The following is a 53,831-nucleotide window of genomic DNA, read 5'->3' on the forward strand; positions in this document are numbered from 1 at the left end:
ATCAAGCCCGAGATCGCTGCGCCCGGCGTCGGCATCGTGGCGGCTCGAGCCTCCGGCACGCCGCTTGGCGACGCGGACCCGGTCGGCCAGAACTACGCGCGGCTGTCCGGCACGTCGATGGCCACGCCGCACGTGGCGGGCGCGGCCGCGATCCTCGCGCAGGAACACCCGGACTGGGCGGCGGCCCAGCTCAAGCCGGCCCTGATCAGCACCTCCAAGGACGATGGCTACAGCGTCTACCAGCAGGGCGCCGGCCGCGTTGACGTCGCACGAGCGTTCAGCCAGCAGGTCTACGCCGATCCGGGCACGCTCAACCTCGGCTACTTCCGCTTCCCGCACACCGCCCAGCCACCCGTCACGAAGCCCGTGACCTTCCGGAACAACAGTTCGTCCGACGTGACGCTGAAGCTGTCCCTCGACGTCACCGGCCGGAGGTACGGCGTACCGCCGGCCGGCATGTTCACCGTCAGCCGGCCCAAGGTGTCCGTGCCCGCGCACGGTTCCGCCGCGGTGACTGTGACCATCGATCCGAACGCCGGCCAGTTCGACCTGTACGGCGGCTACCTGACCGGTACGGCCGGCGGCATCGAGGTCCGTACGTCGATCGGCGCCTACGTCGAGCCGGAGATGTACAACCTCACGGTGCCCGCGATCGCCCATGACGGCCGCGCGGCCTCTTCCTTGAGCCAGGTCGAGCTGTACAACCCGACGCTCCCTGGAATCTCCGGGACGCACTTCCAGATCCAGAACTACTTCGACGGCGTGACGCCGACGTTCCGGGTCGAACCGGGGACGTACAGCCTGATGGGCTACATCTTCACGATGGACGAATCGAACGTCTTTTACCGCTCCATGGCTCTCGTCGGCCGGCCACAACTGCAGGTCACCCGCGACATGACGATCACGTTGGACGCGCGGCCGGCACAGAAGCTCGTCATCAACACTCCCAAGCCGAGCACCTCGGACGGGGTGCAGGTCGGCTACCACCGCAAGCTGTCACCGGACACGAACTTCGACAGCTCGTTCACCCTCCGAGCGCCCTTCGACCAGGTGTACGCGGTGCCGACCGCTGCGGTGACCGACGGAGAGTTCGAGGTCTACAGCAGGTGGACGCTCGTCGCGCCACCCATCCAGATGAGCGTCACCAAACCGCAGAAGATGCCGCTTGATCCGCTCTTCATGGTCAACTCCGCACCGGTCGACGGGACGTTCCGGCAGCCACTCGTCTACGTCGGCCAAGGCGCACCGGAGGACTACGTAGGCAGGAACATGCACGGCAAGATCGCATTGATCCAGCGCGGCACGAACACTCCCTCCAGCCAGATCCAGAACGCGCAGAACGCCGGCGCGGCGGCCGCTGTCATCTTCAACAACGCGCCCGGCCTGCTGTACACGCAGGCCGGCGACCCGGGCACAGTCCGCATCCCCGCCCTGACCATCAACCAGGACGCCGGCCGGTCGCTGGTGAACCTGCTGCAGAAGCAGCCGGTCACTATCCAGTACTCCGGCACCTCACAAAGCCCCTACCTGTACTCCGTGATGCTGCCCAACACCGGCCGCATCGCACCGAACCAGACCTACGACATCAACAGCAAGAACACCGCGCAGATCGATGCCGCCTACCACGCGGACGGCCCCAACCAGCTCGGATCGGACGACTACATCGCCTGGCGCCCGTGGACGAGATTCGGCTACGCCGTCGCCCGGCCGTTGCCGCATCCGATGCAGCGCACCGAATGGGTCAGTGCCTCACCCGAAACCCAGTGGACGCACACGGCCTGGTCCCAGCCCGTTGGCAATGGCCAGTCCGAAGGATTGGCAACCGCGTACCGGCCGGGCAGCCGGAGTGCCGAGAACTGGTTCACCCAACCAGCCCGTCCGGCCATACCGATCGGGCTGACCGGCTGGGAGGACTACGGCGCACCGGCATACCGCGAGGGCGACGCGTTCACCATGCTCCTGTTCCCCTACGTCGATTCCGAACAGCATCACGGGTTCACAGCGTATGGAACCGACAGCACCGACACCAAGCTGTACCAAGGCGATGAACTGCTCGGCGAGAGCAACAGTCCGCTCAACCAGTTCCCCGCAGTGCCTGGACAGGCCACCTACAGGCTCGTGTCGAACCAGCAGCGCAAGGCGCCATGGTGGACCTATGCCACCGACGTCTCGACGACCTGGACGTTCCAGTCGTCAACTCCGGCCTCCGGGCGGCAACTGCTCCCTCTCGTACAGGTCAACTACAACCTGCCGCTCGACCTGCTCAATCGAGCGCCGAGCCGCACCTCCTACAACTTCACCCTCGACGTCGGCCATCAAGCCGGCATCGACGGGCCGGCAATCACCGCCGTACACGCATTGGCATCCTTCAACGACGGCACCAGCTGGCAGCCAATCAGCCTGGTACGGACCCGTTCCGGGCAGTTCCGCGCCACCGTCCACCACCCGAACAAGGCCGACAGCGACGGAGCCGTCTCGCTGCGAGTCACCGCCACGGACGCGGACGGCAACAGCATCGACCAGACGATCCGGCATGCCTACGGTCTGAAGCCCCTAGACCAGGTCGCACCTGGTCTCTGGGCTGTTGCCCGAACTCGGCCCCGGCCTACCTGACGGATGGGCATTACTCGACTGAGTGGTCTCGATAGGGGCAAGATATGCGTGTGTTCACCACGGGATCTCTCGCCGCGGTCGGCATCAACGAGATCGCCGAGAGTGTCTACCGGACCCTGCTCGTACAGCCCGGTTGCACAGCAGTAGACCTGTGCCAGCAGCTGTCGGCGGACACTGGGACCATCGACTCGGCATTGACGGCTCTGGCCCGCAACGGACTCATCGAGAAGTCGCTCGACACGCCGACCCGGTACCTGCCGGTCGCGCCTGATCTCAGCCTCGAGGTGCTGATCATGCGCGCGCAGGAGGAACTCGACAAGGTCCGCGCGCTGACCAAGCAACTGACCGACAACTTCCACCGCGCGCGGTCACCACACGCACCTGAACTCGTCGAGGTGGTGACCGGCGCAGCGGCCGTCGAGCGACGGTTCGACGACATGCAGCGGCGCGCCAAGCGTGAGGTGAAGGTCCTCGACACTCCGCCGTACGCGGCCGACGCAGGCAGGCCGAATGATGTCGAGCTCGAGGGACTGGAGCGCGGTGTCGCGTACCGCGGCATCTACGCCCGCGCCGCCCTCGACGCCGGCCCCGGCGTGATCAAAGCGATCGCCCGCTACGTGGCCGCCGGTGAGGAGGCCCGACTCATCAACCATCTGCCGATGAAGCTGGCCACGATCGACGATGAGCTCGGGCTCCTGCCCCTCGAGGTCGACCAGGACGACGTCAGCCGGTGCTTCATCATCCGGCCATGTTCGTTGCTGGACACGCTGCTGTTTGTCTTCGAGACCCTCTGGGAGCTCGCTACGCCGCTCACATTTGAGAAAGGCGTGCCCCTCCTCCACGACAAGTCTGCGAATCAGTTCAGCAACCTCGACAGGCAGATCCTCAGCCTGCTGGCGGCCGGAATGAAGGACCAGGCAATCGCCCACCACCTCGGCCTGAGCTACAGCACCACGCGACGTCACATTGCGGATGTGTCGGCCCGTCTGGGTGCCGAGACGCGCTTCCAAGCGGGTATGCAGGCTGCTCGGCTCGGCTTGGGCGGCGCAGATTCCGACCGCCAAGCGGGCGTCGAGGTCCCAACCCGTCGAACTGACCGGGCCAGGGCTGGTGGTGTCGGCCCGGAGGTTTAGTCCAGGGCGTTGAGAATGATCGTCATCTCGACGGTCTTCGCCGCGGCGGTAGTGGAACAGCATCACCAAGCAATTTGGCGCGAGGCGCGGTGGCTTCGGCCATCGGAGCCATCCTGTCCATCGATGTGGCCGCCCAACGCGGGGGGAGAGACCAGGCCGAGGTACTCCTGGATGTCGTGATCCTGGCTCTTTACGCGCGTCGGAGCCCCCATTGTCGGTGCCATGGATACTCACGCGCCTGTCGGCAACCGACATGAGGCGGAGGATCCGGGATCAGGCCCACGGACACCGTCGCCTGCTTGGTCTGTTGCAAGACTGATTGTTCTGCTGGATCAGGCGATCGACTCTGCGGGCCGCAGTTGGCACGATCAGCGGGACTGTGGGACGACACACCAGACGAGTTTCTGGCTCGCCCCATGTCTAGCAGCCGTGGTCGCCGTGTCTCCGGCTTACCGAGGACCACTGCTGCGTCGCTTCTCGAGGAAAGCTCCGCAGAGCACGAGCGCGAGCTGCTATGACCGACGAGTGCCGTACGCCTGCCTGTCCTGGAATCCCGAACAGGGGTTCTGCTTGCGGTGCAAAGAGGTGACCTTCGAGGCCTGAACTGTTCGGTCTCGTGGAGGTCTGATGAGTGCATCAAGCTACGCCTGTCGATGGAGGATCGGCGGCGGTTGCTAAAGGCAAACGTTCCTGCAGCGCGGTTCTTTCGGGTGGAGTTGCTGCGAGCAACCAGCAGTTGGCCCATGGAGTATGTGAAGGCGCTGGGTGCCGACTCGGTGTTGGCGGCGGACTCAGCTTGGCAGGTTGGGTTCGCGCCGCCGAGTCGGCGGGAGTTGGTCGAGCATCTGCGGGTCGATGGGTTTAGTTACGGCACGTTGGTGCGGGCTGGATTGGTCAACTGGTCCGATGCAGGGGAGGCGATCGATCAGCATCAGGATCGGTTGATGTTGATGGCTCGTGATCATCGGCTGTCACCGGTGGGGTTCATCGGCGTCGGGCGGGATGGTCAGGCTCGGTCGGTGAGTCCGGTGTCCGGCTTCGACGGCCAATCAGGCGGTCACGGCGCCTGGGGCGACAGCTGGGGCCGCGGGCGCGGCGGTGGCGGACACTGGCGACGTACGAGATGTCACCGTGTGGTGGCGTCGTAGGTTGCACCACACGGTGACATCTGGGGTGCGGGCTGCGCGGTCAGGCGGATTTCACCTCGCGGCGGAGTAGCCGTATGAGGCCGAGTGCGAGTGGCAGGAGGACCCAGATGGTCCCGGCGACCGCGATGTGTGCCCAGTCGCCGCCCTGGAAGGTCTGCTGATCGAAGGCGGGTGCCATGGCGGTGTTGACGTCGAGCCAGGGTGCGGCGTTCTCGAGTGCACCGACCATCGAGAAGAGCACAGTCCACGCGATCGGGATCACGTAGTACAGCACGATCGCGGCGGCGGTGTTCATCAGCAGCATGCCGAAGGCGAAGCCCTGCACGATGCCGATCAGTTGCACGGCGAAGAAGTCGCGGACGTTGGCGGCTCCGACGTTCCAGCTGCCGGCGCCGTCCATGAACGCCATCCCGGCCAGGTTGCTGAGGGCTGCGACGCCGAGTGCCACGACGACGGCGAGCAGGCCGACCAGGGTGACGGCGACCAGCTTGGCGACGGCGATACGGAGCCGGCTCGGTTCGAGGGTGAAGGTGACCAGGCCGGTGCGCTGGCTCCATTCGGTGGTGACGGCGAGGATGCCGAGCACCGGGAGCAGGATGCTCTGTGGGGTCGCGGTTGCGCCGACGAAGTTCACGAAGGTCAACTGGTCGGGATCGGCGACGAACAGGAACACGACGATGACGGCAACGGTGATGAGGCCGATGGCGGTGAGCAGCCAGAAGCCGGCCCGGGTGTCGACGAGTTTGCGCAGTTCGACCCGCAGCAGACGGCTGAAGGGTACGGGCGTCACGCTCGGATCTGGTGAGGCTGCACGGTGGAACGGTGCTGGGTGGGTCGCGGTACTCATGCGGTGACCTTCTCTCGCGCGTCGTCGGCGGTGAGCTGCAAGAACATGTCCTCAAGTCCGGCGCCGTCCGCGCCTCGCAACTCGGTGACGACGACGCCGTGCTTCGCGGTGGCCGTGGCGATCTGCTCGCGGGTGGCCTCCACGACGTACGCGCCGTCCGGGGCGCTTCGGTAGGTGTAGCCGGCAGCGTCGAGGCAGCGCGACAAGGCGTCTGGATCGATGCCGCGGACCAGGGTGCCGGCGGCGTTGAGCAGTTCTGCCTTGCTGCCGTCGGCGACGATGACACCGCGGCCGATGACGACCAGGTGGTCGGCGACGACCTCGATCTCGTGCAGGAGGTGTGAGGACAGCAGGACCGTCCCGCCGCGGTCCGCGAAGCTCTTCAGGAGCCCACGCATCCAGTGGATGCCGGCCGGGTCGAGTCCGTTGGCCGGTTCGTCCAAGATCAGGACCTGCGGGTCGCCGAGCAGGGCGTGTGCGATGCCGAGCCGTTGCCGCATGCCGAGGGAGTAGTTGCCGACCCGGCGGTCGCCCTCGTCGCCGGACAGGCCGACGATCTCGAGCATCTCGTCCACCCGTGAGCGGCGTAGTCCCATGACGGTGGCGCCGAGGCGAAGGATCTCGCGTCCGGTGCGTCCGGTGTGCTGCGCGGAGGCGTCGAGGAGGACCCCGACGTGCCGGCCTGGGTTGGGGAGCTGGGCGTACGGGACGCCGAGGATGGTGCTGCGACCCGCGGACGGTGGGGTCAGGCCGGTCATCATGCGCATTGTGGTCGACTTGCCGGCCCCGTTCGGGCCGAGGAAGCCGGTGACGGATCCGGGCTGGGCCCGGAAGGACACGCGGTCGACGGATTGGTGTGCGCCGTAGCGTTTGCTGAGTTCTTCGACTGTGATCATGACGTCGAGCCTGGCGCCGTTGGCAGGCCCGGCACATCAGCCGCGGAGCTCGGTCGGGAAACCACGGGATAGACCTGGGTAGCCCGCGGTAGGGGGTCGGGCCACGACCGCGGTCCCTGCCCTGAACCGCGCGCCTCCCGTACCTTGGGGAAGGTGGACGCCATTCAAGCCGCGCCACCACCTCCGCTGAGCCGCTGGCAGTCGACGTGGCGCTACCTCTTCGCCATCATCACCGGCCTCGGCTTCTGGACGGCAACGTTCTACAACGCCTACGGATGGAACTTCGCTCCGTACCTGGCCTTGGATCTCGTCCTCGGCATCGTCAGCGTGGTGTTGATGCACTGGCGACGGCGGCGTCCGCTCGCGATCGCCCTGCTCGTGAGCGCCATCGGAGGTGTTTCCTCCGCCGCATCGGGGGCTGTGGTCGTTACCGCCATGTCCTTGGCAACCCGTCGGCGGTGGCGAGAGATCGTGCCGCTGGCGGTGGTGGGAGTCGTCGCGTCCGTCGTCTATTTCGAGACCCAGCCCGGTCAGGCGGCATTGGCGATCTCGGTGCTGTTCACGGTGGTCTTCGTGAGCGCGGTCATTGCCGCCGGCATGTACGTCGGGGCACGTCGCGACCTGCTGGCCACACTGCGGGAACGAGCGGACCGCGCCGAACGTGAGCAGGGCTTGCGGGTCGGACAGGCGCAGGCCACCGAGCGGGCGCGGATCGCCCGGGAAATGCACGACGCACTGGCCCATCGACTCTCGCTGGTGGCATTGCACGCGGGTGCACTGGAGTACTGCCGGAGTCTGAGCGACGCCGAGGTGTCCAGAGCGGCCGCCATCACCCGGGAGAGCGCTCACCTCGCGCTGCAGGACCTGCACGCGATCCTCGGAGTACTGCGAACGCTCGAAACCGATGCATCACCGGAGCGTCCGCAACCGACGCTGGCCGACGTTCCGGCGCTGGTTCAGGAGGCCATCGGGTCCGGCACGAGAGTCCGGTTGCACAACCAGGTCGACGACCTGGCGGGTCCGCCCGACGCGATCGGACGCGGCGCGTACCGGATGATCCAGGAGAGCCTGACCAATGCCCGCAAACACGCGCCGGACACCGCCGTCGACGTCACGCTCACCGGTCGAGCGGGCGGGCAGCTGATGCTCGAGGTCCGGAACCCGATGCGGCTCGGCTCCGCGGTGAGTGCGACACCCGGCTCCGGTCTCGGCCTGCTCGGACTGACCGAGCGTGCCGAGCTGATCGGTGGCCGCCTCGAGCACGTGAAGTTGGACGGAGACTTCGTGGTCCGCGCCTGGTTGCCGTGGCCGGCATGAACAACCCTCCGAGCGGTCGCATCCGGGTCGTGATCATCGACGACGACGCATTGGTCCGCACCGCACTCGCGATGATCCTGCGCGACGACGCCACGATCGAATTGGCCGGCGAAGCAGACGACGGCCAGACCGGGCTCGACCTCATCGCGCGGGCCGCGCCCGACGTCGTACTGATGGACATCCGAATGCCACGACTGGACGGTCTCGAGGCCCTCGCCTCGCTGATGGGCCAAGCCACGCCGCCCAAAGTGATCGTGCTGACAACGTTCGACGCCGACGACCACGTACTGCGGGCACTGCGCGACGGAGCCAGCGGATTCCTCCTCAAACACACCCCACCCGCGCAGATCGTCGAGGCAGTACACAAAGTTGCCGTCGGCGACCACATGCTCTCTCCCAGCGTAACCGCCCAACTGATCGCCCGGCTCGGTCACGACAATCCCGAACCCCAGCGGGTCCTCGACGCGCAGTCGCTGACCCAGACCCTCACCGACCGCGAACGCGAAGTGGCCATCGCGGTCGGCGAAGGCAAGGTCAACGCGCAGATCGCCGACGAGCTCTACCTGAGCATGGCCACCGTCAAAGCGCACGTCTCGCGCATCATGGTCAAGCTCCAAGCCACCAACCGCGTGCAGATCGCGAACCGGATCCACGACGCAGGCCTGCACTAAGGTCCATCAACTGCCCGCTGAGCGGATGCGTTGAGCCCGAGGGCAAGCGACGGATGGAGCGCCGAAGGCGGCGAAGGCTCGAATTTTGCCGGACGAGCCAGGCGGCACGTCGCCTGGCAGCGCCGGCGTGAAGTCGCCTCGAACACCGCCAACGGAGTGGTTGTCTGTCTCCACCTTGGCGGCAGCCTCAGAGAGCCACAGTCGCTGCTGTCACCGGAGTGGTGAAAGAATCTTCCGTGATCGCGCTCAGCGAGACGACGGCGCGAGGTCGACGCGGACCCGGCTCGGGTCGTCCTGCAGAACGATCACCGTGGCGCCGTTGGTGTGGGTCCAGCCGACAGGCAGGAGGAACCAGCGGTCGTTGGAGTAGAGCAGCGGCCGCAGACCGTTGTACCGGTAGCGATAGGCGCTGTCCTCGCCCGCCAGCTTCTTGAGGCCAATCCCTCGTCCTGGGAGGAGGTGCAGGTCCCGTTCGCTGTAGACGACCGCTTGTGGCTGGAGGCGCAGGGTCAGCTCGGCGAGCTCGGCGTTGGCGGTGCCGCGGGCTTGGGCGATGTTGGTGACCGCCCAGAACGTAGCCATGAAGACCATGGCCGCGATCAGGCCGCGGCGGAGATTGGCCCCCGCGCGGGCGAGTACCTCGATCCCGGGGACCGGCCGGCCGAAGGTGCACAGGATCCACAAGCCGTACTCGAACAACAGCCCGGACGCCGCCAGCGACAGCGGCGACCACAGTCCGCGCGGTACGCCGTACAGGCCCGCCAGGCCGATGCTCGCTGTGATGACGCTGAGGCCGAAGAGGCCGTACGCGAGCCCGCGCGCCCAGGCGTGGCTGCGTCGGCCGAGTGCGAACTTGAGCAGATGGTGAGCACTGAAGGCGACTGCCAGTACGAGGAGGAACGTCGCGGCCGGTTTGAAGAAGGTGTCCGCCGTCCGGGCGACGTAGGTGGTCGTGGTGAAGTCCAGCGCGCTCAGGCTGACCCCGAAGTACGAGTAGTACGCCCTCGCGCTGACCAGGCCGAAGTAGTAGAGGCCACCGGTCAGTAAGGTCGTCGGTCCGACGAACGCCAGGATCTCGAGCGCTCCACCCCAGCGTCGGGTGCGGCCCTTCGCCGCGGCGCCGCTGTCGGTCTCCGCTGCCTCGGTCACGGCGAGTCCGGCGATTCCGGTTCGGTGGGGTCAGGTTCGGTGGGTTCGGGTTCGGTGGGGTCTGTTGCCGGGGTTGATTCGTCTGGACTGGGGGACGTCGTCGAGGGTGAGGGCGGGGTGGTGGTTTCGGTGCTGGCCGTCGTCTCGACCGTGGGCAGTGGGGCGACCTTGGCCGAGAGGATCGCGCCGTCGCAGATCGAGGACTTCCCGCTGCCACAAGCGGGTTTGCCTGGACGCGGATCAAAAATTATCCAGGCGATCCGTGGTGTCAGCGGCGAGGGCGTGGGGCCGCCGGCATCATCGACCACAGCCGCCACGATGCAGGCGCCATGAGCCTCCGCGCAGTCGTCCACGGGATCCCCCGTGAGGTCTCTGAGGATTGCGGCGCATTCTTCGCTGTCGCCCGGCACGCCACCGGCTTCAGCGCAGGCCTTTTCGATTCGCTTCGCCTCTTCGTCGGTGATGGCGAAGGCTGCGACGTCCGTGACGCGTTCGGTCATTCCTCCGATCGTCAGGGTGGATGTCGGCTGGGTACTGCTCGGGGCTACCTGGTCGCCGCGGTTCTCCACGCTGCTATTGCATCCCGCCACTGTCAGCGCCGCGGCGAGCACGGCTGTGCCTATCCATTCGTTCGCCATTTCCGTCCCCCTGTTCAACGATGCGTCGGTTGACTACAGAGCGCAAGGCACCCGCCTGGGTAAGAATGGCGAGGCAGGGCGCAGCGTGTGCCTCGATCGCGGCCGTGGTGCTCGCGGCGTTGGCCGCGATGGCCTGCCTCGCCATCTCCCTCATCGACCGTTTCGCCCGCGGCAACCACAACTAGTGTCCAGATACTCACAGCCCGGCAACTGACGCCGAGGAGTCATCCCAAAACAGACCGGGCAAGAGACAGCGAAAGCTCTCAGAGAATCAGCACCCTGAGCACGGCGCGCTCGGCCGCGGTCTTGGTTTTGCCGAACGCGGTGACGTCACGGATGTGACCGTCGTGGTCGCGGAAGTTGGCCTTTGAGAGGTAGCTGACGGGCTTGCCCTTTCGTCGGTCTTCGCAACTCGGGTGGAGATGCTTCCCAGGTGCCAACGGGCAGTGGTGGCCTCGACATGTCATGCCTCCAACCAGTGCGATGGTTGGCTGCTCAACGCTGGCCGGGGTGGTGGATCCGAGATTTCGGCAACGATGCGAATCGGTGTGATGTGACGCACAGCCACGATGAGATGAACGCCGAAGAGGCGACCTGATCGAGAGCCGAAGGGGGACGGCGAGTGCTCACGCCGGAGCCCTGCAGCGTCAAAGAGGGACGTGAAGGGGACGCTGCAGACACAACGAAGCCCAGGACACTGGCGTGACCTGGGCTTTTGTGCGCCGCCAGGGACTCGAACCCCGAACCCGCTGATTAAGAGTCAGCTGCTCTGCCAATTGAGCTAGCGGCGCTTGTCGTGCTTTGGAACGATGAGGATCGTAGCAGGGCGGCGGGGGAGATGCGAAATCGGTTAGCGGGTGAGGATGGTCATGGCGGCGTTGTGGCCGCCGAGGCCGGAGACGGCGCCGCCTCGGCGGGCGCCGGAGCCGCAGAGGAGGAGGTTGGCGACGTCGGTTTCGGTGCCCCAGCGGCCGGTGTCGGCGTCGTCGGTGGCCCAGGGCCACTGCAGGTCGCCGTGGAAGATGTGGCCACCTGGCATGCCGACGGATTCCTCGATGTCGTACGGCGTCTTGGCCTCGATGCAGAGGTTGCCGTTAGCGTCGCGGGCGATGCAGTCCTCGAGCGGCTCGGCCAGGTAGGAGTCCAGGCCGGCCAGCACCCGGCGAGCCGCCTCGGCCCGCGCCACATCGTTGTCGGAGGCAAACAATCGGGCCGGGAAATGAACCCCGAACACGGTCAGCGTGTGGTGGCCGGAGGCAACCAGCTCCGGCGAGAGGATCGACGGGTCCGTCAGCGAGTGGCAGTACACCTCCGACGGCGGCGTCGACGGCAGCGCCCCCGAAGCAGCTGTTTGATAGGCGGACTCCAACTGGCTGTAGTCCTCGTCGATGTGGAACGTCCCGGCGAACGCCCGCGCCGGATCGTCGCCCGACTTCAGCGCAGGCAGCCGCGACAGCAGCAGATTGATCTTCAGCTGCGACCCCTCAGGCTTCACAGCGGAGTCACGACCACGCAGCGCATCCAGGGTGGCCGGAGCGACGTTCGACAGCACGTAGGAGCAGTCGACCGACCGCTCCCCGTCGCCACCCAGCCAAGTGACCGACCCGCGTACGCCGTCCGCCTCGACGGACGTCACCGACGCGTTGGTGACCAGCGACGCACCGGCCCGCCGGGCAGCGGCGGCCAGAGCGTCCGTCACCGCACCCATGCCGCCGACCGGCACCCGCCACTCGCCGGTGCCGTTGCCGATCAGGTGGTAGAGGAAGCACCGGTTCTGGATCAGTGACTCGTCGTGTAGCCCGGCGAACGTCCCGATCACCGAGTCCGTCGCGACCACCCCACGCACGGTGTCGTCAGCGAACCGCCGCTCCACGGACTCACCGAACGGCCGCTCGATCAGCTCGTCCCACAGCGCGGCGTCGACCCGGGACCGCATGTCCGCGGCCGACTGCAGCGGCTCAAGGAGAGTAGGCGCGACGGCGGCGGCCAGTGAGCCCACTGAGCCGTAGAACGCCGTCCACGCGTCGTACTCGGCGTCGCTCCCGGTCAGGGCGGCGAACGAGGCGCGGGTTGCCGGGCCTTCCGGTCGTTCGACGAGGAGACCGAGGTCGCGGCCGGAGCGGCGTACCGGGGTGTACGACGCCACCGCGCGGGACCGGAGGTCGAGACCGAGGCCCAGGTCGGCGACGACCTTGTCGGGCAGCAGGCTGACCAGGTACGAGTACCGCGACAGCTTGGCGTCGACGCCGGGGAAGACCTGCTGGCTAACCGCGGCGCCGCCGGTGTGCGGCTGCTGCTCGAGGACCAGTGTGGTCAGGCCGGCCTGAGCCAGGTAGGTGGCGGCGACGAGGCCGTTGTGCCCGCCGCCGACGATCACGACGTCGTAGAAGTCCATCATCCGACCGGCCAATCGAGCTTGTGGTACGCGGCGTCCCAGAACATCCATTCGTAGCGGCAGGTTGTGGCGAAGTGCTGATGACATCGTTCCCGCTCGGAGGCGCTGACGTCCAGACCATCCGTCACAGCCAGCACCGACTCGACGACGGCATCGAACTCGTCCGAGCCGTACGTCTCGATCCACTGCCGGTAGAGCGGGTCCGGCGACGACCGCTTCAGCAGTTCGCGGCCGACGTCGCGGTAGATCCAGTAGCAGGGGAGTACGGCGGCCACGGCCTCGGCGTACGTGCCCGTTGCGCAGACCGCGGTCAGATAGGACATGTACGCCGTTGTCGTCGGTCCGGACCCCGCAGCGTCGACATCGGCCGCGGAGATGCCCAGCGAGCCGAGCAGCGAGGTGTGTAGCGAGCGTTCGACCGCGATCGCGTTGGCGGCGTGCAGCGCGAACATGCTGACCGCGTCCTCGTCGACCGCCCGGCCGGCGACCAGGCTGAGTGCGCGCGAGTAGGCGCGCAAGTAGTGACTGTCCTGGACGATGAAGTAACGGAACGCGTCGTGGTCCAGGGTCCCGTCGATCAGCCCGGTGATGAACGGATGCCGGACGATCTCGTCGTACATGGAAGCGCCACCGCGGTCCCACAGCTCGCCGGAAAACGTCATCCCAACTCCCTCGCCGTCGACTGCCACCGACCTTATCCACAGCACGCGATCCGGACACGAGACGTAGGTCACTCGACCGCTCTACGCTGAGCCATGACGATCCAGGGGGAGCGAGTCGAGGCGCCGCCGGATACGCCGTTGCTGCGGCGGATCCGGGCGTCGGTGATCGGGGACGACCAGGTGATGCCTGGCCCGTATGGTCTGCGCCGGGTCACGTACGCGGACTACACCGCCTCCGGGCGCGCGCTCACGTTCCTGGAGGACTTCATCCGCGAGGAGGTCCTGCCGCGGTACGCGAACACCCATACCGAGTCCAGCGGCACCGGCCTGCAGACCACTCGCCTGCGTGAGGACGCCCGCCGGATCATCCTGCACAGCGTCGGCGGCGACGACGAGACCGCCCTGATCTTCTGCGGCTCGGGCGCGACCGGCGCGATCGACAAGCTGATCGGCATCCTCGGCCTGCGTATCCCGGCCGAGCTGGACGACACCTACCACCTGACCGACCACATCCCGCGGGACCAGCGACCGGTCGTGTTCATCGGGCCGTACGAGCACCACTCCAACGAGCTTCCGTGGCGTGAGTCGATCGCCGACGTCGTCGTGATCAGCCAGGACCACGACGGCCACATCGACATCCCGCAGCTCGAGCAGAGACTGATCGAGTACGCCGCCCGACCGCTCAAGATCGGGTCGTTCTCCGCGGCCAGCAACGTCACCGGCATCGTCAGCAACACGCAGCGGGTCTCGGCCCTGCTCCATCAGTACGGCGCTCTGTCGTTCTGGGACTGTGCGGCCGCGGCGCCGTACGTCGAGATCGGCATGTACGCCGGCCGCGACGTCGACCCGCTGTCCTATAAGGACGCGATCTTCCTCAGCCCGCACAAGCTGATCGGCGGTCCCGGGACTCCCGGCGTACTGGTCGCCAGGCGCGAACTGCTCCACAACCGCGTCCCCGACGTACCCGGTGGCGGCACGGTGCGGTACGTGAACCAGTTGGAGCATCGCTACATCGACGATCCGGTGCATCGGGAGGAGGGCGGCACGCCGGCGATCATCGGGTCGATCCGGGCCGGCCTCGCGTTCCAGCTGAAGCAGGCGGTCGGCATCGACGTGATCCGCGCCCACGAGGACTCGTACCTGCGCCGCGCGGTCGAGGCCTGGAAGAGCGAGCCGAGGATCCAGATCCTCGGCAACCTGGACGCCGAGCGGTTGTCGATCGTCTCGTTCGTGGTGAAGGCGCCTTCCGGGCGGTTCCTGCACCACAACTTCGTGGTCGCGCTGCTGAACGACCTGTTCGGCATCCAGTCGCGCGGAGGGTGTTCGTGCGCGGGCCCGTACGGCCACACCCTGCTCGGGATCGACCTGGTGCAGTCGCACGAGTTCGAAGAAGAGGTCATGCACGGGTGCGAGGGGATCAAGCCGGGCTGGGTCCGGGTGAACTTCAACTACTTCATCTCGGAGGCGGTCTTCACCTACGTCGTCGAGGCGGTGAAGCTGGTCGCGCGGGACGGCTGGCGGCTGCTCGGTGACTACCGCTTCGATCCCACGAACGGGTTGTGGCGGCACCATCGCGGCGCGGTCGAGCCGCCGCTGCGGTTGTCGGAGGTCGGGTACGACGCCGATGGGACACTGCGCTACCCGCGCCACGACCACACCGCGCCGGAGTCGGCTCTGCAGGACTACCTCGCCGAGGCGCGGGACCTCCTGTCCACCTGCCAGGAGGAGAGCAGCCATCATGAGGGCATGGTGAACTCCGAGTTCGACCACCTGAGGTGGTTCGACCTCCCGTCGAGGTGTTTGAGCCCCTGATTAGGTGGTGAAAACCTGGAACGCGTTCGCCGGGGCCGCCTAGTTCGCGGCCTCCAGGATTGCGGCGATCTCGTCGTACCCCCGGCTGCGCGCGTGCTGGAGTGGAGTCACGCCGTCACCGTCGGGCAGCGACGGGTCGGCGCCGGCGGCGAGGAGGATGCGGACGATCTCCTGCCACGGCTCGGTGCCCTTGCCGAGGATCACGGCCTCGAGCAAAGCGGTCCAGCCGAGGTCGTTGACGTGGTTCACGTCGATCCCGGTCTGTACGACGCGGCGGACGTAGTCGACGTGACCGCGTTCGCTCGCCGGGATCACCGAGATGCCGCCGAAGCGGTTGCGGAGCTTGAGGTCCGGGTTCGCCGGGAGGAGGGTCTCGAGCATCGCCACGCTGCCGGTGACGCCGGTGACGAGCCACGCCGAGTCGCGGCGGTCGTCCTGCGTGTCGGGGTCCGCGCCGAGGCCGACCAGGAGGCGGGCGACGTCGACACGATCGTTCAGGGACGCCAGCAGGAGAGCGGTACGCCGGTGGTCGTCGCGGGACTCGAGCGGCGCTCCCGCTGCCAGCGCGGCGGCGGCCTTGTTCGCGTCGCCTGCCGTGGCTGCGGCGAGCAGTGCGGAGGCTGCGGAGGTCGGGCGCTCGGTAGTGAGTACGGCGGTCACGGCGGTCTGACCGAGCTTCTGTGCACCTTGCACTGGCGTTGTTCCGTCGCGCTCGGCGGGGCGGTCGCGGTCAGCTCCCGCGGCGATGAGCAGGCGGACGGTGTCGACGTACTGCGGGGTGCCCTTGCCAAGGAGTACTGCCTCGTGGAGGGCGGTCCAGCCGAGGCGATTGACGTGGTCGACGGCCACACCGGCGCGAAGCAGGCGGGCGACTACCGGGGCGTGACCGCGTTCGGCGGCGCGGATCAGCGCAGTACCGCGGTAGCTGTCGAGGCTGCGGACGTCAGCGCCGTGCTGGAGGGTCAGGTCGAGCAGGTCGAGGTAGCCCTCGCTGGCGGCGATCAGGAAGGTGCTCTGCACGGTGTCGTCGACCGCGTTGACGTCGGCGCCGGCGGCGATCAGTCGACGGGCTCCGGCGACGTCGTTCTTCCAGGCGGCGGCGATGAGTTGGGTGTCGAGAGTGTCGTCGGTCGGCACGGAAGAGGTCCTCGGGGTGAGCTGAGCGGTCGGGGTGAGCTGACCAGGGGTCTGCTGAGCGGTCGGAGTAGGGGCTGAGGCGGCCGTGCAACCGGTGGCCGCCGTCACCAGGATGACGGCAGCTACGGCGATCGGGCGACGGCGGGTCATCGGCGCGGCGGGGTCAGGGCGACCACCTGGTACGGCGGGAGCCCGACCGGCACGTCGAACTTGCTGTCGACCAGCAGCAGCCGGCCTTGCGCGAGCTTCGCGGTCGTGAACACCCGGTCCGGGTCCGTTGCGGTCGCGCTCACCAGCTGCGCCGTACGACCATCCTGAGACAGCCGGAGCGTGGTCAGCACCTTGGAGAAGTTCCGCACGACCCAGAGCGTGCGACCGTCCTGCACCAGACCGTCGGCGTTGACCAGGTCCGCCGTACCGCTGCCGATTGTCGACACGCGACCGGTCCGCAGGTCGAACCGCCACAGCTTCCCAACGTTGCCCTGGGCCACGACCAGCGCACGACGGTCCGGCGACAGCACGATGCCGCCGAGGTTGAATCCGCTCTGGGTCGGAATGGTCGCGGTCGCGTCCACCCAGGTCCGGATCGTCCAGCGACCGTGCTTCTCGGCGACGCGGAACACCTGAGGCGCGTTGGAGTTGGTCACGTACGCCGCTCCGTCCGGCCCGACCACCACATCGTTCAGGAACGCGTTCGGTACGCCGGTGTGGAGCGCGGCCAGCAGTTTGCCGTCGCGGTCGTACACCCACAGGTCCGGTGCACCCGGGTGGTCGATGCCGTTCGGACCGCCGGCGACGTACACGCGGCCGTGCGAGTCCACAGTGACGCCGCGTGCGGTCCACCGGCCGTCGGCACCGTCTCCGCGCAACCACTCGGTGGCCGCGGCGGACCGGAGAGACCCGCGGTGGATCTCGCCACCGGTGGTCTCCGACACGTAGAACCGCTGCGTGCGTACGTCGTACCCGATGCCCTCGTACTTGGACCCGCCGCTCGCCACCGGGTCGCCGGGCAGCTCGTACGTGCTGGTCCGGGCGGACGCCAGCGGCGCGCCGACGCCGAGCAGTACGGCGGAGAGCGCGAGAGTCGCGGAGAGGGAACGGACGGACATGAGTACCTCGCATCAAGTGTCGTGGACTGTGCATCCAGCCTGGTCGACGCAGGACGCGGGTACGACGGGCGTTCGGGGACGATCGAGTAGCCGTTCGGATGATTCTGAAGCGGCCTGACCGGGCCTACCATCGGCTGGACCATGACCAATCCAGGGACCACTTCACGCGCACCGGCCTGGACTGCCGGGATTCTGGGCCACGCCGGCGGGCTGGTGACGGCGCTGCACACGGCGTTCGTCGTGCTGGTGGTGGCGTCCGCGGTGCGGTACCTGTCCGGGCACGGCTTCGGGGATCAGGCGCCGTGGGTGCTTGGTGGGGCGGTGGTGCTGCTGGCTACCTATGCGGCACATCGACTGCTGCCGAGCAGGCTGTGGCTGGCGTTGCTGGTGGCAGTCTGGTTCGGGCTGGTCCTGGTGGCGCCGTCGTTCGCGTGGTGCGCCGTACCGCTGTCGTTCGTGGCGCTGCGGGTGCTGCCGTTCTGGCCGGCCTGTGCGGTGGTTGCTGGGATGGTGGCGACCACAGTGGTCACGTGGACGCGGATGACCGACCGGCTGGACCCGACGATCGTGCTGGGACCGGTCTGCGTCGCCGTACTCGCTGTTGGAGCGTATCGAGCGCTGGAGCGGGATGCGCTCGCCCGGCAGGCGCTGCTGGACGATCTGCATGCGGCGCAGGGTGACCTGGCTGATGCGCAGCACCGGGCCGGCGTACTGGCTGAGCGGGCGCGGCTGTCGCGGGAGATCCACGACAGCGTCGCGCAAGGGCTGTCCAGCATCAATCTGCTGCTGCAGGCCGCCGAACACGAGTGGGACGACCGGCCTGCCGCGGCCCGCGAGCACGCTGCCCAGGCGGCGGCCACTGCTCGCGACGGGCTGGATGAGGTACGCCGTGTGGTCCGTGACCTGGCACCCGCGGAGTTGGCGAGCGGTCCGGGGGAGCCGGCGCTGCCAGGTGCGTTGCGGCAGACCTGTGAGCGGCTCGCCGCGCAGGCGAGTGTGGAGGTCCGCGTCCAGGTGCACGGGACGCCGGTGCCGCTTGGCGCGGAGATCGAGACCGCGTTGCTACGGACTGCGCGCGGTGCACTGGCTAATGTGCTGGAGCATGCAGCTGCGAGCACAGCCGTGGTGACGCTGACCTATCAGCCGGACGCCGTCGTACTGGACGTCCGCGACGACGGCCGCGGTCTGCCGGACCGCACTGGCAGCACGGATCCGGACCGGGGGCGAGGCCTGGCTGGTATCCGCGATCGCCTGCGTGAGCTGGGCGGCACTCTGGTGCTGGAGAGTGAACCGGGTGAGGGTACGGCGCTCGCCGCGTCCGTCCCGTTGGTGCGCTCATGATCCGGGTCGCGCTCGTCGACGACCATCCGGTGGTTCGTGCCGGGATGCGAGCGCTGGTCGAGGGGCAAGAGGACCTGTCTGTGGTCGGCGAGGCATCCGATGCGCACAGTGCCGAGCAGTTGGTCGCCGCTGTTCGGCCGGACGTCGTACTGATGGATCTCAATCTGGGCTCCGGCCCGGGCGGTGCTGAGGTCACCGCGCGGCTGCGGGCCCTCCCGGAACCACCGCAGGTCCTGGTGCTCACGACGTACGACACCGAGGCCGACATCATGAGCGCGATCGACGCCGGCGCCTCCGGCTACCTCCTGAAGGACGCACCGCCCGACGACTTGTTCCGCGCCATCCGCGGCACTGCTCGCGGTGAGGTCATTCTGGCGCCCGCGATCGCGGCCCGGCTGGTGAAGCGATCCGGACCGACGCTGACCGAGCGCGAGGTCGAGATCCTCGGCCTCCTCGCGACCGGCCGGTCGAACCGCGAGATGGCCCGCCAGTTGTTCGTCAGCGAGGCCACGGTCAAGTCCCACCTGTCGCACATCTACACCAAGCTCGAAGTCGACACCCGGGCCGCCGCCGTCGCCCGCGCCATCGAGCAACGCATCATCCGTCCCCCGTCCTGAGGAAACCCATGGAGATCGAGAAGAGACTGGCCGAGCTGGGACTCACACTGCCGGAGCCGATGCAGCTGCCCGGCGTCACGCTGCCCTTCCCCTGGGTCCGCCTGTACGGCGATCGCGCGTACGTCTCCGGTCACGGGCCACTCACGGCCGACGGGAGGCTGCCGGAACCGCTCGGCAAGGTCGGTGCGGAGGTGACAGAGGAGCAGGCGTACGACGCGGCCGCGCTGACCGCGTTGTCGATGCTGGCCTCGTTGCGCCGGGAGCTGGGTGACCTGGACCGGATCGTCGCCTGGGTGCGGGTCTTCGGGATGGTGAATGTCGCGCCGGGCTTCCATCGGATGCCGGCGGTGATCAACGGCTTCTCGGACGTGATCCTGCAGTTGTGGGGTGTGGACGCCGGGCAGCACGCGCGCTCGGCGGTCGGGCAAGCCGCCCTTCCCTTCGACATCCCGGTCGAGATCGAGGCCGAGGTCGTCATCACCCCAGGCTGAGCGGCCCGGCCGCCGTGCGGCCGGGCCTGTCGGCTATCTGGTGCCCTTGCGGGTGGTCGAGGGCTTGGCGCCCTTCGAGGGCTTGACCGCGGTGTGCGCCGGGAACTTCCAGCTCTTGCTCTGGGCCATGGTGGCGAGTTGGGCGGCGGTGAACAGCGGCTTCGCGCGCGTGTGCTTGATCCCCTTCTCGGCCGGCCCGTTGTAGCTCACGAGGCCGATGTAGCGGTCGTCGGGGTAGGACAGCTCGACGCGATTGAGGAAGACGCCGTACTGCTCGTTCCGGGCGTCGGAGTACTCCGGCTCGTCGGAGGAGGAGTACATGCTCGAGCCATCGGGGTTGGTGCTGCAGCCGGGGCCACCGCCGAAGCAGGGGTTCCCCGTACCGTCGGCGGCCAGCAGTACCTCGACGAGGGACGCGCCGTTGCCGTCGTCGACGAGGTACGACGCCGCGATGAAGCCCTCTTTCGCGCTGCCGCGGACCGTCGGTTCGGACAGCGTGCGGCCCGGCGCCGCGATGAGGCGCTTGAGGGTCTCCAGAGCCTGCTGCGGTGTCCCCGCGGCCGGCTTGGCGAGCGGAGTCGGGGTCACGATCGGGACCGGCGTACCCGAGACGGAGGCCTCGGACGGCGTACCCAGCAGCTGGATTCCGCCCGCGACGAGTCCGGCGGTCGCCAGCACGGCGCCCGCCCCGGTCACGGAGAGCAGTGTCGTACGCCGGCGGCGTAGCCGGAGTCCTTGCTGGACGCTCCGGTCGAGGAGGTCGGTGCTGACCGGCTCGAGGTTCTCGGTGGCCCGGTCCATCAGACTGGGCAGCGTGTCGTTCAGGTTGTTCATCATGTTCCTCTGGGTCAGTGGGCGATCAGCTGTACGGCGTTGTCACCCAGCACCACGCGCAGGCGGTCCAATGCCCGGGCCGTCCGCGTAGTGATCGCGCTGGCGTTCTTTCCGAGATCGAGCGCGACCTGCTCAACGCTGCGATCTTCGAAGTACCGCAGCACCAGCACAGCCCGATCCAACGGCGCCAACTCGCCCAGCGCCTCCCGCAATGCCACCCGGAGCTCGACATCGCCCACCCGTTCAACCTGCTCAGGCAGCTCGGCAGTAGGCCGCTCCGACCAACTCCGTCGTCGCCGCTGCGAGATGAACGTCCGAGCCATCGCGGTCCGCGCATAAGCTCCCGGATTGTCGATCCGGGCCCACGTCTTGAGCATGTTCGCGAGCGTGTCCTGGACAAGATCCTCAGCATGATGCCGGTCGCCAGTCAGCAGCCAAGCCGTCCGGTACAACCGAGGTATCCCTGCCCGCGCAAACTCCTCGAAGTCTTCGGTAACCGCCATCCCCAGCCTCTCGTCGACGCCTTCACCCCAGAAGACGCACCGACACGGCGGTCAGATCACACTTGGCTCAGAAAACCTTCGACAACACCCAAACACAGAACGCCAGCAGCCCCACCACAAACGTCACAACCAGCACGACCCCATACCCAAACCACACGTTCCCCGAGCTCTTCACAACCCCATCCCATCAGCCCGCACAGAAACCCAACAAACCACCCCGCCACCGCGGAACCCAACCGACAACCCCAGCCCCCGCAGATAGCCAACCGACAACCCCGGCCGAGGTAAGGGGGTGTGGGTGGCGAAGCCCCCACCCGCGGCAAGCGAAGCGCAGCCGCACAAAATGCCGAAGGCGACCCGGTCTGCGCTCTCCGCAGACACAGGTCGCCCTCGCCTTCGGGTGAGTGACGGGACTCGAACCCGCGACCACCTGGACCACAACCAGGTGCTCTACCAGCTGAGCTACACCCACCATTGCCGTCCGCGTGCGACGGCTGAGCAATCATAGCGACGATGTCCGGGGACATGAAATCGGGCCCGGACGGCCCTGTTCAGGAGGCGGGTTGGGAGTCTCCGACGGGGTCACTGAGGAGGCTGGCGGCGGCTCGGGCGGTGTCGGAATCGGGTCCGGGCTGGGGCACGAACACGGTCCGGCGGTAGTACCGGAGCTCTTCGATGCTCTCGGTGATGTCGGCCAGCGCGCGGTGGTTGCCGGTCTTGGCGGGGGTGGCGTAGTACACCCGCGGGTACCAGCGGCGGACGAGTTCCTTGATGGAGCTGACGTCGACGTTGCGGTAGTGCAGGTGGGCTTCGACCTTGGGCATGTCGCGGACGAGGAAGGTCCGGTCGGTGCCGACGGAGTTGCCGGCCAGGGCGGCTTTGCGGGGTTCTTTGACGTAGCCGGAGATGAAGTCGAGGACCTGCTGTTCGGCGTCGGCGAGCGGGATGCCGGTGGCGAGTTCGTCGAGCAGGCCGGAGGCGGTGTGCATGTCGCGGACGAAGTCGCCCATCTGCTCGAGTGCGCCTGGTGGTGGTGCGATCACCAGGTCGATGCCGTCACCGAGCACGTTGAGCTCGTAGTCGGTGACGAGTACGGCGACCTCGATCAGGGCGTCTGCCGCCAGGTCGAGGCCGGTCATCTCGCAGTCGATCCACACCAGCCGGTCGTTCATGGGCACCCACCTTACGGCGAGCGGCCGACACGTTTGCGCGCGGATGCTCGAACTCCCGGCGTGGCGTGGACCTGGAGGGCGGTCAGCGGGGTGCGTGACCGAGGTGGATGCTTCGGACGGAGAGGACGAAGAGATCGGTACGACGGCCGAGGTACTGGTCGCCGTCGGGGTCCAGAAGCTGTTCCCAGGTGGCGAGATCCTCCGGGCTCAACCACTCACCGTCCTCTGGGCTCACGTGACCGTGGCCATGGCCGTGCCCATGCGTGGGTTCGGCGTCGAGGGTGAGGCGCTCGACCCGGTGCCGGAACTGACTGACGAGGCGGTCGCGCTCGTCGTCGGACAGCGGCGCCGGCGTCTCCGTCAGGATGCTGCGCGTCGTGACGTCGCTGAGGCCGGCGCGGGTGAGTGCGTCGGTCCAGCCGTACGGCATCGGCACTGTGCCCGGGAGCGACTCACGCATCGCCTTGAACCAGCGGTCCTGCGCGTGGTCGAGCCGCAGCTCGAGTCCCGGCTCACCTACACCGAGGTCCCACGGCAGGCTGCGGGCCGGCAGACCGCTCTCCGCGAGCGCCAGCCGCCCGCCCGGTGCCAGAAGCGACGCCAGCGCGTCGACCGCCGCCTGCTGGTCGGCTGCGTGATGCACCGCGCCGGCCGCCCAGATCAGGTCCGCCGGTGCGTCGATTGCCTTGCGCAACGGCTCGGCACCGTCATCCATGGAGGCAAGCTCGCACCGGACTGCACCGGCCGTGTGCTCCCGCGCCTGCTCCAGTACGTCGGGGTCCGAGTCGATCGCCACCACGGTCGCATCGGCTGTCAGAGCTTCTGCCAGCGCCTTGGCCATCCCGCCACCACCACAGCCGACGTCCACCGCCACCCTGTCGGTCTCGCGGACCAGACTGGTCGCCACCGTCCTGTTCCAGCCCGCTTCCCCCTCCGCCGAAGCCCGCAACCGCCCAGCCTGCTCTGCCCAATCAATCTGCACCATGCCCTCAAGTCTCCGCCGACGACTGCTGCTTTCCCTCATCCATTTGCCATTCCGGCAACTACCCGCGGGCCAGAGGTGGTCTTCCCGGGCTGGACGGGAGCCTGCCCGGGGGTGCCGGGAGGTTTGGCCCGTGGTGGGGGAGATCGGGGTCAGCACGGTTGCGGCTTGCGTCTCCAGGGTGCTGTCCTGTTGGGGATTCTGGGGAGGTGAGACGGGTGCAGCCTGGGACGGTGGGGCGGCCGAGGTTGGTGGCGTTGCTGGATGAAGGGGTACAGCGACGGCTGCTGACAGTGGTGGCGGACGCTGGGTTCGGGAAGTCGACGCTGTTGGGCTCATGGGCAGCGGGACGGGCCTGTGCCTGGCACACCGTGCGCGCCGAGGACGGCTCGCTGTCCGCCATGGTGTCCGGCCTTGTCGGTGCGCTCCGGCGGCAAGTGCCCGAACTGGACGCCATCCCGGCCGAGCTGCAGAGCCCCCGCGGACCGGACGCCGACGCTGAGCAACAGACCAGAGCCCTCGCGTACGCCGCTCTGCTTGCCGATGCACTGGACGCGAACCTCACCAACGACCTGGTGCTCGTCCTCGACGACCTGCATGAGCTGGACCCGGCCGCACCCGCCACGAAGCTGGTCGAGGGCCTGATCCGTACCGCTCCGCCGAACCTGCACGTGATCGTTGCCTCCCGCACCCCGATGCCCTTCGGGATCGACCGGCTCCGTGGCCGCGGCCAGGTGCTGGAGATCGACGCCACCGCGCTCGCGTTCACCGTCGCCGAGACGCTCGCCGTACTGGAGAACGTCCTCGGCGACGGCATTGAGGATCTCGCCGAGCCACTCCAGTCCGCGGTCCAGGGCTGGCCGGCCGCCGTACGTCTGGCAGTGGAAGCACTGCGGACCGCGCCCGCCGACCAGCGCGCCACCCGCCTGCGCCGGGCTCTGCGCTCGGACGGTCCGCTCTACGACTACCTGGCCGAAGAGGTCTTCGCGGCCGAGCCTCCAGCAGTACGACGCTTGGTCGCCGGCGTGGCTGTATTACCCCGGTTCAGTGCGGAGCTGTGCAAGGCGATCGGACTCACCGACAGCGCAGAAACGCTGCAGCAGCTCCGCACGCGCGGACTGCTCGTGTCCGCCGGCGAGGACGACGGCTACGAGCTCAATCCGCTGGTGAAGAACTTCGCCACCGACAGACTGGTCGTCGATGAACGCGAGCTGACTGAGCTGTCGCTGCAAGCCGGGCAGTGGTTCGAGTCCGTGGGGGAGCATCGCGACGCACTGGCGTGCTACCAGGCAGTCGACGCGGTGAGGGCGGCCTGCATGCTGACCGAACGCGGGCATGCGATGGTCAGCGGCGGCTTGGCCGAGACCGTGGTCGCGGCTGTCGGCGCGCTGCCCGCTGGGCTGCGGGACTCCGCGATGGATCAGCTGGAGGGCGAAGCTCGGCAGGTCCTCGGTGACTGGCAGGGCGCGATGGAGTGCTTCGACCGGATCATCGAGCCGGAGGGCGAGATCCCGGTCGCCATCGCCTGGCGGCTGGGCCTGATCCATCACCTGCGTGGCCAGACCGACGTGGCGATCGCGACGTACCAGCGTGGACGGATCGACGGACGGCACCCGACGGACGAGGCGCTCCTGCAAGCCTGGTGGGCTGGTGCGCACTGGCTGCGTGGCGAGTTCGCTGAGTGCCGCGCGCTCATCACCGCGGCGTACGAGACCGCCAAGGTTTCCGGCGACGACAGGGCGCTGGCAATCGTGCACACGGTCCTCGCGATGCTGGCCGCGGTGGACAGCGACCCCCGCGGCAACTCCTCCCACTACGTGCGGGCGCTCGAGTATGCGGAGCGCGCGGGCGACCTGCTGCAGGCGATCCGGATCCGAGTGAACCGCTCCTCGCACCACATCTCCGAAGGCGACTACGCACTCGGCCTGAAGGAGCTGGACATCGCGCTGGAGCTCGCAGATCGCGCGGGCTTCGCAGTGTTCCGGGCGCTGGCGTTGAACAACCGCGGCGAGGCGCTGCTCAGGCTCGGCCGGCTGGACGAGGCCATCGGCGAGCTGGAGGCGTCCCGCGCGCTGTACCAGAAACTGGAGTCCAAGCGGGTCGCTCAGCCGCTGTCGGTCCTGGGCGAGGTCTACCGCCAGCGTGGCGACCGCGCCATGGCCAGAGCATGTTTCGAGGAAGCCATCCCGATGGCCGAGGAAACCAGGGACATGCAGTCCCTCGTACCGTCGCTGGCCGGACTCGCCAGGGTCCTAGCCGTGGAGGAACCGGAGCGAGCCGCTGAGCTGGCCGCACTGGCACGCCAGGCGGTCGACTACGGCCCAGTCCTCGGCCTGTCCGGCGCACTGGTCGCTCTCGGCTGGGTCACCCTGCACGCCGGCAATCAGACCGAGGCGGCGGCGACCGCAGAGGAGGCTGCCGCGATCAGCCGCAAGCGCCGTGACCGGGCCGGTCTCGCCGACGCTCTGGAGCTGTACGCCGCAGCAGGCGGCGGCGAGGTCCTGCACGAGGTGCTGAACATCCGCAGTGAGTTGGGCGACCAACTGGGTGAGGCGCGGGCCGAACTGATGCTTGCCGGGCGCACCGATGGTCCAGAACGTCGTGAGCTCGCCCTGCGCGCACACCAGCAATTCCTGGCGGCAGGCGCAACGCGCTACGCGGCAGCCGCGCTCGCGACCAGTGACGCGACCGGTCCGGCGCCGGTCCGCATCGAGTGCCTCGGCGGCTTCCGCGTACTGAGGGACGGCAAGGCGATCCAGCTCGGGGAGTGGCCGTCCAAGAAGGCACGCGACCTGCTGAAGATCCTGGTCGCCCGCCGCTGCCATCCGGTCGCCCGCGTCCAGTTGCTGGATCTGCTCTGGCCGGACCAGGACGAGTCGGTCGCCTCACCCCGCCTGTCGGTGGCGCTGTCGACCGTCCGCTCGGTGCTGGACCCGAACAAGAGATACCCGCCGGACGGCTTCGTCGGAGCGGACCGCGCGACAATCTGGCTGGATGGGGAGCAAGCGGCCGTGGACGTGGAGCTGTTCCTGCATGACGCCTGGGAGGGCCTCAACACCGGCGACCTGCGGTTGCTCCGCGCGGCCGAGGCGGCGTACAGCGGGGACTTCCTGGAAGAGGACGTGTTCGCGGACTGGGCTGCGGGGATGCGGGAGGAGGCGCGGGCGCTCTACGTCCGGGTGGCACGGGTGCTGGCCGAGCGCGGGCGGCGTGACCCCGACGCGGCGGCGGGGTATCTGCTGCGGATCCTGCATCGGGACCAGTACGACGAGCGCGCGCATCTGGGCCTCGTGTCGGCGTTCCAGGCGAGTGGTGCGCACGGTGAGGCCCGCCGGGCGTACCGCACCTATGTGCAGCGGATGGCCGAGCTCGAGGTCGAGCCTGCTCCCTATCCGGCCGTGCCGGCCCGGCTTTAAGGCTGCCTGAAGATTCCTCCGCACCATCTGAGGATGGCTGCGCCGGTGCACAACCCTATGGTGGTCCGCGAGTTCGGGGACGCCGGTCATTCCGGTCGCGACTACCGCACCGAACCCGGTACGCCGGTCAGGGCGACCCTGGCCGGTGTGGTGATCCAGGCCGGTGCCGGTGAGGTCGTGGTCGAGTCGAACGCCATCTGGCACGTCTACGACCATCTGTGCGATCTCACGGTCAGCCAGGGGGAGACCGTGGAGACAGGAGACCGGCTGGGGGCGGCAGCCGGTACCTACCTGCACTACGAGGAGCGGGTGGCGCCGTACGAGGCGGACGGCCACCGGAGTCCGCAGTTCGACCTGCACACGAATGCGCGGCGCTACGGTTGAGCCGTGATCACGCCCTTCCAGACTGCCCGCCTGGCAATGCTCCCCCTGAAGGTCGAGTACGCCGGGCAGATGGCCAAGGTGCTGGCCGATCCCGCGCTCTACACCTTCATCGGTGGTGAACCGCCGACGGTCGAACGCATCGAGGCCCGCTACCGGCGCCAGCTCGAGGGACCGGGGCGTCCCGATGAGCACTGGCTCAACTGGGTGATCCAGCACGACGACGAGCTCGTCGGCTACGTGCAAGCCACCGTCACCGGCAGTACGGCGGAGATCGCCTGGGTCATCGGCAGCCAGTGGCAGGGGCGCGGTTACGCGAAGGAGGCCGCTCAGGGCCTGGTCGCCTGGCTGAACGCGCAGGGTATGAAGCGCATCATCGCCCACGTCCACCCGGACCACGCCGCGTCGGCAGCAGTCACCACGGCCGCCGGTCTCACCCGTACGGACGAACTGGACGACGGCGAGTACCTCTGGACCACATGACAACAGCCCCGGCCGAGGATCGGCCGGGGCTGCTGTGTGCTCAGGTCAGAGCGGGCGGACGTTCTCCGCCTGCGGGCCCTTCGGGCCCTGGGTCAGGTCGAACTCGACCTTCTGGTTCTCGTCCAGCGAGCGGTAGCCGCTCGACGCGATCGCCGAGTAGTGCACGAACACGTCGGCGCCGCCGTCATCCTGGGAGATGAAGCCGAAGCCCTTCTCGCTGTTGAACCACTTCACTGTGCCGCTAGCCATGATCTGTTCCTTCTGTGGGTCCTGATGGGTGTCGGTTGCCGCAACCAGCCCTCCCACACAAGGCCTCGATCAGGCCCGGAATGAGAAAACGCCCGGCGGATCACAAATCCGCGGGCGTCTTGAACGTACGTGGAACTGCAAAACTGCAACCGCTGGAAACCGTAGCACACCTAGTGCCCTGCGGCATGATCACCAGGAGCCACGGTGGTCGGGCACGAACAGGGTCAGCGGCAGGATCAGCAGCAGTACGACCGCGAAGACGACGAAGCTGTTGGCCTGGGCCAGCCCGCCGTTCTGGGCGTGCGCCAGCAGCGCGGTGGTGATTGAAACCGCGACGATCCCACCCGACTGCCGGAACATCCCGCGCAGCCCGGCGATGGCCGAGATCTGCGCCGGGGCCAGCTGCAGACTGGCGTTGTTCGACGCAGGGATCGACAGCCCCATCCCGATGCCGGTGATCCCCGCGGCCAGCGCCAGCCACGCGTACGGCGTCAGTCCGTGCGGGGCCACGGACATCACCGTCATCCCGGCCGCGACCAGCACGAACCCACCGATCATCGGCGTCCGGTACCCGGTCCGGCGCAGCGCGAAGACAGCCAGGCCGGCCACACAGATCATCCCGACGGCCCTTGCCGTGAGCAACGTTCCGGCCTGGAGCGGCTGGATCCCGTAGCGCGATTCGGCATAGAGCGGAACCAGCGCACCGAAGCCCAGGACGGCGGCGCCGAACAGGAAGTTGATCGCGTTCATCGCCCCGAAGCCGCGCCCACGCAGCAAGGAGATCGGGATGAACGGCGCGGCCCGGCGGTTCGCGTGCCGGACGAACAGGACGCCGAGCACGATCGCGATCACCTCGGCGCCGATGAAGAACGGATCGGCGGGCGTCGCGCCGTTCCCGCCGAGCAGCGTGATCCCGTACATCCCGAACAGGATGGTCAGCCCCAGCAGTACGGCGCCGACCCCGTCGACGCGCGCGGCGCGCTGCGGAACACCGCGCGGGATGAACCGCAGACCGAGGACGATCAGCAGGGCGCCGATCGGCACGTTGACGATGAAGATCTCCCGCCAGGACCAGTAGGTGACGATGATGCCGCCGATGATCGGGCCGAGGATGCCGCCGATCGGGAAGATCGAGGTGAACATGCCGATCGCGCGGTCCCGGTCGCGCCCGAACTGTTCGGACACGATGCCGGTCGCGGTCGGCATGAAGGCGCCGCCGCCGATCGCCTGCAGGGCGCGGAACACCACCAGCAGGTAGATGTTGTCGGCCAGGCTGCACAGCAGTGACGCGATGGTGAAGAGCACCGCCGCGCCGAGGAAGATCCGCCGCCGGCCGAACTGGTCACCGAGCCGGCCGGCCAGCGGCATGACGATGATCTGGCCTAGCGCGTAAATCGTGATCGTCCAGCCGCTCCAGGTCAGCTCCGCGTTCAGGTCGCCGCGGATGGCGTTGAGCGCGGTCGCCACTATGGTCTGATCAATCGAGGCCATCAGGAGAGCGATCGAGACGATGCCGAAGACCACCCGCCGGTGGGCCAGTGGTTCGTCCGCGGCCGGTTCGGCGATTTCCTGGGGTGCACTCGACGATTCCATCGATGAACAGATTACATTGCTTGCCGGCAGGCAATAAAGGGGTGACATGACGGACACCGAGACGTTGAGCCGGCTCCGCGGCGTGATCTCCAGGCTCGCGCGGGAGCTCAACGCCACGGCCACCGGCGAAGGGCTGACGCCGACGCAGGCGTCCGTGCTGGGCCTGATCGCGTTCCGCGGTCCGCTCGGCCTGACCGAGCTGGCGCAGCTCGAGGGCGTCAACCCGACGATGCTGTCCCGGGTCGTGGGTCGGCTGACGGAGCTCGACCTGATCCAGCGCGACCCGAACCCGGAGGATCTGCGGGTGATCCAGGTCGAGGCGACCGAGGCCGGGCGGGAGGTGCACGAGCGGGTCAAACTGCTGCGCACCGAGGCGATCGGTGCCTGCCTCGACGAGCTGCCGGACAAGTCGGCCCGGCAGGTCATCGACGCGCTGCCGGCGCTGGAGGAGCTCGCCCTGGCCCTCCGCGCGACCCACTCCTAATGCGTGACGAGTAGCCCGTCGACAGCGTCGTACGCGTCGGGTGTCCCGGACCAGGTCTCGGCGCACTCGGAGGTGCCGCACTCGCAGGCGAACGGGTACGGCGGCAGCTCCGCCAGCCCGATGTCCGCCTGCCACAGTCGTCCCTGACGACAGGCAGCCGCGTTCTCGAACTGCCGTTGCGCGCTCAACGCCGTACCTGCGGGCAACCGCGGCAGCTCGCCCAGTGCAGCCTCCACACCGCGAGCGATCCAGGCCCAATCGGGTGTGGCCGGCACCTCGATGAGTGTCCGCCCATGCTCCACTGCCTCACGTCGTACCAGCTCAGCCAGTACGGCGTCCCGCGCCAGCAGACCCTCCAACCGGGCACGCCCGGCGGGATCGTGCGCCTGGGCCAGCCGCTCCTCCCTCGCCCGCCGCGTCTGCTCCGCATCCGGCACCAGCCACACCGCTGCGATGACCGACTCATCGGCCATCGACGGGTACAACTGTGGCCCCTCCACCAGAGCCGGTACGTCGCCCAGCCCGCGCGCCCGCACGTCCTCGGCGACGAGCTCCAGCCGCGTCCGCGCGATCCGCACGAACGCGTCGGCGGCGTACTCCGGCCCCTCGGCCAGATCCTCAGCCAGCGACCGCATCGGTGACATCCGCCCGACATGGTCGTATGTCCACAGGTCCACCGGATGCAGCGGCAGGTCCGAGCGCCGCGCAAGGTCCCGCGCGATCGTCGACTTCCCTGCTCCGGGCGCCCCGCCGATCCACACCATCCGCGGCCAGGTCATCGCACCATCCTGCCAACACAATGGTGCAGCGATCTTCGAGATGCGGACGGAGCGCCGGGACAGGCCGGATTCGTCGGGCGAGCACTTGCCGAAAATGTGATCTGCGTCATGCCTTGACCGGATACAGGCGCCCGCCTACTGTATGCGGTATACCAAGCCCCTCCGGAAGGTGGGACACGCATGGACACCGCACGGTTCGCCGTCAACTGCTCGATCCTGTTCACCGAGCTCCCGCTGCTGGAGCGGCCCGCCGCCGCGCGCGCCGCGGGCTTCGCGGCGGTGGAGTTCTGGTGGCCCTTCGACACTCATCTACCGGGTGACGCGGAGGTGGACGCCTTCGAGCGCGCCATCCGCGACGCCGGCGTACAGCTGATCGGACTGAACTTCGCCGCCGGCGACATGCCCGGCGGCGATCGCGGCCTGGTCTCCTGGCCGCAACGCTCGCTGGAGTTCCGCGACAACATCGCGGTCACTCTCGGCATCGGCGAGCGCCTTGGTTGCCGGGGCTTCAATGCCCCGTACGGCAACCGCATCGAGGGCGTCAGCCCACAGGACCAGGACGACCTCGCGGCCGAGAACCTTGCGCTTGCCGCGACCGCGGCCGGGTCGTTCGGCGGCGTCGTACTGGTCGAGCCGGTCAGCGGCGCCGACCGCTATCCGCTGCGGACGGCGGCCGACGCGGTGGCCGTGATCGAACGGCCGGAACGAACCCGGCACCGGGGAGATCCCGGCCGGCCAGCACCTCGCCGAGCTCGCCGCGGCGGGCTATGCCGGCTGGATCGCGCTGGAGTACAAGCCCGCCCGCAGTACGGCGGAGAGCTTCGACTGGATCCGCTGACCGCACCCCGCAGTACGAGCTGAGCCGCCCGATTGGAGCAGGTATGCCCCGAATGACCGCAGCCCGCGCCGCCGAGGAGTTCCTCCGCCGCGAAGGCGTCACCCACACCAGCCGGCTCGAGGGACTGAGGAGGTAGCCATGAAAGTTGCGGTTCTCGGCGCCGGTGCGATCGGCGCGTACGTCGGCGCGGCCCTGCACCGCGGTGGGACGGAGGTCCACCTGGTCGCCCGCGGCGCCCATCTGGACGCGATCCGTTCCGGCGGTGTGAAGGTGCTCAGTCCGCGCGGCGACTTCGAGGCGCGGACGCCGGCCACCGACGACCCGGCCGAGGTCGGGCCGGTCGACTACGTCTTTCTCGGATTGAAGGCGAACTCCTACGCGAGCGCCGGCCCGCTGGTCGAGCCGTTGCTGCATGACAAGACCGTCGTCATCGCAGCCCAGAACGGCATTCCCTGGTGGTACTTCCACGGCCTGAAGGGTCCGTACGAGGGGCGCCGGATCGAGTCCGTCGACCCTGACGGCTCGGTGACGGAGGTGCTGGCGCTCGACCGTGCGGTGGGCTGTGTCGTGTACTGCTCGACCGAGCTCGAGGGACCGGGCGTCGTACGCCATCTGGAAGGCACTCGCTTCTCGATCGGCGAACCCGGCGGCGGTGTCTCGGATCGGTGTACGGCGTTCAGCGAGGCGATGATCGCGGGCGGGCTGAAGTGTCCGGTCGAGGCGGACATCCGCGAGGACATCTGGATCAAGCTGCTCGGCAACGCGGCGTTCAACCCGATCAGCGCGCTGGCGCGGGCGACGATGGTGGAGATCGCCCAGCACCAGGGGACGCGGGCGATGATCCGGTTGATGATGGAGGAGACGCTGGAGATCGCGGCCGCGGTCGGCTGTCACCCGGACATCTCGGTGGACAAGCGGATCAACGGCGCCGAGCGGGTCGGTGAGCACAAGACCTCGATGCTCCAGGACCTGGAGAAGGACAAGCCGCTCGAGCTCGACGTGATCCTCGCCGCCGTCGTCGAACTGGCCGACCTCACCGCTACCAAGGCGCCCACCCTGCGCGCGGTCCACGCCGTCGCCGACCTGCTCGCCAGCAAGATCGGCACCGGCCCGTCACTCGCCCACGCGCCGACCTCAGCCCCCGCCCCGGCGGTGCATTCCTGAGCCAGGTGGGTCCGGCCACAGCGACGCCGGACCCACCTGTTCCACTACAGCTCCAGCGGACCCAACGAAGGCCCCGCCACGAAGTGCGCTACCGGCTCGGCCATCACGTCCAGTTCGAGTACGACGAGCTCGTTGCGGCCAGGACGAAGTACCGGACCGGGCACGTACAACGTCTCCTGCGGACCCCGTCGCCAGTAGCGCCCGAGGTTGAACCCGTTCACCCAGGCAACCCCCTTGCCCCAAGCAACGGTCGACAGGAAGTGGTCCACCGGCTCCTCGACGTCGAACGACGCCCGCCAGGCCGTCGGGCCGACACCGAAGGCATCCGGCTCCGCGGAGTCCCACAACCGCGGGACGGCTTCCAGATCGATCCCACACGCCGACCACCCGGTCGGCTCGGTGGACCCCAGCCGGACCGGCCCGATCAGCCCTTTGGGCTCGCCGATGCGCCGGCCGTAGTTCACCCGACCTTGGTCCTCGACCACGATCTCGAGCCGCCCGCCGTGCGGCAGCATCAACGCACGGTCGTGCCGCTCCCGGTCGAGGACACCGACCGGAGCACCATCGAGGAACACATACGCCCGATCGCGGACCTCGCCGACAGTCAGCAGCACCGGCGCTTCGGCGGCAACCTCGATGCGGAACAACGCCAGCCGCGCATCGAGCTCGTCCAGGTACGGAGGAACGTCGTACGAGGTCCAGTTGCCCCAGGCATCCGGATCGGCGAGCAACCGCACCGGCGAGCCCAGCACCGCCGAGGTCTCCGTCGCTCGCGGCCCCGACGCCGGGACAACGTCGGGGACGGGCGCGTACCGCGAGATCACCTCGCGGAAGGCATGGAACTTCGCAGTCGGGCTCCCCGCCTCGTCCAGCGGCGCGTCATAGTCGTACGACGTGATGGTCGGGCGATAGACGCCTTTGTCATTGGCCCCACTCGTCAGCCCGAAGTTCGTGCCACCGTGGAACATGTAGATGTTCACCGACGCGCCGGCCGCCAGCAGCGCGTCGAGTTCGGCCGCCGCATCGGCCACGCCCGTTGTGTGGTGTGGCCCGCCCCAGTAGTCGAACCACCCGTCCCAGAACTCCATGCACATCAACGGCCCGGTCGGCTGGTGCTTTCGCAACGTCGCGAGCCGGTCACCCGCCCGCGACCCGAACGACGCCGTCCGGAGTACGCCGTCCAGCCCGCCGGCCGCCAGCATCGCGTCGACCGGCTGGTCGACGGTCACCAGCGGCACCGTGATTCCGGCGTTCCGGATGATCTCGGCGACGGCCTTCAGATAGGTCGGGTCGTCGCCGAAGGCGCCGTACTCGTTCTCCACCTGGACCAGCAGGACCGGTCCGCCCTGGTCGACCTGCAGCCGCCGGACAATCCGCAGTACGGCGTCCAGGTACTCCTCGATCGCGGCCAGGAACCGCGGCTCGTTGCGGCGTACCCCCACGCCTGGCTCCCGGAAGAGCCAGGCGGGGAGGCCGCCGTTGTCCCACTCCGCACAGATGTACGGCCCGGGCCGGACGATCGCGTACAGGCCGGCCGCGGCCACCTCCCGCAGGAACCGGTCGAGGTCGAGCATCCCCGCGGTGTCGAAGACATCCGGCCGGGGACTGTGCGCGTTCCACGGGACGTACGTCTCGATGGTGTTGAGCCCCATCAGGCGGGCCTTCTCGATCCGGTCGGCCCAGCTGTCCGGGTGCACCCGGAAGTAGTGCAGTGCCCCGGACAGGATCCGGAAGGGCGCACCGTCGAGGAGGAAGTCGGACTCACCGATCGCGAAGTGGGACACAGCTCAGCCGTTCACCTGGAAGCCCTGCTGATTGCCATAGGCAACCAGGGCGTCCTGCCAGGACTTCAGGCCGGCGTCCAGGTCGGACTTGGCCTGGTACGACTTGCCCACGGTGTCGCCGTAGATGCTGTTCGCGTACAGCTCGTACGGCAGGTAGGTCCAGCCCTTGACGACCGTTCCGGCCGCGCCGGTGAGCACCTCGTTGATCTTCTGACCGCCGAAGTAGGCGCTGGCCTTGCCGACGAACGCCGGGTCCTTGAGGTCGGCGGTGGTCGCCGGGAAGCCGCCGCTCGCGAGGAACGGCTTCACGCCCTCGTCGTGGTTCAGCCAGCGCACGAACGCGGCCGCCAGTGCGGGGTTCGCGCTCTGCTTCAGGACGGACTCGGTGCTCCCGCCGTTCTCCGCGGTGGCCGGCTGGCCGTCGTACGTCGGCATCGGGGCGACCCGCCACTTGCCCGCGCCGGCCTTGACCGACGCCTCCATCACACCCGGCATCCAGGCGCCGGTCGGCAGGGTCGCGATGGTGCCGTCGCCGAGCGCCTTGAACCATTCGTCGGTCCAGCCCGGGATCGCGGAGACCAGGCCGCCCTCGACGAGCTGGTTCCAGGTGCCGGTCCACTTCTTCGAGCCGTCGTCCTGCAGGTTGATGCTGATGTTCTTGCCGTCGGTCTTGAACGGCGTACCACCCGCCTGCCAGATCATCGACGTGGTGAAGCCGGCGTCACCGGAGTCGTTGGTGATGTAGGCCTTCGGGTTGGCCGCGTGTAGTTTCTTGGCCGCGGCGACGTACTCGTCCCAGGTCTTCGGCACAGTCAGGCCGTACTTGTCGAAGACGTCCTTGTTGTAGAACAGCGCCATCGGCCCGGAGTCCTGCGGCAGGCCGAACAGACCGCCGCCGGCGTGCACGGCGGCCCAGGTCGAGGCGGTGTACGCCGACTCGTACTGGCTGAAGCCGTACTGGTTCAGGTCGACGAGCGAGCCGGGCAGCGCGAACTGCGGGAGCGCCTGGTACTCGATCTGGGCCACATCCGGAGCGCCCGAACCGGCCTTGATCGCGTTCTGCAGCTTGGTGTAGTGGTCGTTGCCGGTGCCCGCGTTGACGTAGTTCACCTTGACGTTCGGGTACTGCGCCTCGAACGCCTTCACCTGCGCCTCGGCCGACGGCGTCCAGCTCCAGTAGGTGATGGTGCCGCCCTTCTCCAGCGCGGCGTTCACGGCGTCGGGGGAGCCGGTGGTCTGGCTCCCGCTGCCGCTGTCGGTCTTCGATCCGCCGCAGGCGGCCACGGCCGCGAGCGCCGTGAGGGCGGCTCCGGCAACCACCAGCTGCCGGATGCGATGCCAAGGTGGCCGATGTGACTTCATGGTGTTCCCTTTCACTTGACCAGAACTATTTGACAGAGCCCGCGGACAGGCCGGACTGCCAGAACCGCTGGAGGAGAAGGAAGGCGACCACGAGGGGCACGATGGTCAGCAACGACCCCGTGATCACCAGGTTGTAGATAGGGCGGGCACCCACGCCGGTCGCCTGGTTGCTCCACTGGGTGAGCCCGACCGTGAGCGGGTAGAGGTTGGGTTTGCTGAGCATGATCAGCGGCAGGAAGTAGTTGTTCCAGGTCGAGACGACGGCGAACAGCAGGGTCGTGACGATGCCCGGGGCAAGCAGTCGCAGCGCGACGGTGAAGAACGTCCGGACCTCTCCGGCGCCGTCGATCCGCGCCGCCTCGAGGAGCTCATGCGGTACGGCGTCGGTCGCGTACACCCACATCAGGTACAGCCCGAACGGGCTCACCAGGGACGGGATGATGATCGCCCAGACAGTGTTGGTCAGCCCGAGGTTCGAGAACATCAGGAACGTCGGCACGGCCAGCGCGGTCCCGGGTACGGCGACCGCACCCAGCAGCACCGCGAAGACGGCACGCCGGCCGGCGAACTTGTACTTGGCCAGGCCGTAGCCGGCGGCGGTCGCGAGCAGCGTCGCCCCACCGGCACCGACGACCACATAGAGCACTGTGTTGCCGAGCCAGCGCAGGAAGATGCCGTCGTTGTAGGTGAGGGTGTCCTTGATGTTGGTGAAGAACGCGAAGCTCTTGCCGAACCACAGCCCCGGGCTGGAGAGCAGGTCGGCCTGGGTCTTGGTTGCACTGAGCAACAACCAGAGCAACGGCACCAGGGTGTAGACCAGGTAGACCACCATCACGCCGGTCAGCAACCGCGACCGCTTCGGGCGCAGCGGTGAGATCGTCGTACTCACAAGGCCTCCCGGGATCCGCGCAGCTGGACGACGTACGCGATGATCGCGGTGATGACGCCCATCACGATCGCGATCGTGGCGGAGTAGTTGAACTGCTGCCCGGCGAAGGACAGGTTGTAGCCGTACATGTTCGGCGTGTAGTACGTGGTGATCACGTTCGGCGCCAGCGTGCGCAGGATGTTCGGCTCGTTGAACAACTGGAAGCTGCCGATGATCGAGAAGATGGTGGCGATCACGATCGCGCCGCGCAGGGCCGGCAGCTTGACCGCCCGGATGGTCCGGAACGTCCCGGCGCCGTCGATCGCGGCCGCCTCGTAGAGCTCGCCGGGGATCGTGCGCAGCGCCGAGTAGAAGATCAGCATGTTGTAGCCGACGAACTCCCAGGTGACGATGTTGGCGATCGACGGCAGCATCCAGGTCCCGCTCAGCGGCTGGATCGCGGTGGTGCCGAACAGGTCGTTCAGGTCGGCGGCGAGACCGAAGTTGTTGCCGTAGATGTAGCCCCACATCAGCACGGCGACCACGCCCGGTACGGCGTACGGCAGGAAGATCACGATCCGGAAGAAGCTCGCGGCGTGCAGCCGGGCGCTGTCGATGGCCAGCGCGGCCAGCAGCGCGAGGATCAGCATCACCGGCACCTGGACGACCAGGAAGACCGCGACCCGGCCGAACGCCTCCCAGAACTTCGAGTCCTGGATCGCGTCGAGGTAGTTGTCCACTCCGACGAACACGCGACCGCCGAAGAACGCCTGCTCGCGGAACAGGCTGAGGTAGATCGCGTACCCGATCGGGGCCAGGAAGGTCAGCGCGAACACGGCCAGGAACGGGCCGACGAACAGCCACCCCTTGCCGTCCTGACCGGCCCGGCGCCGCCGGCTGCCGGTCGCGCGCAGGGGTCTGATGTGGTCCTGGGCCACGGACTCCGCCATACGTCCGTCGACCTCCTCTCGGTCCCGCGTCACCGCGACGCGCGCAATGTTGACGTCAACATCGACGGCGTGACGGTAACGTGTTTACGTCAACATGTCTAGACTCCAGGCAACGCGAGGGAGGGTCATGGCAGCGGAGGTTCCATTGGTACGGCGGCGGCGCGGTCCGTCGATGGCCGACGTGGCCCGGCTGGCCGGCGTGTCCGGGCAGACCGTGTCACGGGTCGCGAACGACCGGCACAACGTCGACGCGGTGACCCGGGACCGGGTCCGGGCCGCGATGCACGAGCTCGGCTACCGTCCGAACGGCGCTGCCCGCGCCCTGCGTAACGGCGAGTTCCGCAGCATCGGCGCGATCGTCTTCGAGCTGTCCAGCTTCGGTACGACGCGCACCCTCGACGCGATCGCGAAAGCGGCGACGATGAGCGGCTACTCGATCAACCTGCTGCCCGTGCTGGACGTCAGCCAGCGCGCGGTGACGAACGCGTTCAGCCGCCTGGGCGAGCAGGCGGTGGACGGCGTGATCATCCTGATCGAGGCGCACACGTTGGACGAGGCCGGCGTACAGCTGCCGGACGGACTGCCGGTCGTGGTCGTCGACTCGAGCGCCCACTACGACTACCCGATCGTCGACACCGACCAGGCGCAAGGCGCGCGGCTGGCCACGGAACACCTGCTGGAGCTGGGGCATCGAACGGTCTGGCATCTCGGCGGCCCGCCGACGTCGTTCGCGGCCGACCGGCGCCGGCAGTCCTGGGAGCAGACGCTGCTCGACCACGGCTGCGAGGTGCCGCCCGTGCACGACGGCGACTGGACCGCCAGCTCCGGGTACGAGGCGGGACGGGGTCTGGCTGCCAATGACGACGTGACGGCAGTGTTCGTGGCGAACGACCAGATGGCCCTCGGACTGCTCCGTGCCTTGTACGAGCGTGGCCGCGCCGTGCCTGGCGATGTCAGCGTGGTCGGCTTCGACGACATGGAAGAAGCCGCCCACTTCTGGCCGCCGCTGACCACCGTCCGTCAATCCTTCGCGGAGGTGGGACGGCACAGCGTCGACGCTCTGATCAGCGAGATCCAGGCGGGGGAGCATCACCACAGCCCTGTCTCCGTGGCGACCGAGCTGGTGGTCCGGGGCAGCACAGCACCGCCCCGGACGTGATCAGCGGGGCCATCAGACGCCGACCTCCTCCACTGCGAGCACCGCGCGCATCAGGTCCGCGGTCTCCGTGGGGGTCTTGCCAACGCGTACGCCGGCGGCCTCGAGAGCTTCCTGCTTCGCGGCCGCCGTACCCGACGAACCGGACACGATCGCGCCGGCGTGGCCCATCGTCTTGCCCTCCGGCGCGGTGAAGCCCGCGACGTAGCCGACCACCGGCTTGGTCACGTTCGCCTTGATGAACGCGGCCGCCCGCTCCTCCGCGTCGCCACCGATCTCACCGATCATCACGATCGCGTCGGTGTCCGGGTCGTCCTGGAACGCCTGCAGTGCGTCGATGTGCGTGGTCCCGATGATCGGGTCACCGCCGATACCGATCGCGGTGGAGAACCCGAAGTCCCGCAGTTCGTACATCATCTGGTACGTCAGCGTGCCCGACTTCGACACCAGACCGATCCGGCCCGCAGCTGCGATGTCGGCGGGAATGATTCCGGCGTTGGCGCGTCCTGGGCTGATGATCCCCGGGCAGTTCGGGCCGATGACCCGAGTCCCCGCGGCCTGCGCATGCGCGAAGAACGCGGCGGTGTCCTGGACCGGCACGCCCTCGGTGATGACCACGACCAGCGGTACACCGGCGTCGACGGCCTCGGTCACGGCGCCCAACGTGAAGCGAGGCGGCACGAACACGACCGAGACATCCGCATCGGTCGACTTCACCGCGTCCGCGCACGAGCCGTACACAGGGATCGAGCGCTTCGCGAAGTCGACCGACTGACCGCCCTTGCCGGGCGTCACGCCACCGACGATGTTGGTGCCGGCGGCAAGCATCCGACTGGTGTGCTTCTGTCCCTCGGAGCCGGTCATGCCCTGCACGATGACCCGGCTCTTCTCGGTCAGGAAGATCGCCATCTCTGTCCCACCTCTCAGTTCTGCGCCGCGACGGCGGCCAGCTCGGCCGCGCGAGCGGCGGCGCCGTCCATGGTGTCGACCACGGTCACCAGCGGATGGTTGGCCTGGGCAAGGATCTTGCGACCCTCGTCGACGTTGTTGCCGTCCAGCCGGACGACCAGCGGTATGTCGGCCTGGTCGCCGAGCAGTTCGAGTGCCTGGACGATGCCGTTGGAGACCGCGTCACAGGCGGTGATCCCGCCGAACACGTTCACGAACACGCTCTTCACCTGCGCGTCGGACAGGATGATGCCGAGTCCGTTCGCCATCACCTCGGCGCTCGCGCCACCGCCGATGTCGAGGAAGTTCGCCGGTTTCACACCGCCGTGCGCCTCACCGGCGTACGCGACGACGTCGAGCGTGGACATGACCAGGCCGGCGCCGTTGCCGATGATGCCGACCGAGCCGTCGAGCTTGACGTAGTTCAGGCCCTTGGCCTGGGCCGCAGCCTCGAGTGGGTCCGCGGACGCCTTGTCCTCGAAGCTCGCGTGGTCCGGATGCCGGTACGCCGCGTTCTCGTCAAGCGTCACCTTGCCGTCCAGGGCCTCCAGCGCGCCGTCGGCCAGCTTGACGAGCGGGTTCACCTCGACCAGCGATGCGTCCTCGGCGATGAACACGTCCCACAGTTTGCGCACGACGTACTCCGCACCGACCGGGAAACCGGCCGCCGCCACGATCTCGGCGGCCTTGGCGTCGTCGACGCCGACGGCCGGGTCGATGGCGACCTTCGCGATCGCGTCCGGGTTGGTGTGCGCGACCTCTTCGATCTCGACACCGCCCTCGGTGCTCGCGATGCACAGGTAGTTGCGGTTGGCCCGGTCGACCAGGAAGGAGAAGTAGTACTCCTCGGCGATGGCCGCGGCCGGCGCGAGCAGCACCCGGTGCACCGTGTGCCCCTTGATGTCCATGCCGAGGATCTCGCCGGCCTTCGCGACCGCTTCGTCAGGCGTGGCGGCCAGTTTGACGCCGCCGGCCTTGCCGCGGCCGCCGGTCTTCACCTGCGCCTTCACCACCACCCGGCCGCCGAGTTCCGCGGCCGCCGCGGCGGCGTCGGCCGGGTCGTCGATCACCCGTCCGAGGGTCACCGGAACGCCGTGCCGGGCGAAGAGTTCTTTGGCTTGGTACTCCATCAGGTCCACGAGGAAGTCCTCCGATCGCTGGCCGGTCGTATGGCGACTGTATGCTGTATGCATTCTCGTTCACAAGAGCGCCGAGCTCTGGACAACGCCGACGCGGAGGAGTACCACAGATCTCATACGGTATGCAGTAGTCAGGAGGCGACATGAATCACGTGATGCCCTCGCCCCGGGACGTGCGTGACGTCTACGGCCGGCGGTACCGGATCGGCGAGGAGGCCCGGGATCTGACCGGACATTCGCGGCGCTGGCAACTGTGGGCCGCCTGGGCCTGCATGGTTGCCATCAGCCCACTGCAGTACTCCTTCGGCACCGCAGCGCTCGGTCTCGACGCCGACCGCGGTTGGGGTTTCACCCAGACCATGTGGCTGCTGGCGGTCTTCGTCGCCTGCCAGGCCGTGGTCGCCATCCCGGCCGCCTGGGCCCATCGGGTACGCCGTGCCACACCGACGCAACTGGTGATCGTCGGAGGTGTGCTTGCGGCCATCGGGCTCGCGACGCTCGCCCATGCGGGCAGCTATTTCGTTGTCGTCCTCGGCTACTCACTGCTCGGTGGCAGCGGCGCAGGTCTGGTGTACGCCGCCTGCATCACCACGTCGGCCCGGTGGTTCCCGGATCGGCGTACTGCCACGATCGGCTTCGTCACCGGCGGTTTCGCGGTCGGCGCCGTACCGAGTATCGCGTTGCTGGCGCTGGTCGACTCGCCCGGCGGGCGCCGGCTGGTGTTCGATCTGACCGCGATCGTCGCGGTAGCGGTCGTGGTGACCGCGGGTGGGTTGCTGAAGGACCCGCCGCGGCATTGGTGGCCGGCCGACATCGACGCGCAGGCGTGGGCCATCGACCGGAAGCTGAACCGGAGCATCCCGCACAACGCCCCCGCGGTCCGGCACTACCGCCCGGCCGAGGCGATGCGGACCGGTGCACTGCCGCTGATGTGGCTGACGCTCGCGCTGTGTACGGCGCTGTCTTTGTTCGGCATCGCGTTCGTGGTGAGCTACGCAGTAACGGCCGGGTTGGGAATGGCGGTAGCGGGCTTCGCCGCCGGAATGCTTGCCGCAGTCAACGGTCTCGGCAGGTCGTTCGCCGGCAACCTCTCCGACCGGTTCGGCCGGCGCCGGGTGCTGGCCGCAGTACTGATGGTCGAAGGGTTCACCCACGTCGGCCTGGTTGTCGCTGGCGAGGCTGGTGCGGGCTGGGTGTTCGTGCTGTGCGCGATGTTCGCCGGTCTCGGCGGCGGCGCGTTCTACGCGATCATGGCCAACCTGGTGCTCGAGTTCTTCGGCGAGAACAGCCTGCTGCAGAACCAGGCGATCCTGTACTCCGCGAAGGCCGTCGGCGGACTGATCGGAGTCGGCGTCACCGCGTCCCTGATCGCCGAGATCGGCTACCGGCCCTTGTTCCTCGGCGCCGGGCTACTCGGCGTGATCACCGCCCTGAGTGTGCGGTTGCTGAAACAACCCGGGCGACCGGCCCTACCGGTCCGGCCACAGCTGGGTACGCCGGTCAGCGGAACAGTGGGGTCCGGCGAGTGAACGGCTACGGGAAGGTCGCCCGGCCCGATCCGTGTGTCATGGAGTTGGTGTCGAAGCTGGCCCGTGAACCCTGGACGGACCGTCCCACCTGTGTGCATCCGACACTGAGTGCGGTGGCCAGGGCTGTTCACGACCACAGCAGTTCGGCCGGACGCCGTGCGCTGTTGCCGCTGGCGCCGAGCTTCCTCGGCACCGCGCAGCCCGGCTTCGAATCGACGGCCCGGCTGGTCTCGCTGTGCGTGTCCACGGCGCTGGTGGGAGGGGAGCTGACGGCAGACGAGGGGAGGAGACTCTCGAGGGCGCATCAGACCGCGGTCCATTTCCTCACCGGGCAGGATGAGCTGGCGGGATCGGCGCGCTGGTGGTTTCCGGTTCTGGATCGGGTTGGCCGGAGCGAGTCGTTCTACCGGACCTTCGTCGCGCCCGAGCACGCCGCCGAAGCCGTGTCCGTGACGGCCCGCGCCGCGGACGACGTACGGCTGCGCGGGTTGCTGAGACAGTGTCTGGCGGTGGCCGGCTGCGCTGTCACCGCCAGCCAGTCGATCGTGGGAGGCGGGCGGGCACCGGTCTGACCTTTGACGTAGCAACCGGTTGCAGGGTTGACTCGGCCCATGCCCACACCCCTCCGGCTGGCCGTGATCGGCGCCGCGCACGCCCATGTCAGGTACGCGCTGGACGAGGTGACACTGCGCGAGGACCTCGTGCTGGTCGCCGTCGCTGATCCAGATCCGGCGACGGCGGGCCGGTACGCCGGCGAGTTCGGCGTACCGGCGTACGAGGACCACCGGCGGCTGCTCGACGAACTGCGGCCCGAGGTCGTCATGATCGCCGGCATCTACGCGGACCGGGCCGAGGCGATCGTGGACTCACTCCGCGCGGGCGCGCACGTGCTGGCCGACAAGCCTCTCTGTACGACGCTCGCCGAGCTCGACGCGATCGAGGCCGCGCAGCACGAGACCGGCCGCTTCGTCTCCCTGCTGCTGGAGAAGCGGAACTATCCCGAGACCTTGGCGGCTCGCGCGCTGCTGGCCGACGGCTCGCTGGGAGAGTTGGTACAAGTCGCGTCGACCGGTCCGCACAAGCTCAACCGCTCCACTCGGCCGGACTGGTTCCTCACCAGGAAGGGGTACGGCGGGATCCTCGGCGATCTCGCCGTCCACGACATCGACCTCGTCCTGCTGCTGTCCGGAGCGACCGAGGGAACGGTCGCCGGGCTGGCGGACAGCACCGATCCCGAGTTCGCGCTGCACGGATCCCTGCTGCTCGGTGCAGACCCGGTCGTCGCGACGATCGAGGTCAACTGGCTGACGCCCGCGGCATCGCCGTACCACGGTGACTACCGGATGCGACTCACCGGCACCGAGGGCACGGCGGAGTTGTTCTGGGCGCAGAACAAGTTGATCGCGGCAACGACTGACCGCCCGCCCTGGGAAGTGGAGCTGCCGCCCGGCCGTCGCCCGGCGGCCGAGGCGCTCGACTCCCTGTCGGCCGGCCGCGAGCCCAAGACCAGTACGGCGGCAGGGTTCGTGGCGACGCGGGTCGCGCTGCTCGCCCAGCAGAGCGCCGACGCCGGTGGAGTCGTGCTGCCGTGGACCGACGGACAGAGAGGACAGGCCGGATGAAGTTCGCAGTGGTGGGGGCCGGAGTCATCGGTGAGACCCATGCCCGCCTGATCACGTCCCTCCCGGAGGGGTCGGAGCTGGTCGCGGTCGTCGATGTGGAGGCCGATCGAGCCACCACGCTGAGCGGCAAGTACGGCGGTGAGCCGATGACGGACCTGAAGCAGGCCTGCGCCCGTCCGGACGTCGACGCGGTCAGCATCTGCCTGCCCAGCGGCTATCACGCCGACGCCGCCATCACCGCGCTCGAGGCGGGGAAGCACGTCATCGTGGAGAAGCCGATCGACGTGACGCTGGCAGCGGCCGATCGGCTCATCGACGCGGAGCAGCAGACCGGGCTGACCGTGGCCGTGATCAGTCAGCGGCGGTTCCAGCACGCCCCGGCTTTCATGCACCAAGCTGTCGCCGACGGCCGGCTCGGCCGGATCACCACGGGTATTGCCGAGTCGGCCTTCTGGCGCTCGCAGGAGTACTACGACTCCGGCGGCTGGCGCGGCACCGTCGCGCTCGACGGTGGTGGAGCGCTGATGAACCAAGGCATCCACGTGGTCGACCTACTGCTGTGGATGCTGGGCGAGCCCGTCGAGGTGCAGGCGTACAGCGACCGGCTCGCGCATGAGCGGATCGAGGTCGAGGACACGGTGGCGGCGACCGTGCGGTTCCGCAGTGGGGCGATCGGGTCGATCGTGGCCACCACATCGGCCTACCCGGGCCGCCCGGTGCGGCTGTCCGTGTACGGCGACCGCGGCAGCGCGGTGATCGAGAACGACGACCTGATCGTCTTCGACGTCGCCGACGCAGAGCCGACTGCCGAGACCCAGTTGGTCGCAGACGGGCAGCCGGCGGGTGGGGCGAGTGTGACCAAGTCGGTCGCCGACGCGCATCGGGACCAGTACCTCGACTTCATCGAGGCGGTGCGCGACGGCCGCCCGCCGTCGATCGGCACCCGGGACGCCAGGCGTGCGCTCGAAGTGGTGCTCGGGATCTACGAATCCGCCCGGACCGGTGGTCCGGTCCAGCTGACCGGGAGAGGCTGACGTGCGTATCGGCATCATCGGGACGGAGAACTCCCACGTCGACCACATCATCGACTACCTGAACGTCGAGCGGCGGGCCGGCGAGACCCGCGTCGTCGCCCTCAGTGGCGGCGCGAGCGAACGCAACGAGAAGCTCCGCGTCACCGGGCAGCTCGAGCGGCTCGTGGACGCACCGACGGACCTGCTGGGCCTGGTGGACGCCGTGATCATCACCGATCGGCACGGCGGTCTGCACCGGGAGCACGCCGTACCGTTCCTGGCCGAAGGTCTGCCGGTGTTCGTGGACAAGCCGCTCGCCTGTACCGAGGCCGACGCCTGGGCGATCGTTGCCGCGGCGCGCGAACACGATGCAGCGTTGACGTCGTCCTCGGCCGTCCGCTGGGTGCCGGACACGGACGCGCTGGCCGAGCAGGCAGCGTCGCTCGGTGCACCGCAGACCGTGATCACGACCGGGCCGGCCGATCCGGACAGTGAGTACGGCGGCATCTACTTCTACGGCATCCACCCGGTCGACGTCGCCCTCAGGCTCGCACCCGGCGCCATCGGCGACGTACGAGTGGAACGGGTCGCCGACACCATCGTCGCCACTGCTGATGTCGGTGGAGTCCGCGTAGTGGTCCAGTTCGTGCTGCCGGAGCCCGACGGTCGGGTGCCGTTCCACGGCTTGGTCGTCGGCCGGCACGGCCTGGCTGCCCGCGAGCTCGTCCTCGGCCCGTCGTACGTCGAACCAGGGCTGCGTGCGTTCCTGGAGATGGCCGAGACCCGGCGGCCGCCGATCGACTACGACGATCTGGTCCGGCCCATGCAGTTCCTCGATGGAGTCGTCGAGGCGACTCGCCCGCACTGATTCTCGCCGTCACAGATCCGGGCCCCGCAGACACTGTCTGCGGGGCCCGGATTCGTTACGGAGCGCGTCTGCCGGGGGCTCCCACTCCTTCGTGATCGACGTCCCCGGCTCCCCAGAGCCGATTCCTCAACGCCATAAGGGTTTTCTCCAGCGCCACCACAGCCTGACGGGTCCTGGCGAGTTCGTCGTGAATCGTCATCCCAGCCTCCAGGTGCCGAGCTCTGGACAACCACTATGGGCTGGGGTAAGACTACGACTACACCATACGGTATGCAATCTACAGACGAAGCTGTACCAACAAGCCGCACCCCGGCCCTTCCGAGGAGATGACTGCAGATGGCGCAGACAGTGTCGGAGACCCAACCAGCCGCCGACTCACCGAAGCCGGAGCCGGAGCCGGCGACGATCTCAGGTGGTCACCTGGTCGCCAAGGCGCTGAAGGCCGAGGGCGTCGACGTGATCTTCACCCTGTGTGGCGGTCACATCATCGACATCTACGACGGCTGTGTCGACGAGGGCATCGCCGTCGTCGACGTCCGGCACGAGCAGGTCGCCGCGCACGCCGCGGACGGCTACGCGCGAGTGACGGGGAAGCCCGGCTGCGCGGTCGTCACCGCCGGCCCGGGGACGACCGATGCCGTCACCGGTGTCGCGAACGCCTTCCGCGCGGAGAGCCCGATGCTGTTGATCGGCGGCCAGGGCGCGCTGAACCAGCACAAGATGGGATCCCTGCAGGACCTGCCGCACGTCGACATGATGACGCCGATCACCAAGTTCGCCGCGACCGTGCCGCACACCGCGCGGGCCGCCGACATGGTGTCGATGGCGTTCCGTGAGTGCTACAACGGCGCGCCCGGTCCGTCGTTCCTGGAGATCCCGCGCGACATCCTGGACAACTCGGTCCCGGTCGACTCGGCGACGGTCCCGGAGGCCGGTCACTACCGGGCCTCCACCAAGAGCATCGGCGACCCGGCGAACGTCGAGGCGCTGGCCGACCTGCTGGTCCGGGCCGAGAAGCCCGTCGTCCTGCTGGGCAGCCAGGTCTGGACCTCCCGCGGCAGCGACGCCGCGACCGAGTTCGCCCGCACGCTCGACATCCCGGTGTTCATGAACGGCTCGGCCCGCGGCACCCTGCCGCCCGGCGACCCGCACCACTTCCACCTGTCCCGGCGGTACGGGTTCAACAACGCCGACCTGATCCTGATCGTCGGTACGCCGTTCGACTTCCGGATGGGCTACGGCCGCCGGCTGCCGAAGAGCGCGACCGTGGTCCAGATCGACATGGACTACCGCACCGTCGGCAAGAACCGCGACATCGACCTCGGCCTGGTCGGCGACCCGGGCGCGATCCTGGCCGCCGTCACCCAGGCGGCGTCGGGCCGGGTCAGGAAGATCGACCGCAAGGCCTGGTTCGCCGAACTGCGGGCCGAGGAGGACGCGGCGTACCAGAAGCGGCTGCCGCGGCAGCTGTCCGACGCGAACCCGATCCACCCGCTGCGGCTCGCGCACGAGATCAACGAGTTCCTGACCGAGGACTCGATCTACATCGGCGACGGCGGCGACATCGTCACCTTCTCCGGTGGCGTCGTCCAGCCGAAGTCGCCCGGCCACTGGATGGACCCGGGCCCGCTCGGGACCCTCGGTGTCGGCATCCCGTTCGTGCTCGCGGCGAAGTACGCGCGGCCGGACAAGGAAGTGGTCGCACTCTTCGGTGACGGCGCGTTCTCCTTGACCGGCTGGGACTTCGAGACGCTCGTGCGCTTCAAGCTCCCGTTCGTCGGTGTCGTCGGCAACAACTCGTCGATGAACCAGATCCGCTACGGCCAGGAGGCGAAGTACGGCCACGACCGCGGCCGGATCGGGAACACGCTCGGCGACGTGAAGTACGACGAATTCGCCAAGATGCTCGGCGGGTACGGCGAGGAGGTCCGCGACCCGAAGGAGATCGGGCCGGCCATGCAGCGAGCCCGCGAGTCCGGGCTGCCCTCGCTCATCAACGTGTGGGTCGACCCGGACGCGTACGCGCCCGGAACCATGAATCAGACCATGTACAAGTAGGGGAGGACCAGTATGAGCAAGGCCCTCGACGGGGTTCGCGTACTCGACATGACGCACGTGCAGTCCGGACCGTCCTGTACTCAGCTCCTCGCCTGGCTCGGCGCCGACGTGATCAAGCTCGAGGCGCCCACCGGCGACATCACCCGCCAGCAGCTGCGCGACATCCCCGACGTCGACAGCCTCTACTTCACGATGCTCAACTGCAACAAGCGCAGCATCACGCTGAACATGAAGTCCGAGCGGGGCAAGGAGATCTTCACCGACCTGGTCAAGAACTCCGACGTCCTGGTGGAGAACTTCGCCCCCGGCGCGATCGACCGGATGGGCTTCACCTGGGACCGGCTGCAACTGATCAACCCGAAGCTGGTCTACGCCTCGATCAAGGGCTTCGGCCCCGGCCGGTACGAGGACTTCAAGGCCTACGAGGTGGTCGCCCAGGCGATGGGCGGTGCCATGAGCACCACCGGGTTCGAGGACGGCCCGCCGACCGCCACCGGCGCGCAGATCGGCGACTCCGGCACCGGCATCCACCTGGTCGCGGGCATCCTGGCCGCACTGCTCCAGCGGACCAACACCGGCAAGGGCCAGCGGGTGAGCGTGGCGATGCAGGAGGCCGTGCTCAACCTGACCCGGGTCAAGCTGCGCGACCAGCAGCGGCTCACGCACGGTCCGCTGCCCGAGTACCCGAACGAGAACTTCGAGGACGAGGTGCCGCGGTCCGGCAACGCCTCCGGTGGCGGCCAGCCCGGCTGGGCGCTGCGGTGCGCGCCGGGTGGGCCGAACGACTACATCTACGTGATCGTGCAGCCGCCCGGCTGGGCCCCTATCGCGAACCTGATCGGCAAGCCGGAACTGGCCGACGACCCGGACTGGGCGACGCCGGCCGCGCGGCTGGACAAGCTCGACAAGATGTTCGCGCTGATCGAGCAGTGGACCGAGCAGCACACGAAGTTCGAAGTGATGGACAAGCTCAACGCCCTGAACGTGCCGTGCGGGCCGATCATGTCGACCCGTGAGCTGATCGAGGACGAGACGCTGGCCGAGCTGGGCGCCGTGGTCGAGGTGAAGCACCCGCAGCGCGGCAGCTTCAAGACCGTCGGCTGCCCGCTCAAGCTGTCCGACTCCCCGGTCCAGGTCGAGACCTCGCCGGGTCTCGGCGAGCACAACTCCGTCGTCTACGGATCGCTCGGCATTGACACCGCCGAGCTCGAGGAACTCAAGGCAGCCGGCGTCATCTGACGCCCGACCTCTCCCCGCATCCCTGAAGGAGCGCAGGCATGACCTATGACAAGGCAGCAGTCCGGACCATCCTCGACCAGGCTCTGGCGGACGGCCGCACCTCCCTGAGCGCGCCCGAGGCCAAGCTGGTCGCGGACGCGTACGGCATCCCGACGCCGGGTGAGGGGCTGGCCACGACTGCCGAGGGAGCCGCCGGTCTCGCGGCCGAGATCGGTTTCCCTGTCGTGCTGAAGATCGTCTCGCCGGACATCCTGCACAAGACCGATGCCGGCGGCGTGGTCGTCGGCGTCGACAGTGCCGAGGCGGCCAAGGCGGCGTACGAGAAGATCATCGCGAACGCCAAGGCCTACCAGGCGGACGCGGAGATCGTCGGTGTCCAGGTGCAGAAGATGCTGGTCACCGGTGGTGATGTGCAGGAGGTCATCGTCGGCGCGGTCACCGACCAGACGTTCGGCAAGGTGGTCGCGTTCGGGCTGGGTGGCGTCCTGGTCGAGGTACTCAAGGACGTCACCTTCCGGCTCGCCCCGCTGAGCGGGGACGAGGCCCGGGCGATGGTCGACGGGATCGGTGCGCACGAGATGCTGAACGGCGTCCGCGGTGCGAAGCCGGTCGACAAGGATGCCGTCGCGGACCTGATCCAGCGGCTGTCGGACCTGGTCGACGACTTCCCGCAGTTCGCCGAGGTGGACCTGAACCCGGTGCTGGCCGGGCCGGACGGCGCCACCGCGGTCGACTTCCGGATCATCGTGGACGCCGAGGCCGGCAAGCCGGTCGAGCGGTACAGCCAGGAGGAGATCCTGACCGCGATGACGCGGATCATGAAGCCGCGCGCGGTGGCCGTGATCGGGGCGTCGAACGAGACCGGCAAGATCGGCAACTCGGTGATGAAGAACCTGGTCAACGGTGGGTACGCCGGGGACATCTACCCGGTCAATCCCAAGGGTGGCGAGGTCCTCGGGCTGAAGGCGTTCCCGAGCATCACCGACATCCCGGGTGACGTCGACGTCGCGGTGTTCGCGGTCCCCGCCAAGTTCGTCGCCGGTGCGCTCGAGCAGTGCGGCGAGAAGGGCGTCGCGGGCGCGATCCTGATCCCGTCCGGGTTCGCCGAGACCGGCGAGCAGGAACTGCAGGACGAGGTCGTTGCCATCGCCAAGAAACACGGCGTGCGGATCCTCGGCCCGAACATCTACGGCTACTACTACCTGCCGGAGAGCCTCTGCGCGACGTTCTGCACGCCGTACGACGTCCGCGGCAGTGTGGCGCTGTCGTCACAGTCCGGTGGCATCGGGATGGCGATCCTGGGCTTCAGCCGGTCCAGCCGGATGGGCGTCTCCGCGATCGTTGGGGTAGGCAACAAGGCCGACATCGACGAGGATGACCTCCTGACGTTCTTCGAGAGTGACGACAACACCAATCTGATCGCCATGCACCTGGAGGATCTGAAGGACGGCCGGGCGTTCGCCGAGACGGCGGCCCGGGTGTCGAAGAAGAAGCCGGTCGTCGTGCTGAAGGCCGGGCGTACGGACATGGGCGCGCGGGCCGCGAGTTCGCACACCGGCGCCCTGGCCGGCAACGACAAGGTGTACGACGACATCCTGCGACAGAGCGGTGTGGTCCGGGCGCCGGGGCTGAACGAGATGCTCCAGTACGCCCGCGGCATCCCGCTGCTGCCGACGCCGAAGGGTGAGAACGTCGTCATCATCACCGGCGCGGGCGGTTCCGGCGTACTGCTGTCGGACGCCTGTGTCGACGCCGGCCTCACCCTGATGGACATCCCGGGTGACCTGGACGCGGCGTTCCGCAAGTTCATCCCGCCGTTCGGGGCCGCCGGCAACCCGGTCGACATCACCGGTGGCGAGCCGCCGTCGACGTACCGCAACACGATCGCGCTCGGGCTGTCCGACGAGCGGATCCACTCGCTCATCCTGGGGTACTGGCACACGATCGTGACGCCGCCGATGGTGTTCGCGAAGCTGGTCGCCGAGGTGGTGGAGGAGTATCGCGCCAAGGGCATCGACAAGCCGGTGGTGGCCTCATTGTCCGGTGACGTCGAGGTCGAGGAAGCAAGTCAGTACCTGTTCGACCACGGAGTGGTCGCCTACCCGTACACCACCGAGACACCGGTCCAGGTGCTCGGTGCGAAGTACCGCTGGGCCCGTAACGCCGGGCCGCTCGGTTCCTGAAAGTCCCCAACCTGTTCGGAGGAAGCCGGTGATGCTGTTGGTCAGGGGGGAGTGCACGGGGGAGCGTCAAGCCAAGCTGGCGTCGATCTAAGGAGTCCGCCTTGGACGTCACAAGCAAGACCTCAGAAGTACCAGAAGAGCCGGCGGCCTCGACGGCCGTCACCGAGAAGGTCTGGAAGGCCGGCCGGCTCGAACCGATGCCGATCCGGAAGCTTCCGGACGCACCGCCGTCCATGCACATCCTCGGTCCGACCGTGTTCCTGGTCGCGCTGGGCGTGGGCATGGGTGAGTCCTACATGTGGCCCCGCCTGGTGCTGGTGTTCGGCCCGGACATCCGCTGGTTGTTCCTGGTCGGCGTCACCCTGCAGGCGTTCGTGCTGCTGGAGATGGCCCGGTACGCGATGGCGACCGGGGAGAGCATCTTCTTCGGCGCGGCGCGGGTCTTCAAACCGATGATGTGGTTCTTCTACGTCGCGGCGATCCTGATCTATATGTGGCCCGGGCATCTCTCGGCCGGGGCCGCTGCCTTCGAGGAGATCACCGGCATACCTTGGCAGGTCACCGCGTGCGTGGCTCTGGTGTTCGTCGGTGTGCTGTTCAGCCTGCTGTCGGTGATCTACAACTTCCTCGAGAAACTCCTCGGCCTGCTGATCGGCCTGCTGGTCGTCGGTACGTCGGTGATCGCGGCGATCGTGGGCAACTGGGACGATCTGGGCCAGACCCTGCAGGGCATGTTCGCGTTCGGGTTCTTCCCGGAGAAGGCACTGTCCGAGGCCTGGTTCCCGATCGTGGTCGGTTCGATCGCGTTCGCCGGCCCGTCCGGTATGCAGCAGATGTGGTACACGCTGCAGTTGCGCGACAGCGGTGCGGCGATGGGATCGCACATCCCGAAGATCCGCGGTCTGCGGTCGGCCGACCAGGCCGAATCGATGCCGTCGCGAGGCTTCATGTTCGACACCGAGGACCCGGCCGAGATGCAGAAGTGGAAGGGGTGGCGCAAGTGGGTCACCTTCGACGCCCTGCTGCTGTTCTGGGGCATCACCATGCTGGTCACGATCTCGTTCACCGTGCTGGCCATGTCGGCGGCCCGGACGAACCCGGACGTCGCCAGTCTGATCGAGGGCGGTGACCGGGACGCCGCGCTGTCGGCGATGTCGGACGCGTTCGCGTCGGCCGGCAGTCCGATCCTGGGCACGCTGTTCTTCGCCTTCATCGCGCTGATCGGACTGAATGCGACCCTGGGTCTGTTCGACTCGTTCTCCCGCGGCCAGGCCGACATGACGTACTACTTCGTGCCGGGGGCCAAACGGTTCTCGATGTCGAAGCTGTACGCCGGGTTCCTGTGGGGCGTGATCACGTTCGGCATCCTGATCCTGCTGTTCGGTCCGGCCGACGGTCCGGCCGGCATCCTGGACATCCTCGCCTTCTTGTCCACGTTCGCGATGGGTGCCTACTGCATCGTGTTGCTCCTGGTGAACAACAAGCTGCTGCCCAAACCGATCCGGCCCGGGCCGGTGCGCAACGTGATCATCGGGTTCGGCGCGGTGTTCTATCTCGGCATGCTGTTCTACAGCCTGATCCGCTTCGGTGTGGTTGTGAGCTGACCATGATTCAGACAGCTGATCTGAAGCAGCTCGCGGAGTTCTCGGTGCCGGCCGTCTCGGTGGGTGCCGCGGCCGGAGTGATCGCCGGAGGGTTGGCCGCGTTCGTCGGCCAGCCCTTCGGCTGGGCGGTGGCGACCGGTCTCGGCCTGGGCGTCCCGCTGATGCTCTTCGGTGCCGTGTACGCCGTTCTGATGGGCATGGGCAAGATCCCCGCCGGGGTGTTCGCACCGGCGGCGGTCTACTGGGTGATCGCCTTCCCGCTGTCCCTGCTGGTGCATTCCGTCGTGACCGAATGGGTGGTGACCGGTACGCCGGGCCTGCCGCCGGAACCGTTGAAGTTCCTCGCGTTCCGGGCCCTGGTCAGTATGGGCTTCGCGATCGGCTTCCTGTGGATGCACGAGCAGATCGGCCGGCACTGGTGGCCGCACATCCTGGAACGCAACATCTATGCGCGGCGGACGGTGGAGCAGTACGCCCACCTCGCCGCCGCTCTCGAGGCACGCAAGGCCGCGACGGGGCGTGGCCGCACGAAGCGTGTTGCCTGATTCCCTCCGGGTCGCCCGCAACCACCTTCCCGTGGTTGCGCCTTCTCGCCGGACGGAAGGACGAAGTGGTGCTCGGGCGCGGTCGATGGGATGAACTGCAGCCGGCCGT

The 53,831-nt window shown here is 68.2% G+C and carries 47 protein-coding genes and 2 tRNA genes (1 of these 49 only partly in view); 26 read left to right on the forward strand and 23 right to left on the reverse strand.

Annotated elements, in window-relative coordinates:
* The 3 genes from AB0I34_RS30525 to AB0I34_RS30535 all read left to right on the forward strand — a co-directional run.
* Positions 1-2,613: the 3' portion of a S8 family serine peptidase gene (locus tag AB0I34_RS30525; RefSeq protein ID WP_360451778.1), read on the forward strand. Its footprint begins 1,311 nt before the window's first position; the window shows 2,613 of its 3,924 coding nt (coding positions 1,312-3,924); the start codon falls outside the window, past its left edge; the stop codon is at positions 2,611-2,613.
* A 44-nt stretch (positions 2,614-2,657) separates the two neighbouring features.
* The gene (locus AB0I34_RS30530; RefSeq protein ID WP_360451780.1) at positions 2,658-3,746 is read left to right on the forward strand and encodes a helix-turn-helix domain-containing protein; all 1,089 of its coding nucleotides are present in this window, start codon (positions 2,658-2,660) and stop codon (positions 3,744-3,746) included.
* Positions 3,747-4,399: 653 nt separating this feature from the next.
* Positions 4,400-4,894: a hypothetical protein gene (locus tag AB0I34_RS30535; protein ID WP_360451782.1), complete on the forward strand. Its 495-nt coding sequence runs from the start codon at positions 4,400-4,402 to the stop codon at positions 4,892-4,894.
* A gap of 40 nt (positions 4,895-4,934) precedes the next feature.
* On the opposite strand, the gene AB0I34_RS30540 is transcribed toward AB0I34_RS30535, so the two are convergent.
* Together AB0I34_RS30540 and AB0I34_RS30545 are read right to left on the reverse strand one after the other, a co-directional pair.
* Complete coding sequence (locus tag AB0I34_RS30540) at positions 4,935-5,741, reverse strand: ABC transporter permease (protein WP_360451784.1); 807 nt, start codon at positions 5,739-5,741, stop codon at positions 4,935-4,937.
* Positions 5,738-6,637, reverse strand: coding sequence for an ATP-binding cassette domain-containing protein (locus AB0I34_RS30545; RefSeq protein ID WP_360451786.1), 900 nt, complete (start codon positions 6,635-6,637; stop codon positions 5,738-5,740). The genes AB0I34_RS30540 and AB0I34_RS30545 overlap by 4 nt, the downstream gene beginning before the upstream one ends.
* 153 nt (positions 6,638-6,790) lie before the next feature.
* Here AB0I34_RS30545 and AB0I34_RS30550 point away from each other — a divergent pair, with 153 nt between their 5' ends.
* Positions 6,791-7,954 (forward strand): histidine kinase, encoded by a 1,164-nt coding sequence (locus tag AB0I34_RS30550; RefSeq protein ID WP_360451788.1) that lies wholly within the window; start codon positions 6,791-6,793, stop codon positions 7,952-7,954.
* Positions 7,951-8,625 (forward strand): response regulator transcription factor, encoded by a 675-nt coding sequence (locus AB0I34_RS30555; RefSeq protein ID WP_360451790.1) that lies wholly within the window; start codon positions 7,951-7,953, stop codon positions 8,623-8,625. The genes AB0I34_RS30550 and AB0I34_RS30555 overlap by 4 nt, the downstream gene beginning before the upstream one ends.
* Positions 8,626-8,871: 246 nt before the next feature.
* Here the strand turns inward: AB0I34_RS30555 and AB0I34_RS30560 are convergent, their stop codons facing one another.
* The 5 genes from AB0I34_RS30560 to tenA form a co-directional block, all read right to left on the reverse strand.
* Positions 8,872-9,774, reverse strand: coding sequence for a hypothetical protein (locus AB0I34_RS30560; RefSeq protein ID WP_360451792.1), 903 nt, complete (start codon positions 9,772-9,774; stop codon positions 8,872-8,874).
* The gene (locus tag AB0I34_RS30565) at positions 9,771-10,412 is read right to left on the reverse strand and encodes a hypothetical protein (RefSeq protein WP_360451794.1); all 642 of its coding nucleotides are present in this window, start codon (positions 10,410-10,412) and stop codon (positions 9,771-9,773) included. Before AB0I34_RS30565 ends, AB0I34_RS30560 begins: the two co-directional genes overlap by 4 nt.
* Positions 10,413-11,130: 718 nt before the next feature.
* Positions 11,131-11,203, reverse strand: a tRNA-Lys gene (locus tag AB0I34_RS30570).
* A gap of 59 nt (positions 11,204-11,262) precedes the next feature.
* Complete coding sequence (locus AB0I34_RS30575) at positions 11,263-12,810, reverse strand: NAD(P)/FAD-dependent oxidoreductase (RefSeq protein ID WP_360451795.1); 1,548 nt, start codon at positions 12,808-12,810, stop codon at positions 11,263-11,265.
* Entirely contained in the window at positions 12,807-13,469 is a 663-nt protein-coding gene (gene tenA, locus AB0I34_RS30580; RefSeq protein WP_360451797.1) for a thiaminase II, read from the reverse strand. The genes AB0I34_RS30575 and tenA overlap by 4 nt, the downstream gene beginning before the upstream one ends.
* Before the next feature lie 93 nt (positions 13,470-13,562).
* On the opposite strand from tenA, the gene AB0I34_RS30585 reads away from it, so the two are divergent.
* The gene (locus tag AB0I34_RS30585; protein WP_360451799.1) at positions 13,563-15,281 is read left to right on the forward strand and encodes an aminotransferase class V-fold PLP-dependent enzyme; all 1,719 of its coding nucleotides are present in this window, start codon (positions 13,563-13,565) and stop codon (positions 15,279-15,281) included.
* Positions 15,282-15,320: 39 nt separating this feature from the next.
* Here the strand turns inward: AB0I34_RS30585 and AB0I34_RS30590 are convergent, their stop codons facing one another.
* Both AB0I34_RS30590 and AB0I34_RS30595 read right to left on the reverse strand, forming a co-directional pair.
* Positions 15,321-16,418, reverse strand: coding sequence for an ankyrin repeat domain-containing protein (locus tag AB0I34_RS30590; RefSeq protein ID WP_360451801.1), 1,098 nt, complete (start codon positions 16,416-16,418; stop codon positions 15,321-15,323).
* Positions 16,419-16,564: 146 nt separating this feature from the next.
* Positions 16,565-17,527 carry an SMP-30/gluconolactonase/LRE family protein gene (locus AB0I34_RS30595; protein WP_360451803.1) on the reverse strand — a complete coding sequence of 321 codons (963 nt, stop codon included), beginning with the start codon at positions 17,525-17,527 and terminating at the stop codon, positions 16,565-16,567.
* 141 nt (positions 17,528-17,668) lie between these two features.
* Here AB0I34_RS30595 and AB0I34_RS30600 point away from each other — a divergent pair, with 141 nt between their 5' ends.
* From AB0I34_RS30600 to AB0I34_RS30610, 3 genes are read left to right on the forward strand one after another with little or no spacing between them, the layout of a single operon-like run.
* Complete coding sequence (locus AB0I34_RS30600; protein WP_360451805.1) at positions 17,669-18,868, forward strand: sensor histidine kinase; 1,200 nt, start codon at positions 17,669-17,671, stop codon at positions 18,866-18,868.
* Positions 18,865-19,485: a response regulator transcription factor gene (locus AB0I34_RS30605; RefSeq protein ID WP_360451807.1), complete on the forward strand. Its 621-nt coding sequence runs from the start codon at positions 18,865-18,867 to the stop codon at positions 19,483-19,485. The genes AB0I34_RS30600 and AB0I34_RS30605 overlap by 4 nt, the downstream gene beginning before the upstream one ends.
* Positions 19,486-19,493: 8 nt before the next feature.
* Positions 19,494-19,976, forward strand: coding sequence for a RidA family protein (locus AB0I34_RS30610; RefSeq protein ID WP_360451809.1), 483 nt, complete (start codon positions 19,494-19,496; stop codon positions 19,974-19,976).
* Positions 19,977-20,009: 33 nt separating this feature from the next.
* Here the strand turns inward: AB0I34_RS30610 and AB0I34_RS30615 are convergent, their stop codons facing one another.
* From AB0I34_RS30615 to AB0I34_RS30635, 5 genes are all read right to left on the reverse strand, one after another.
* On the reverse strand, positions 20,010-20,810 hold the full coding sequence (locus tag AB0I34_RS30615) for a hypothetical protein (protein WP_360451811.1): 801 nt from the start codon (positions 20,808-20,810) through the stop codon (positions 20,010-20,012).
* A gap of 14 nt (positions 20,811-20,824) precedes the next feature.
* Complete coding sequence (locus AB0I34_RS30620; RefSeq protein ID WP_360451813.1) at positions 20,825-21,313, reverse strand: SigE family RNA polymerase sigma factor; 489 nt, start codon at positions 21,311-21,313, stop codon at positions 20,825-20,827.
* 399 nt (positions 21,314-21,712) lie between these two features.
* Positions 21,713-21,785, reverse strand: a tRNA-His gene (locus AB0I34_RS30625).
* A 79-nt stretch (positions 21,786-21,864) separates the two neighbouring features.
* The gene (gene orn, locus AB0I34_RS30630; protein ID WP_360451815.1) at positions 21,865-22,485 is read right to left on the reverse strand and encodes an oligoribonuclease; all 621 of its coding nucleotides are present in this window, start codon (positions 22,483-22,485) and stop codon (positions 21,865-21,867) included.
* Positions 22,486-22,567: 82 nt separating this feature from the next.
* Positions 22,568-23,470, reverse strand: coding sequence for a class I SAM-dependent methyltransferase (locus AB0I34_RS30635; protein ID WP_360451817.1), 903 nt, complete (start codon positions 23,468-23,470; stop codon positions 22,568-22,570).
* A gap of 230 nt (positions 23,471-23,700) precedes the next feature.
* Here AB0I34_RS30635 and AB0I34_RS30640 point away from each other — a divergent pair, with 230 nt between their 5' ends.
* From AB0I34_RS30640 to AB0I34_RS30650, 3 genes are read left to right on the forward strand one after another with little or no spacing between them, the layout of a single operon-like run.
* Entirely contained in the window at positions 23,701-26,883 is a 3,183-nt protein-coding gene (locus AB0I34_RS30640; protein WP_360451819.1) for a tetratricopeptide repeat protein, read from the forward strand.
* 33 nt (positions 26,884-26,916) lie between these two features.
* Entirely contained in the window at positions 26,917-27,267 is a 351-nt protein-coding gene (locus AB0I34_RS30645) for a M23 family metallopeptidase (RefSeq protein WP_360451821.1), read from the forward strand.
* Between the two features lie 3 nt (positions 27,268-27,270).
* Positions 27,271-27,747, forward strand: a complete 477-nt coding sequence (locus AB0I34_RS30650; protein WP_360451823.1) for a GNAT family N-acetyltransferase — start codon at positions 27,271-27,273, stop codon at positions 27,745-27,747.
* Positions 27,748-27,792: 45 nt separating this feature from the next.
* On the opposite strand, the gene AB0I34_RS30655 is transcribed toward AB0I34_RS30650, so the two are convergent.
* Both AB0I34_RS30655 and AB0I34_RS30660 read right to left on the reverse strand, forming a co-directional pair.
* A complete protein-coding gene (locus tag AB0I34_RS30655) occupies positions 27,793-27,996 on the reverse strand; it encodes a cold-shock protein (RefSeq protein ID WP_131364121.1) in 204 nt (67 codons plus the stop codon).
* 189 nt (positions 27,997-28,185) lie between these two features.
* On the reverse strand, positions 28,186-29,589 hold the full coding sequence (locus AB0I34_RS30660) for an MFS transporter (protein WP_360451825.1): 1,404 nt from the start codon (positions 29,587-29,589) through the stop codon (positions 28,186-28,188).
* Between the two features lie 46 nt (positions 29,590-29,635).
* On the opposite strand from AB0I34_RS30660, the gene AB0I34_RS30665 reads away from it, so the two are divergent.
* On the forward strand, positions 29,636-30,073 hold the full coding sequence (locus tag AB0I34_RS30665) for a MarR family transcriptional regulator (RefSeq protein ID WP_360451827.1): 438 nt from the start codon (positions 29,636-29,638) through the stop codon (positions 30,071-30,073).
* Here the strand turns inward: AB0I34_RS30665 and AB0I34_RS30670 are convergent.
* Positions 30,070-30,852 (reverse strand): hypothetical protein, encoded by a 783-nt coding sequence (locus tag AB0I34_RS30670; RefSeq protein WP_360451829.1) that lies wholly within the window; start codon positions 30,850-30,852, stop codon positions 30,070-30,072. The two genes, AB0I34_RS30665 and AB0I34_RS30670, sit on opposite strands and share 4 nt — an antisense overlap.
* Positions 30,853-31,032: 180 nt before the next feature.
* Here AB0I34_RS30670 and AB0I34_RS30675 point away from each other — a divergent pair, with 180 nt between their 5' ends.
* Together AB0I34_RS30675 and AB0I34_RS30680 are read left to right on the forward strand one after the other, a co-directional pair.
* Positions 31,033-31,713 (forward strand): TIM barrel protein, encoded by a 681-nt coding sequence (locus AB0I34_RS30675; RefSeq protein ID WP_360451831.1) that lies wholly within the window; start codon positions 31,033-31,035, stop codon positions 31,711-31,713.
* 115 nt (positions 31,714-31,828) lie between these two features.
* Entirely contained in the window at positions 31,829-32,854 is a 1,026-nt protein-coding gene (locus tag AB0I34_RS30680; protein WP_360451833.1) for a 2-dehydropantoate 2-reductase, read from the forward strand.
* Positions 32,855-32,898: 44 nt separating this feature from the next.
* Here the strand turns inward: AB0I34_RS30680 and AB0I34_RS30685 are convergent, their stop codons facing one another.
* From AB0I34_RS30685 to AB0I34_RS30700, 4 genes are read right to left on the reverse strand one after another with little or no spacing between them, the layout of a single operon-like run.
* The gene (locus AB0I34_RS30685) at positions 32,899-34,638 is read right to left on the reverse strand and encodes a beta-galactosidase family protein (RefSeq protein ID WP_360451835.1); all 1,740 of its coding nucleotides are present in this window, start codon (positions 34,636-34,638) and stop codon (positions 32,899-32,901) included.
* A gap of 3 nt (positions 34,639-34,641) precedes the next feature.
* Positions 34,642-36,000, reverse strand: a complete 1,359-nt coding sequence (locus AB0I34_RS30690; RefSeq protein ID WP_360451837.1) for a sugar ABC transporter substrate-binding protein — start codon at positions 35,998-36,000, stop codon at positions 34,642-34,644.
* A 25-nt stretch (positions 36,001-36,025) separates the two neighbouring features.
* Positions 36,026-36,889 (reverse strand): carbohydrate ABC transporter permease, encoded by an 864-nt coding sequence (locus AB0I34_RS30695; RefSeq protein ID WP_360451839.1) that lies wholly within the window; start codon positions 36,887-36,889, stop codon positions 36,026-36,028.
* Entirely contained in the window at positions 36,886-37,818 is a 933-nt protein-coding gene (locus AB0I34_RS30700) for a sugar ABC transporter permease (protein ID WP_360451841.1), read from the reverse strand. Before AB0I34_RS30700 ends, AB0I34_RS30695 begins: the two co-directional genes overlap by 4 nt.
* 127 nt (positions 37,819-37,945) lie before the next feature.
* Between AB0I34_RS30700 and AB0I34_RS30705 the strand changes: the two genes are divergently transcribed.
* Positions 37,946-38,977, forward strand: coding sequence for a LacI family DNA-binding transcriptional regulator (locus AB0I34_RS30705; protein ID WP_360451843.1), 1,032 nt, complete (start codon positions 37,946-37,948; stop codon positions 38,975-38,977).
* A 12-nt stretch (positions 38,978-38,989) separates the two neighbouring features.
* Here the strand turns inward: AB0I34_RS30705 and sucD are convergent, their stop codons facing one another.
* Complete coding sequence (gene sucD / locus AB0I34_RS30710) at positions 38,990-39,883, reverse strand: succinate--CoA ligase subunit alpha (RefSeq protein ID WP_360451845.1); 894 nt, start codon at positions 39,881-39,883, stop codon at positions 38,990-38,992.
* A 14-nt stretch (positions 39,884-39,897) separates the two neighbouring features.
* Positions 39,898-41,061, reverse strand: a complete 1,164-nt coding sequence (gene sucC, locus AB0I34_RS30715; protein WP_360451867.1) for an ADP-forming succinate--CoA ligase subunit beta — start codon at positions 41,059-41,061, stop codon at positions 39,898-39,900.
* Positions 41,062-41,204: 143 nt separating this feature from the next.
* Here sucC and AB0I34_RS30720 point away from each other — a divergent pair, with 143 nt between their 5' ends.
* From AB0I34_RS30720 to AB0I34_RS30765, 10 genes are all read left to right on the forward strand, one after another.
* On the forward strand, positions 41,205-42,590 hold the full coding sequence (locus AB0I34_RS30720; protein WP_360451847.1) for an OFA family MFS transporter: 1,386 nt from the start codon (positions 41,205-41,207) through the stop codon (positions 42,588-42,590).
* A gap of 113 nt (positions 42,591-42,703) precedes the next feature.
* Positions 42,704-43,162, forward strand: a complete 459-nt coding sequence (locus AB0I34_RS30725; protein ID WP_360451849.1) for a hypothetical protein — start codon at positions 42,704-42,706, stop codon at positions 43,160-43,162.
* Between the two features lie 39 nt (positions 43,163-43,201).
* Complete coding sequence (locus AB0I34_RS30730; protein ID WP_360451851.1) at positions 43,202-44,212, forward strand: Gfo/Idh/MocA family oxidoreductase; 1,011 nt, start codon at positions 43,202-43,204, stop codon at positions 44,210-44,212.
* Complete coding sequence (locus AB0I34_RS30735) at positions 44,209-45,246, forward strand: Gfo/Idh/MocA family oxidoreductase (RefSeq protein ID WP_360451853.1); 1,038 nt, start codon at positions 44,209-44,211, stop codon at positions 45,244-45,246. Before AB0I34_RS30730 ends, AB0I34_RS30735 begins: the two co-directional genes overlap by 4 nt.
* A gap of 1 nt (position 45,247) precedes the next feature.
* A complete protein-coding gene (locus AB0I34_RS30740) occupies positions 45,248-46,093 on the forward strand; it encodes a Gfo/Idh/MocA family oxidoreductase (RefSeq protein WP_360451855.1) in 846 nt (281 codons plus the stop codon).
* Between the two features lie 336 nt (positions 46,094-46,429).
* Positions 46,430-48,151: a thiamine pyrophosphate-binding protein gene (locus AB0I34_RS30745; protein WP_360451857.1), complete on the forward strand. Its 1,722-nt coding sequence runs from the start codon at positions 46,430-46,432 to the stop codon at positions 48,149-48,151.
* A gap of 12 nt (positions 48,152-48,163) precedes the next feature.
* Complete coding sequence (gene frc / locus AB0I34_RS30750; RefSeq protein WP_360451859.1) at positions 48,164-49,390, forward strand: formyl-CoA transferase; 1,227 nt, start codon at positions 48,164-48,166, stop codon at positions 49,388-49,390.
* A 38-nt stretch (positions 49,391-49,428) separates the two neighbouring features.
* On the forward strand, positions 49,429-51,573 hold the full coding sequence (locus AB0I34_RS30755) for an acetate--CoA ligase family protein (protein ID WP_360451861.1): 2,145 nt from the start codon (positions 49,429-49,431) through the stop codon (positions 51,571-51,573).
* A gap of 101 nt (positions 51,574-51,674) precedes the next feature.
* On the forward strand, positions 51,675-53,177 hold the full coding sequence (locus tag AB0I34_RS30760) for an Nramp family divalent metal transporter (protein WP_360451863.1): 1,503 nt from the start codon (positions 51,675-51,677) through the stop codon (positions 53,175-53,177).
* 2 nt (positions 53,178-53,179) lie between these two features.
* A complete protein-coding gene (locus AB0I34_RS30765) occupies positions 53,180-53,722 on the forward strand; it encodes a hypothetical protein (RefSeq protein WP_360451865.1) in 543 nt (180 codons plus the stop codon).
* Positions 53,723-53,831 lie beyond the last annotated feature (109 nt).

The organism is Kribbella sp. NPDC050281 (assembly GCF_040655855.1).
GTDB lineage: Bacteria > Actinomycetota > Actinomycetes > Propionibacteriales > Kribbellaceae > Kribbella.

Excerpts from the sequence above, each read along its gene's own strand:
- tenA (WP_360451797.1), bottom strand. The coding sequence starts at position 13,469 with ATGACGTTTTCCGGCGAGCTGTGGGACCGCGGTGGCGCTTCCATGTAC.
- AB0I34_RS30575 (WP_360451795.1), bottom strand. The coding sequence starts at position 12,810 with ATGATGGACTTCTACGACGTCGTGATCGTCGGCGGCGGGCACAACGGC.
- AB0I34_RS30735 (WP_360451853.1), top strand. The coding sequence starts at position 44,209 with ATGAAGTTCGCAGTGGTGGGGGCCGGAGTCATCGGTGAGACCCATGCC.
- AB0I34_RS30720 (WP_360451847.1), top strand. The coding sequence starts at position 41,205 with ATGAATCACGTGATGCCCTCGCCCCGGGACGTGCGTGACGTCTACGGC.
- AB0I34_RS30660 (WP_360451825.1), bottom strand. The coding sequence starts at position 29,589 with ATGGAATCGTCGAGTGCACCCCAGGAAATCGCCGAACCGGCCGCGGAC.
- AB0I34_RS30540 (WP_360451784.1), bottom strand. The coding sequence starts at position 5,741 with ATGAGTACCGCGACCCACCCAGCACCGTTCCACCGTGCAGCCTCACCA.
- AB0I34_RS30565 (WP_360451794.1), bottom strand. The coding sequence starts at position 10,412 with ATGGCGAACGAATGGATAGGCACAGCCGTGCTCGCCGCGGCGCTGACA.
- AB0I34_RS30675 (WP_360451831.1), top strand. The coding sequence starts at position 31,033 with ATGGACACCGCACGGTTCGCCGTCAACTGCTCGATCCTGTTCACCGAG.
- AB0I34_RS30730 (WP_360451851.1), top strand. The coding sequence starts at position 43,202 with ATGCCCACACCCCTCCGGCTGGCCGTGATCGGCGCCGCGCACGCCCAT.
- AB0I34_RS30600 (WP_360451805.1), top strand. The coding sequence starts at position 17,669 with ATGACCAATCCAGGGACCACTTCACGCGCACCGGCCTGGACTGCCGGG.
- AB0I34_RS30670 (WP_360451829.1), bottom strand. The coding sequence starts at position 30,852 with ATGACCTGGCCGCGGATGGTGTGGATCGGCGGGGCGCCCGGAGCAGGG.
- frc (WP_360451859.1), top strand. The coding sequence starts at position 48,164 with ATGAGCAAGGCCCTCGACGGGGTTCGCGTACTCGACATGACGCACGTG.
- AB0I34_RS30620 (WP_360451813.1), bottom strand. The coding sequence starts at position 21,313 with ATGGCGGTTACCGAAGACTTCGAGGAGTTTGCGCGGGCAGGGATACCT.
- AB0I34_RS30605 (WP_360451807.1), top strand. The coding sequence starts at position 18,865 with ATGATCCGGGTCGCGCTCGTCGACGACCATCCGGTGGTTCGTGCCGGG.
- AB0I34_RS30655 (WP_131364121.1), bottom strand. The coding sequence starts at position 27,996 with ATGGCTAGCGGCACAGTGAAGTGGTTCAACAGCGAGAAGGGCTTCGGC.
- AB0I34_RS30765 (WP_360451865.1), top strand. The coding sequence starts at position 53,180 with ATGATTCAGACAGCTGATCTGAAGCAGCTCGCGGAGTTCTCGGTGCCG.
- AB0I34_RS30535 (WP_360451782.1), top strand. The coding sequence starts at position 4,400 with ATGGAGGATCGGCGGCGGTTGCTAAAGGCAAACGTTCCTGCAGCGCGG.
- AB0I34_RS30545 (WP_360451786.1), bottom strand. The coding sequence starts at position 6,637 with ATGATCACAGTCGAAGAACTCAGCAAACGCTACGGCGCACACCAATCC.
- AB0I34_RS30615 (WP_360451811.1), bottom strand. The coding sequence starts at position 20,810 with ATGAACAACCTGAACGACACGCTGCCCAGTCTGATGGACCGGGCCACC.
- AB0I34_RS30665 (WP_360451827.1), top strand. The coding sequence starts at position 29,636 with ATGACGGACACCGAGACGTTGAGCCGGCTCCGCGGCGTGATCTCCAGG.
- orn (WP_360451815.1), bottom strand. The coding sequence starts at position 22,485 with ATGAACGACCGGCTGGTGTGGATCGACTGCGAGATGACCGGCCTCGAC.
- AB0I34_RS30745 (WP_360451857.1), top strand. The coding sequence starts at position 46,430 with ATGGCGCAGACAGTGTCGGAGACCCAACCAGCCGCCGACTCACCGAAG.
- AB0I34_RS30635 (WP_360451817.1), bottom strand. The coding sequence starts at position 23,470 with ATGGTGCAGATTGATTGGGCAGAGCAGGCTGGGCGGTTGCGGGCTTCG.
- sucD (WP_360451845.1), bottom strand. The coding sequence starts at position 39,883 with ATGGCGATCTTCCTGACCGAGAAGAGCCGGGTCATCGTGCAGGGCATG.
- AB0I34_RS30680 (WP_360451833.1), top strand. The coding sequence starts at position 31,829 with ATGAAAGTTGCGGTTCTCGGCGCCGGTGCGATCGGCGCGTACGTCGGC.
- AB0I34_RS30690 (WP_360451837.1), bottom strand. The coding sequence starts at position 36,000 with ATGAAGTCACATCGGCCACCTTGGCATCGCATCCGGCAGCTGGTGGTT.
- AB0I34_RS30700 (WP_360451841.1), bottom strand. The coding sequence starts at position 37,818 with ATGGCGGAGTCCGTGGCCCAGGACCACATCAGACCCCTGCGCGCGACC.
- AB0I34_RS30555 (WP_360451790.1), top strand. The coding sequence starts at position 7,951 with ATGAACAACCCTCCGAGCGGTCGCATCCGGGTCGTGATCATCGACGAC.
- AB0I34_RS30585 (WP_360451799.1), top strand. The coding sequence starts at position 13,563 with ATGACGATCCAGGGGGAGCGAGTCGAGGCGCCGCCGGATACGCCGTTG.
- AB0I34_RS30595 (WP_360451803.1), bottom strand. The coding sequence starts at position 17,527 with ATGTCCGTCCGTTCCCTCTCCGCGACTCTCGCGCTCTCCGCCGTACTG.
- AB0I34_RS30645 (WP_360451821.1), top strand. The coding sequence starts at position 26,917 with ATGGCTGCGCCGGTGCACAACCCTATGGTGGTCCGCGAGTTCGGGGAC.
- AB0I34_RS30705 (WP_360451843.1), top strand. The coding sequence starts at position 37,946 with ATGGCAGCGGAGGTTCCATTGGTACGGCGGCGGCGCGGTCCGTCGATG.
- AB0I34_RS30610 (WP_360451809.1), top strand. The coding sequence starts at position 19,494 with ATGGAGATCGAGAAGAGACTGGCCGAGCTGGGACTCACACTGCCGGAG.
- AB0I34_RS30530 (WP_360451780.1), top strand. The coding sequence starts at position 2,658 with ATGCGTGTGTTCACCACGGGATCTCTCGCCGCGGTCGGCATCAACGAG.
- AB0I34_RS30755 (WP_360451861.1), top strand. The coding sequence starts at position 49,429 with ATGACCTATGACAAGGCAGCAGTCCGGACCATCCTCGACCAGGCTCTG.